The organism is Ochrobactrum sp. PL_is501 (genome assembly GCF_055816895.1).
In genome coordinates this window covers 1-56,821 of the sequence record NZ_JBVPGR010000026.1, presented here as the reverse complement: position 1 = coordinate 56,821, position 56,821 = coordinate 1, and the positions used below count along the sequence as shown (strand labels likewise).

Annotated in this window: 53 protein-coding genes and 2 pseudogenes (1 of these 55 cut by a window edge); 20 read left to right on the top strand and 35 right to left on the bottom strand. The window is 55.4% G+C overall.

Annotated features, from left to right (window positions below):
- Positions 1–1,062 carry the 5' portion of an NAD(P)H-dependent oxidoreductase gene (locus tag AC0TOF_RS02905; protein WP_122002146.1) on the bottom strand. The gene continues 258 nt to the left of window position 1, outside the view, so the window shows 1,062 of its 1,320 coding nt (coding positions 1–1,062); it begins with the start codon at positions 1,060–1,062; its stop codon lies beyond the left edge, outside the window.
- Positions 1,063–1,343: 281 nt separating this feature from the next.
- Between AC0TOF_RS02905 and AC0TOF_RS02900 the strand changes: the two genes are divergently transcribed.
- From AC0TOF_RS02900 to AC0TOF_RS02890, 3 genes are all read left to right on the top strand, one after another.
- Positions 1,344–2,753: a PTS galactitol transporter subunit IIC gene (locus AC0TOF_RS02900; RefSeq protein ID WP_473767148.1), complete on the top strand. Its 1,410-nt coding sequence runs from the start codon at positions 1,344–1,346 to the stop codon at positions 2,751–2,753.
- A 77-nt stretch (positions 2,754–2,830) separates the two neighbouring features.
- Positions 2,831–3,292 carry a PTS sugar transporter subunit IIA gene (locus AC0TOF_RS02895; protein ID WP_473767147.1) on the top strand — a complete coding sequence of 154 codons (462 nt, stop codon included), beginning with the start codon at positions 2,831–2,833 and terminating at the stop codon, positions 3,290–3,292.
- Positions 3,293–3,326: 34 nt separating this feature from the next.
- Entirely contained in the window at positions 3,327–3,614 is a 288-nt protein-coding gene (locus AC0TOF_RS02890; RefSeq protein WP_061345673.1) for a PTS sugar transporter subunit IIB, read from the top strand.
- Positions 3,615–3,680: 66 nt separating this feature from the next.
- On the opposite strand, the gene AC0TOF_RS02885 is transcribed toward AC0TOF_RS02890, so the two are convergent.
- From AC0TOF_RS02885 to AC0TOF_RS02865, 5 genes are all read right to left on the bottom strand, one after another.
- Positions 3,681–4,439, bottom strand: coding sequence for an ABC transporter ATP-binding protein (locus AC0TOF_RS02885; RefSeq protein WP_473767146.1), 759 nt, complete (start codon positions 4,437–4,439; stop codon positions 3,681–3,683).
- Positions 4,436–5,245, bottom strand: a complete 810-nt coding sequence (locus AC0TOF_RS02880) for an ATP-binding cassette domain-containing protein (protein WP_473767145.1) — start codon at positions 5,243–5,245, stop codon at positions 4,436–4,438. Before AC0TOF_RS02880 ends, AC0TOF_RS02885 begins: the two co-directional genes overlap by 4 nt.
- Positions 5,242–6,102, bottom strand: coding sequence for an ABC transporter permease (locus AC0TOF_RS02875; RefSeq protein WP_473767144.1), 861 nt, complete (start codon positions 6,100–6,102; stop codon positions 5,242–5,244). Before AC0TOF_RS02875 ends, AC0TOF_RS02880 begins: the two co-directional genes overlap by 4 nt.
- On the bottom strand, positions 6,099–7,052 hold the full coding sequence (locus AC0TOF_RS02870) for an ABC transporter permease (protein ID WP_473767207.1): 954 nt from the start codon (positions 7,050–7,052) through the stop codon (positions 6,099–6,101). Before AC0TOF_RS02870 ends, AC0TOF_RS02875 begins: the two co-directional genes overlap by 4 nt.
- Before the next feature lie 137 nt (positions 7,053–7,189).
- Positions 7,190–8,713 (bottom strand): ABC transporter substrate-binding protein, encoded by a 1,524-nt coding sequence (locus AC0TOF_RS02865; RefSeq protein WP_473767143.1) that lies wholly within the window; start codon positions 8,711–8,713, stop codon positions 7,190–7,192.
- 312 nt (positions 8,714–9,025) lie between these two features.
- Here AC0TOF_RS02865 and AC0TOF_RS02860 point away from each other — a divergent pair, with 312 nt between their 5' ends.
- The 8 genes from AC0TOF_RS02860 (at position 9,026) to AC0TOF_RS02825 (ending at position 18,342) form a co-directional block, all read left to right on the top strand.
- Positions 9,026–10,252, top strand: a complete 1,227-nt coding sequence (locus AC0TOF_RS02860) for a M24 family metallopeptidase (protein WP_473767142.1) — start codon at positions 9,026–9,028, stop codon at positions 10,250–10,252.
- 561 nt (positions 10,253–10,813) lie between these two features.
- Positions 10,814–11,896 (top strand): ABC transporter ATP-binding protein, encoded by a 1,083-nt coding sequence (locus AC0TOF_RS02855; protein WP_473767141.1) that lies wholly within the window; start codon positions 10,814–10,816, stop codon positions 11,894–11,896.
- A gap of 10 nt (positions 11,897–11,906) precedes the next feature.
- Positions 11,907–12,977 carry an ABC transporter ATP-binding protein gene (locus tag AC0TOF_RS02850; RefSeq protein WP_473767140.1) on the top strand — a complete coding sequence of 357 codons (1,071 nt, stop codon included), beginning with the start codon at positions 11,907–11,909 and terminating at the stop codon, positions 12,975–12,977.
- Between the two features lie 2 nt (positions 12,978–12,979).
- On the top strand, positions 12,980–13,846 hold the full coding sequence (locus AC0TOF_RS02845) for a carbohydrate ABC transporter permease (protein WP_473767139.1): 867 nt from the start codon (positions 12,980–12,982) through the stop codon (positions 13,844–13,846).
- Positions 13,847–13,871: 25 nt separating this feature from the next.
- On the top strand, positions 13,872–14,738 hold the full coding sequence (locus AC0TOF_RS02840) for a carbohydrate ABC transporter permease (protein ID WP_473767206.1): 867 nt from the start codon (positions 13,872–13,874) through the stop codon (positions 14,736–14,738).
- Between the two features lies 1 nt (position 14,739).
- Entirely contained in the window at positions 14,740–15,033 is a 294-nt protein-coding gene (locus AC0TOF_RS02835) for a DUF2160 domain-containing protein (protein WP_473767138.1), read from the top strand.
- A gap of 100 nt (positions 15,034–15,133) precedes the next feature.
- A complete protein-coding gene (locus tag AC0TOF_RS02830; protein WP_122002159.1) occupies positions 15,134–16,855 on the top strand; it encodes an ABC transporter substrate-binding protein in 1,722 nt (573 codons plus the stop codon).
- 224 nt (positions 16,856–17,079) lie between these two features.
- Positions 17,080–18,342 carry a nucleoside hydrolase gene (locus AC0TOF_RS02825; protein ID WP_473767137.1) on the top strand — a complete coding sequence of 421 codons (1,263 nt, stop codon included), beginning with the start codon at positions 17,080–17,082 and terminating at the stop codon, positions 18,340–18,342.
- A gap of 65 nt (positions 18,343–18,407) precedes the next feature.
- Here AC0TOF_RS02825 and AC0TOF_RS02820 read toward each other — a convergent pair whose 3' ends face one another.
- The 3 genes from AC0TOF_RS02820 to AC0TOF_RS02810 form a co-directional block, all read right to left on the bottom strand.
- Positions 18,408–19,421: an ABC transporter permease gene (locus tag AC0TOF_RS02820; protein ID WP_121981888.1), complete on the bottom strand. Its 1,014-nt coding sequence runs from the start codon at positions 19,419–19,421 to the stop codon at positions 18,408–18,410.
- Complete coding sequence (locus tag AC0TOF_RS02815) at positions 19,418–20,923, bottom strand: sugar ABC transporter ATP-binding protein (RefSeq protein WP_473767136.1); 1,506 nt, start codon at positions 20,921–20,923, stop codon at positions 19,418–19,420. Before AC0TOF_RS02815 ends, AC0TOF_RS02820 begins: the two co-directional genes overlap by 4 nt.
- Before the next feature lie 66 nt (positions 20,924–20,989).
- Positions 20,990–21,970 carry a substrate-binding domain-containing protein gene (locus AC0TOF_RS02810; RefSeq protein ID WP_473767135.1) on the bottom strand — a complete coding sequence of 327 codons (981 nt, stop codon included), beginning with the start codon at positions 21,968–21,970 and terminating at the stop codon, positions 20,990–20,992.
- 262 nt (positions 21,971–22,232) lie between these two features.
- Here AC0TOF_RS02810 and AC0TOF_RS02805 point away from each other — a divergent pair, with 262 nt between their 5' ends.
- Entirely contained in the window at positions 22,233–22,541 is a 309-nt protein-coding gene (locus tag AC0TOF_RS02805) for a PepSY domain-containing protein (protein WP_473767134.1), read from the top strand.
- A 102-nt stretch (positions 22,542–22,643) separates the two neighbouring features.
- Here AC0TOF_RS02805 and AC0TOF_RS02800 read toward each other — a convergent pair whose 3' ends face one another.
- From AC0TOF_RS02800 to AC0TOF_RS02780, 5 genes and pseudogenes are all read right to left on the bottom strand, one after another.
- Positions 22,644–23,705, bottom strand: a complete 1,062-nt coding sequence (locus AC0TOF_RS02800; protein ID WP_473767133.1) for an ABC transporter ATP-binding protein — start codon at positions 23,703–23,705, stop codon at positions 22,644–22,646.
- The gene (locus tag AC0TOF_RS02795; RefSeq protein WP_473767132.1) at positions 23,705–24,751 is read right to left on the bottom strand and encodes an NAD(P)-dependent alcohol dehydrogenase; all 1,047 of its coding nucleotides are present in this window, start codon (positions 24,749–24,751) and stop codon (positions 23,705–23,707) included. The genes AC0TOF_RS02800 and AC0TOF_RS02795 overlap by 1 nt, the downstream gene beginning before the upstream one ends.
- A gap of 4 nt (positions 24,752–24,755) precedes the next feature.
- A complete protein-coding gene (locus tag AC0TOF_RS02790) occupies positions 24,756–25,574 on the bottom strand; it encodes a carbohydrate ABC transporter permease (protein WP_122002167.1) in 819 nt (272 codons plus the stop codon).
- The gene (locus AC0TOF_RS02785) at positions 25,571–26,434 is read right to left on the bottom strand and encodes a carbohydrate ABC transporter permease (RefSeq protein ID WP_122002168.1); all 864 of its coding nucleotides are present in this window, start codon (positions 26,432–26,434) and stop codon (positions 25,571–25,573) included. The genes AC0TOF_RS02790 and AC0TOF_RS02785 overlap by 4 nt, the downstream gene beginning before the upstream one ends.
- A gap of 138 nt (positions 26,435–26,572) precedes the next feature.
- Positions 26,573–27,679 (bottom strand): annotated as a pseudogene (locus AC0TOF_RS02780) (ABC transporter substrate-binding protein); the annotation flags it as partial.
- Between the two features lie 4 nt (positions 27,680–27,683).
- On the opposite strand from AC0TOF_RS02780, the gene AC0TOF_RS02775 reads away from it, so the two are divergent.
- From AC0TOF_RS02775 to AC0TOF_RS02760, 4 genes are all read left to right on the top strand, one after another.
- Complete coding sequence (locus tag AC0TOF_RS02775) at positions 27,684–28,586, top strand: AraC family transcriptional regulator (RefSeq protein ID WP_473767205.1); 903 nt, start codon at positions 27,684–27,686, stop codon at positions 28,584–28,586.
- 727 nt (positions 28,587–29,313) lie between these two features.
- Positions 29,314–29,592: a hypothetical protein gene (locus AC0TOF_RS02770; protein WP_473767131.1), complete on the top strand. Its 279-nt coding sequence runs from the start codon at positions 29,314–29,316 to the stop codon at positions 29,590–29,592.
- Positions 29,593–29,984: 392 nt separating this feature from the next.
- Positions 29,985–31,025 carry a glutamine synthetase beta-grasp domain-containing protein gene (locus tag AC0TOF_RS02765; RefSeq protein ID WP_473767204.1) on the top strand — a complete coding sequence of 347 codons (1,041 nt, stop codon included), beginning with the start codon at positions 29,985–29,987 and terminating at the stop codon, positions 31,023–31,025.
- A gap of 530 nt (positions 31,026–31,555) precedes the next feature.
- Entirely contained in the window at positions 31,556–33,046 is a 1,491-nt protein-coding gene (locus tag AC0TOF_RS02760) for an inorganic phosphate transporter (RefSeq protein ID WP_122002174.1), read from the top strand.
- Here the strand turns inward: AC0TOF_RS02760 and AC0TOF_RS02755 are convergent.
- Positions 33,005–33,946 (bottom strand): annotated as a pseudogene (locus tag AC0TOF_RS02755) (DUF4158 domain-containing protein); the annotation flags it as partial. The gene AC0TOF_RS02760 and the pseudogene AC0TOF_RS02755 overlap by 42 nt on opposite strands.
- A gap of 152 nt (positions 33,947–34,098) precedes the next feature.
- Between AC0TOF_RS02755 and AC0TOF_RS02750 the strand changes: the two are divergent.
- Genes AC0TOF_RS02750 through AC0TOF_RS02740 form a run of 3 tightly spaced genes read left to right on the top strand, consistent with a single transcriptional unit; the run spans position 34,099 to position 36,244 of the window.
- Positions 34,099–34,704 carry a recombinase family protein gene (locus AC0TOF_RS02750; protein ID WP_473767130.1) on the top strand — a complete coding sequence of 202 codons (606 nt, stop codon included), beginning with the start codon at positions 34,099–34,101 and terminating at the stop codon, positions 34,702–34,704.
- Positions 34,694–35,248, top strand: a complete 555-nt coding sequence (locus AC0TOF_RS02745; RefSeq protein WP_473767129.1) for a GNAT family N-acetyltransferase — start codon at positions 34,694–34,696, stop codon at positions 35,246–35,248. The genes AC0TOF_RS02750 and AC0TOF_RS02745 overlap by 11 nt, the downstream gene beginning before the upstream one ends.
- Positions 35,249–35,308: 60 nt before the next feature.
- Positions 35,309–36,244, top strand: coding sequence for a pyridoxal-phosphate dependent enzyme (locus AC0TOF_RS02740; RefSeq protein WP_473767128.1), 936 nt, complete (start codon positions 35,309–35,311; stop codon positions 36,242–36,244).
- A gap of 207 nt (positions 36,245–36,451) precedes the next feature.
- Here AC0TOF_RS02740 and AC0TOF_RS02735 read toward each other — a convergent pair whose 3' ends face one another.
- Positions 36,452–36,619, bottom strand: coding sequence for an AAA family ATPase (locus AC0TOF_RS02735; protein ID WP_473767127.1), 168 nt, complete (start codon positions 36,617–36,619; stop codon positions 36,452–36,454).
- Between the two features lie 319 nt (positions 36,620–36,938).
- Between AC0TOF_RS02735 and AC0TOF_RS02730 the strand changes: the two genes are divergently transcribed.
- Entirely contained in the window at positions 36,939–37,184 is a 246-nt protein-coding gene (locus AC0TOF_RS02730) for a hypothetical protein (protein ID WP_473767126.1), read from the top strand.
- A 515-nt stretch (positions 37,185–37,699) separates the two neighbouring features.
- On the opposite strand, the gene AC0TOF_RS02725 is transcribed toward AC0TOF_RS02730, so the two are convergent.
- The 19 genes from AC0TOF_RS02725 to AC0TOF_RS02635 form a co-directional block, all read right to left on the bottom strand.
- On the bottom strand, positions 37,700–39,166 hold the full coding sequence (locus AC0TOF_RS02725; protein WP_473767125.1) for a mannitol dehydrogenase family protein: 1,467 nt from the start codon (positions 39,164–39,166) through the stop codon (positions 37,700–37,702).
- Entirely contained in the window at positions 39,163–40,380 is a 1,218-nt protein-coding gene (gene uxuA / locus AC0TOF_RS02720) for a mannonate dehydratase (RefSeq protein WP_473767124.1), read from the bottom strand. The genes AC0TOF_RS02725 and uxuA overlap by 4 nt, the downstream gene beginning before the upstream one ends.
- 18 nt (positions 40,381–40,398) lie before the next feature.
- Positions 40,399–41,481 (bottom strand): L-idonate 5-dehydrogenase, encoded by a 1,083-nt coding sequence (locus AC0TOF_RS02715; protein ID WP_473767123.1) that lies wholly within the window; start codon positions 41,479–41,481, stop codon positions 40,399–40,401.
- A 7-nt stretch (positions 41,482–41,488) separates the two neighbouring features.
- Positions 41,489–42,766 (bottom strand): TRAP transporter large permease, encoded by a 1,278-nt coding sequence (locus tag AC0TOF_RS02710; RefSeq protein ID WP_473767122.1) that lies wholly within the window; start codon positions 42,764–42,766, stop codon positions 41,489–41,491.
- Complete coding sequence (locus AC0TOF_RS02705; RefSeq protein ID WP_473767121.1) at positions 42,766–43,266, bottom strand: TRAP transporter small permease; 501 nt, start codon at positions 43,264–43,266, stop codon at positions 42,766–42,768. Before AC0TOF_RS02705 ends, AC0TOF_RS02710 begins: the two co-directional genes overlap by 1 nt.
- A gap of 51 nt (positions 43,267–43,317) precedes the next feature.
- A complete protein-coding gene (locus tag AC0TOF_RS02700) occupies positions 43,318–44,292 on the bottom strand; it encodes a TRAP transporter substrate-binding protein (protein WP_473767120.1) in 975 nt (324 codons plus the stop codon).
- Between the two features lie 40 nt (positions 44,293–44,332).
- The gene (locus AC0TOF_RS02695; protein ID WP_473767119.1) at positions 44,333–45,007 is read right to left on the bottom strand and encodes a GntR family transcriptional regulator; all 675 of its coding nucleotides are present in this window, start codon (positions 45,005–45,007) and stop codon (positions 44,333–44,335) included.
- 226 nt (positions 45,008–45,233) lie between these two features.
- Entirely contained in the window at positions 45,234–45,710 is a 477-nt protein-coding gene (locus tag AC0TOF_RS02690) for a DUF1850 domain-containing protein (protein ID WP_473767118.1), read from the bottom strand.
- Positions 45,711–45,817: 107 nt separating this feature from the next.
- Entirely contained in the window at positions 45,818–46,504 is a 687-nt protein-coding gene (locus AC0TOF_RS02685; protein WP_473767117.1) for an IS6 family transposase, read from the bottom strand.
- Positions 46,505–46,713: 209 nt separating this feature from the next.
- Positions 46,714–47,910 (bottom strand): MFS transporter, encoded by a 1,197-nt coding sequence (locus AC0TOF_RS02680; RefSeq protein WP_473767116.1) that lies wholly within the window; start codon positions 47,908–47,910, stop codon positions 46,714–46,716.
- A 4-nt stretch (positions 47,911–47,914) separates the two neighbouring features.
- The gene (locus AC0TOF_RS02675; RefSeq protein WP_473767115.1) at positions 47,915–48,910 is read right to left on the bottom strand and encodes a hypothetical protein; all 996 of its coding nucleotides are present in this window, start codon (positions 48,908–48,910) and stop codon (positions 47,915–47,917) included.
- A complete protein-coding gene (locus AC0TOF_RS02670; protein WP_473767114.1) occupies positions 48,907–49,620 on the bottom strand; it encodes a DUF6065 family protein in 714 nt (237 codons plus the stop codon). Before AC0TOF_RS02670 ends, AC0TOF_RS02675 begins: the two co-directional genes overlap by 4 nt.
- 385 nt (positions 49,621–50,005) lie before the next feature.
- Positions 50,006–51,034: a cytidine deaminase gene (locus AC0TOF_RS02665; protein ID WP_473767113.1), complete on the bottom strand. Its 1,029-nt coding sequence runs from the start codon at positions 51,032–51,034 to the stop codon at positions 50,006–50,008.
- A 1-nt stretch (position 51,035) separates the two neighbouring features.
- Positions 51,036–51,935, bottom strand: coding sequence for a class I SAM-dependent methyltransferase (locus AC0TOF_RS02660; protein WP_473767112.1), 900 nt, complete (start codon positions 51,933–51,935; stop codon positions 51,036–51,038).
- Positions 51,936–51,972: 37 nt separating this feature from the next.
- Positions 51,973–52,905, bottom strand: coding sequence for a hypothetical protein (locus tag AC0TOF_RS02655; RefSeq protein ID WP_473767111.1), 933 nt, complete (start codon positions 52,903–52,905; stop codon positions 51,973–51,975).
- A gap of 22 nt (positions 52,906–52,927) precedes the next feature.
- Positions 52,928–53,518 carry an HAD family hydrolase gene (locus AC0TOF_RS02650; RefSeq protein ID WP_473767110.1) on the bottom strand — a complete coding sequence of 197 codons (591 nt, stop codon included), beginning with the start codon at positions 53,516–53,518 and terminating at the stop codon, positions 52,928–52,930.
- A 21-nt stretch (positions 53,519–53,539) separates the two neighbouring features.
- Complete coding sequence (locus tag AC0TOF_RS02645) at positions 53,540–54,658, bottom strand: hypothetical protein (RefSeq protein WP_473767109.1); 1,119 nt, start codon at positions 54,656–54,658, stop codon at positions 53,540–53,542.
- Positions 54,655–55,188, bottom strand: a complete 534-nt coding sequence (gene dcd / locus AC0TOF_RS02640) for a dCTP deaminase (protein WP_473767108.1) — start codon at positions 55,186–55,188, stop codon at positions 54,655–54,657. The genes AC0TOF_RS02645 and dcd overlap by 4 nt, the downstream gene beginning before the upstream one ends.
- A 3-nt stretch (positions 55,189–55,191) precedes the next feature.
- Positions 55,192–55,719, bottom strand: coding sequence for a dCTP deaminase (locus tag AC0TOF_RS02635; protein ID WP_473767107.1), 528 nt, complete (start codon positions 55,717–55,719; stop codon positions 55,192–55,194).
- Positions 55,720–56,821 lie beyond the last annotated feature (1,102 nt).

Here is a 56,821-nt window from a genome sequence, read left to right as displayed (position 1 = left end):
CACTTCCGCGACCGGCTTTGAAAGCGGCACCATGTCCGGCTTGCCGTAGAGCACCACGCGGGCGCAGGTCAGCGGCACTTCAAGGGACGTCAGGTGATAGGGGCGATGGAATGTGAAATATGGACCCTTGCCCATTTTCAAGTCTTCCATGCGCTCAGAAATGCGTGGATGCGACATGTCGGCCACGACAAACACGCCCGGAGCAACGCCCTTGCCGATGGAATAATCCACCACGCCGACCTTCGACAGCACGCCGCCGTCCTTTTCAGGGATCAGTGTCTTGTTGAGCTGGTCGAGCGTTGCGGCGGGGCCATGCATGCCAGCCTTGTCCGGGACAAGACCCGTAGCGTTGGCGATGGCGGCCATTTCGACCATGGTTTTCGAACCATCGACGAATTCCACCAACATGCGCACATTCATGTTACGGCGCGTGGCTTCTTCCATATATTGGTCGGGAACAGCATCGATGTTGAGCGGATTATTCTTGCCCTTGCCCGCCGCCACAATCGGATGACCCATGGCGGTCACGAACTCGATCAGTTCCATGCAGGATGACGGCTCATCGCCAGCCCCAAGCGAATAGGTGACGCCGAGACGTTCGGCTTCGGCTTTCAGGTAAGCGCCGATCGTCACGTCCGCTTCGACATTCATCATGACGAGATGCTTGCCATGCTCCATCGCGCGCAGGCCGATTTCGGCGCCGACAGCCGGAACACCGGTTGCATCGATCACGACGTCGATAAGATCGTTTTCGAGGATCAGATCGGCATTGTCGGTTACGGCGATCTTGTGCGCTTCCATGGCGGCGGTCAGATCGGAAGCGGTAGAAACCTCGCGGCCGTGGCCTTCTTCCCGGAATGCAATATCGACGGCTTTCAGGGCATTGGGAATGCGCAGTTCTGAGATGGCGCCAACCTCGATGCCCGGCATATGCGCAACGCGCGTGACGATATCGGTGCCCATTTCGCCGGAACCAATCAGTCCGATACGGATCGGCCGCCCGCTATCCGCGCGCGCCTGCATGTCACGCGCCAAACCTGTCAACGCCACATTGGTTGCCATCGCTTCCTCCTGAACCTCCCTGCAAAAATTCTCGCAGTCTCCTCTGGCACCCTATCGATTAATGAACATTTGTTTCTAAGTCAATACGTGTGTTCATTTGATTGTCGCAGGCGCTCACATCCAGATGCCATATTGTTATTCAACTTTGGTTTGATATAGAATACAAATGTTCTGCCGTTTCGCCTCTTTCACACTTTGAAACGTCGATACGTGCGAGCTAATAATGGCGTTCTGATAGCTCGGCGCACTTTGGGAAAGTGCTCCGGGGGGAGGAGAAATAAATGGACGCATTTCTGAGCGGGCTAAAGTCGGCTATCGACACACTTGGGGCAACGGTTCTGCTGCCCATCGTCATTTTCATCATTGCCGTCATACTCGGCGCGAAAGTGGGCAAAGCCTTCCGCGCAGCCGTGACCATCGGTGTGGCTTTCATCGGCATCAATCTGGTTCTGGGCCTCATGTTCACCTCCATCGGTGAAGTGGCGCAGGCAATCGTCACCAATACCGGCATCAAGCGTGATATTGTCGATGTCGGCTGGCCCTCGGCTGCGGCGATCGCTTTTGGATCGTCGGTGGGCTTGTGGGTCATTCCGGTCGGCATTCTCGTCAACATCGCGCTTCTGCTGCTGCGCTGGACGCGCACGCTGAATGTGGACGTCTGGAATTTCTGGCACTTTGCCTTTGTCGGCTCACTGGTCGTCGCTGCAACGGACAACCTCGCCTACGGCATCATCATTGCAGCACTCGTTGCCGCTCTATCCCTGTTGTTTGCAGACTGGTCCGCGCGCGCCGTTCAGCAATTTTATGGCGTACCGGGCGTTTCCGTGCCGCATCTGGCTTCCGCGCAGATTCTGCCGATTGCGATCATCCTCAACTGGATCATGGACCGCATTCCCGGCATCAACAAAATCAATATCAGCACCGAAACCATCGAACGCCGCTTCGGCGTGTTCGGCGAACCGGTCGTGCTTGGCCTGATCATCGGTTTGGTGCTCGGGCTCATAGCATTTTACAATGCGGGCGATTTCGGCACCGTTCTCGCCAAGGTTCTCGGCACCGGCATGACGCTTGCAGCGGTCATGCTGCTTCTGCCGCGCATGGTCAAAATCCTGATGGAAGGCCTGTTGCCCGTGTCGGATGCCGCGCAGGAATTCGTGCGCAAGCGCACCGGCGACCGTGAACTTCTCGTCGGCCTCGACTCGGCGATTCTCATCGGGCATCCGGCGGCGATTTCGTCCTCGCTCATTCTCGTGCCGATTGCGATCATCCTGTCGGTTATCCTGCCGGGCAACCGCGTGATCCTGTTCGCAGACCTTGCCGTTATTCCCTTCATTGTCGCGATGACGGCACCGCTCCTGAAAGGAAACGTGTTCCGCATGGTCGTCGTCGGAACGATTACGCTGGCCATCGGCTTCTATGTAGCCAATGCGCTTGCACCATTGTTTACCAGCGCTGCCGTTTCGTCGGGCTTCAAGCTGCCTGAAAACGCCCTGCAAATTACGTCTGTGGTCGATGGTTTCCTGTGGGTGCCATATGTCATCATCTCAGCCATCCAGTGGCTTGGTGCTGTCGGTATCGCGGTGATTGCCGTTGTTATTGCAGCACTTTTCATGCTCTATCGTCGCAACACGCTGGCATGGGAACGCGCCGCAGGCGCCGAGGACGAACCGGCGAACGAATTTGCTGCCTGATGGCAGCAATGATCGGCGCAAGAAATCAAAGTCGCACGTCGCAATCGGCGTGCGGCCTTCTTTAAACGGAGAATGGAATGGCAGCCGGCCTGATTGAGTTTCTCGACCCGCAAGCAATCGAGCTTCAGAGCGAAGCAAAAACCAATGAAGAAATTATCCGCATACTCGCGGGCAAACTGGAAAAGCTCGGCTATGTAAAGGCGAGCTATGCCGACGCCGTTGTCAGCCGTGAACTGTCGATGCCAACGGGACTGCCGCTTGAGCGCGACGAGAATGTCGCCGTGCCTCACACCGACCCCGAGCATGTCCTCAAGGCCGGAATTGCTTTGGCGACACTGAGATCACCAATTGAATTTGCCAATATGGAAGACCCTGAAGAAGCTGTTCCCGTTGGATTAGTCTTTCTGCTTGCCATCAATGACAAGGACAAACAGATTGAAACCCTGCAGCAGATTATGGCGACCATACAGGATGCTGACGCACTCGCCAGACTGAAAGCGGCGCGCACGCTGGAAGACGTCCAATCCGCGTTGCAATGAAACGCGCTCTCAATAAATGAACCTGGAGGAACCCATGGCCAGAATAAAAACAATCCTCTTCGCTTGCGGCACGGGTGTGGCGACATCCACGGCAGTGAACGCGACCGTTACCGAAGAAATGAAAAAGCGCGGGCTTACCTTCAATGCCCAGCAGGCGAAGGCAACGGAAGTCGCTTCACTGGCCGACAACGTGGATTTCATTGTTTCCACCACGCCTATTTCGGCTTCGGTGACCAAGCCTGTCATCAAGGGATTGCCCTTCCTCACCGGCATCGGCAAGGATCAGGTTCTCGACCAGATCGAGGCTGAACTGCGCAAGTAATATCTTGACGGTCTGCGGGTTGCAGCAAGGAAGGAGCGGCTATGGCCGCTCCTTCTCGGTTTCAGCTCAAGAAGAAGCCTGCTCGGGCATCCTCGGCAAACTCGTCAGAAGCTTCCTCGTATAGCTATGTTGCGGGTCGGAAAGAATATCCCGCGTATTGCCCTGTTCCACGATCCGGCCCTGTTCCAGAACGATCAGCCGTTCACATAGCAGCGCGACCAGCGCAATGTCGTGCGACACCACCACGAAAGTGGTCCGTTCTGAAAGTGAGCGCATGAGTTCGATGATGCGGGCGCGCGTCGTCAGGTCGAGTGCACTCACCACCTCATCGGCGATGATGAGATCGGGCTTCGAGACGATCGCCCTGGCAATGGCGATGCGCTGGCGCTGGCCGCCGGAAAACTCGTGCGGATAACGGCGAGCCGCATCCGCAGGCAGATCGACGGAAGCAAGCGCCTGCGCAACGGCCTGTGCAATATCGGTCTGGATTTTCAGGGACCGCAGCGGTTCTGCGATAATGTCGAATACGCGCTGACGCGGGTCGAGCGATGAATAGGGGTCCTGAAACACCGCCTGCACCGAACGGCGGAAATCGCGCATGAAACTGCGATTGCGAATATCCAGCGGGTTGCCGCGAAACGAGACATTTCCTGAAGAGGCGCGCTGCAATCCGAGCAGCAATTTCAACACGGTCGTCTTGCCCGAACCGGACTCACCGACAATGCCGAGATTGCTTCCGGTCTCAAGCTTCAGATCCACCTCATGCAGGACCGTCTTGCCCCCGGGATAGGCGAATGAAACACGCGAAAGGTCCATCAATGTCATCGCGCAACCTCCAACGCAGCATCGAATGCCCACGCCGCAGCCACGAGCCCCTGCGTATAGGGTTGCTGCGGGTCGGTGAAGAGCCTTGTGACCGGCCCTTCTTCTATAAGTTGGCCGTGCCGCAGAACCAGCGCGCGTTGGGTGACCGTAGCGACCACCGGCAAATCGTGGCTGATGAACAGAAGCCCCATCCCTTCGTCGCGCACCAGTTGCTCCAGCAGTTTCAAAATTTCGGCCTGCGTGGTGACATCGAGCGCCGTCGTCGGTTCATCCGCAATCAGAAGCCGGGGGCGGCAGGCGAGAGCCATGGCGATAGCCGCACGCTGGCGCTGCCCGCCCGATATTTCATGCGGCCAGGATCGGGCTATACGTTCCGGGTCCGGCAGGGACACGCGTTCCAGAAGTGCATGGACCTGTGCGTTCAATTCACTCTTTCCCAGCCTGCGGCCGTCTCTTGCGGCGCGCCGGTGGACGACCAGACCGACCTGCTTGCCGATCCGCATCAGGGGATCGAGCGCCGTCATCGGCTCCTGAAACACCGTCGCGACGCTCTGGCCGCGTAACGGAACCAGATCACGGTCGCGCGCGCCGATGACCTGACGGTCATCGAGCATGACCGATCCGCTTGCGCGCATCCCGTCCGGCAGCAGTCCCATGATGGCAAGGGCCGTCAACGACTTGCCTGAACCGGACTCGCCGATCAGGCCGACCCGTTCCCCCTGCCCGACCGACAGCGAGACGCCCGAGACCAGCGGCTTGCCGCCGGTTTCGATATGAAGGTTCTCTACTTGCAGCAAAGCGCTCAACGTCGCCTCCTTCGCGTCGGGTCAGCCACGTCCCTCAGGCCGTCTGCGAACAGATTGAGCCCAATCACCAGCGACACGAGCGCCAGACCGGGCGCTATGGCGCCAAAGGGTGCCGTATAAACCGACGCCTGCGCTTCCTGAAGAAGCCGCCCCCAGGATGAGTTGGGCGGCGGTGTGCCGAGACCGAGATAGGAAAGCGATGCTTCGGCAATGACCGCCAGCCCGAACTGGAGCGCGAAATTCACGATCAATGTCGGCCAGATATTCGGCAGCACATGGATGCGAACCAATCCGAGCCACGACGTGCCGGAAATGCGCGAAGCCGTGATATATTCCATCGCCAGAACCCGCTTGGCAAGAATGCGGGTCAGACGCGCCACAATGGCCGAACCGGCAATACCGATGGCCACTATCGCTGTCGTAAGACTGGCGCCATCGCTTGAAGCGACGATCAGCATAGCCAGCAACAACGTGGGGAAGGCAATCAGAATATCGAGCGTCGCAGCCAGAACGTCATCGAGCGTCTGTGTCGCAAACGCGGCAAGGACACCCAGCGTCACGCCAATCACCGCACTGATCGCGACCGCCCCGCAGCCGACGACAAGCGCAATGCGCGAACCGACCATGATCTGGGTCATCAGATCGCGTCCCAGACGATCCGTACCGGCCCAATGCAGCCATGAAGGCGCTTCCAGCCGCCCGCCCACCATTTCGCCGACACCGTAAGGCGTCCACACCAGCGTGAGTAGCGCGACAACCAGATGCACTCCGAGCAGCAACCCTCCCGCGACCAGCGGCCATGGCAGTCGCCAGGCTGGCTTGGGATTTGAAATTCCCATTTCCACAGGCTCCGTCATGCTCGCTCTCCGGCAGATCGCTGGCGCAGGCGTGGGTCAATCAACCGTTGCAGCAAGTCGGCGGCAAAGCCGACCAGCAGCACCAGAAGCGTGGAGACAAACAGGACACCCTGAACGTTGGGATAGTCGCGCTGCTCAATGCCGAGCAGGAGCATCGAACCGAGGCCAGGGAGCGAGAATACGCGCTCGACCACAACCGCACCCAGCAATGTCGATGCAAGCTCGATCCCCAGAATGGAGATCACGGGCACCGCGCCGTTGCGGATACCGTGACGGACAAGCGCCTGCGAGAATGTCGCGCCAAGCGCACGCGCGGTGCGAAGATAATCGCTGCCAAGCACATCCTGCGTGGCGGAACGAACATAACGGATCAAAGACGCCGACATGACGATGGCAATGGTCGCGACAGGCAATACAAGCGACTGGAACGCGGCAGGCGCTGTCTGCCAACCGCGTGATGGAAAGCCGCCAGAGGGAAACAGCCTCAACTTAACGGCAAAAACCCAGACCAGCAGAATGCCGATCCAGAAAACCGGCACGGCGATGCCCAACTGGGAAACGACAGATATGAGCGATCCATACCAGCGGTTCTGGCGCACGACCGACAGAATACCGAGTGGCACCGCGATGAGGATAGCAACGAGAAATGCCATCAGCGTCAACGGCACGGTCACGATCAGCCGCTTGCCGATTTCGCCTAGAACCGGCGCTCCGCTCACAAAGGAATTACCGAGATCGAAGCGCAAAAGACTGCCGATAAAGCGCAGGAACTGTTCATAGAGCGGCAGGTCCGACCCGACCTGCTTGCGTGCGGCTTCGATCTGCGCTGCATCCGCGCCGACGGAAACAAGCGCATTGGCAGGATCGCCCGGCAACAGGCGCAGCAGCAGAAACAGCACGATCGATGCGATGAGAACCGACAGGACCAGTATGGCCGAGCGGCGTATGATATAGGCGAAAATAGCGTTTACCTCTCCGATGTGAGGGGCAGCGCTCGGACCCTCATGCAAATGCGACAACGCCGCCGGAAACTAATTCAGGCGGCGCGCGCTGTCGAGTTCATGTTCTCGATATCGACAGACGGTTATTACTCCGCCTTCACGATGTCATAGGCGAAGAATTGCGAATTCAGGCCGTTGACCGGATAACCGCTGACCGATTTCCTTGAAACGACGATCTGCGGATAGAGATAGAACCAGTTGCTGGCCGCATCCTCGGCGATGATCTTGTTGGCCTCGGTCAGTTTCGCCGTCTGTTCGTCCGTAGTCGCGCTCGCTTCCGCTTCCTTGACGAGATCGACAACCTTCGGATTGTTATAGCCCCAGTAAAAATCAGGATTGCCGTAGAACACGATGTCGCGATGGTTCACATGTTCCTGCAAGGTTGCCTGGAAATCATGCGCCTTGTAGACCTTCGTGTACCACTCATTGGCGGTAATGACGTTGATCTTGACCGTCACGCCGATCTTGGCCAGCTCGCTCTGGATGAACTGCGCGGCAATCGGGTGCGGATCGTAGTTCGGCGTATCGATGGTGAAGGTGAAGCCATCCGGATAACCGGCTTCCTTCAACAGTTCCTTGGCGCTTTCAGGATCATAGGCGTCGACCTTTGTAAGATCGACATACCACGGATCGGTCGGCGGCACGAAGGAACCGATCAGCGTGCCGTAATCGCCCCATACAGCCTTCAAAAGCTTTTGATCGTCGATAGCACGGGCAAGCGCCTTGCGCACTTTCACATTGTCGAAGGGTGCAACGCGGTCATTATAGGCCAACAGCAGCTTGGTGGTGGACTGTCCTTCGCTGAGGGTGAAATCAGGATTATCCTTGAACTGGGCCAGCGAATCCGGGCTTTGAACCGACGTGACAATATCGACGGACCCAGTCAGCAACGCATTGTTGAGCGCGCTGGCGTCGGTGAAATACTGGAATACCACCTCGCCGTTTTTCGGCTTGGCGCCCCAATATTTATCGAAGCGCTTCATCGACAGCGACGAACCGCGACGCCAGTCTTCCAGCTCGTAAGGGCCGGTTCCGTCTTCCTTCGACTGCAAATCCTTCGCTTCGTCGTTCACCACCCACACATAGCTCAGATTATATGGCAGGGAGATAGAGCGCGACGACAGCTTGACAACAACCGTCTCGTCGTCAGGAGTCTCGATAGCCGAGATGGATTTGAGGCTGCTTTTGCGGGAGCTTTTCGATTCCGGCGCGGCAACGCGCTCGATGGAAAACTTCACATCCCTGGAAGTCAGCGGCGCGCCCGAGTGAAACGTTACGCCCGGCTGTAGCTTGAACGTATAGGTCAGCCCGTCGTCGCTGACTTTGTAATCCTTCGACAGCACCGGCTCGACCTTTCCGTCATCGGCCAGCCGAAACAGCGCTTCATAGACATTGCCGTTGAAGGCTTCGTTGATGCCCTGCCCGGCGCCTGCGGTATTATCGAGGTTCTGCGGCTCATAGAGCGAACCAATATTGATTGTCGCGTCTGGGTCGCTTTCCTGCGCCAGCGCCTGGCTGAACGATCCGGCGCCAAGCGCCACGGCCAATGCCGCGCTCAGCCCCCAGTAAGCCAATCCGGGTTTGCGATTACGAATGTTGAAGCCGCCCATATTATTCTCCTGCGTGGAAAGTGCCCTTGCGGGCTCTCCGTCAGAGCATTTCCCGTTCTATCGGGAATGCTCTATCTATTTGTTTTTTCGCCTGTCTTATTTCGAAACCGGTACCGCTTTCGAGAAACATGCCTTGACGACGGTTATACCGCGACGGAGAGAGCATCGGTAAGCGGCGACACGATGAGATAGTGAGAATTATTAGAAATTTATTCTATAAAGAGTCAATCGATTGGATAAATCATCCGGACGCCAGCTCGGACCATCCGATATAAGCCACACCGACAAAGCACCAACCTTGAGAGATCAGCCATGAGCTATATGGATAGGCACCGCGTTCAGGAACTGCTTACCGCGGAAGGACTGGATGCACTGGTGCTTTTTCAGCCTGAAAATTTTCGCTATGCCACGGGGATTGCGGCAGGCGTGGCGACAATGTGGGGGCGCGCCGGATCGGCCATAGCGCTTGTTCCGGCAGACGCATCGGCGCAACTTGGCGCGATTGCCAGCGATCAGGCGCTGGCAGCGGCTGGCGCCACGGCGGATGAAATCGACCTCCGCTCGCACAGAATCTGGATCGATGCCGTTACGGTTCACGGTGCCCGCACGATAGAAGACATCAACCTGGCTTATCGCGAGAGCGGCAATATCGGACCGCGCCCGGAAACCTTCGACCAGACAGCAGCCTTTCAACTGCTTGCCGACATGATTGCCGAACGGGGCCTTGCTCGGGCGAGCATCGGGATCGACCTGGAATTCGTACCCGCCGCCGATTTTGAACACCTGAAAGCAGCCCTGCCTTCGGTTCGTTGGCGCGATGCTTCCGGCATCGTCAAGCAGTTGCGCCTGATAAAGAGCGCCCGCGAGATCGAGTTTCTGCGCAATGCCGCCCATTATGCGGAAAGCGGTTTGCAGGAAATGGTGGCGAAAGCGCGTTCCGGTGCCACGGCGGCGGAACTTTCCGACGCCTGGCTCACCGGCGCAACCAGTGCCGCCAAGGCGAAGGGCCAAAGCCTGTCCGGTCACTGGGCCTATATTTCGGTCGGGCCGAACCTCCAGAACCCGGCGGCACCACTGGCGGAAGGCGGTCTCATCAAGGCCGATATCGGCACGCTGGTAAACGGCTATTCTTCAGATGGCGCCCGCACCTTTGTCCACGGCGAGCCTGCGCCCCTTGCCACGCAGATTTACGACGCGCTTTTCGAAACCTTCCATGCCGGCATCGCCTTGCTGAAGCCCGGCAATACATTCGGACAGGTCCACGAAACAATGCTTTCCACCATGCGGCGTCGTGGTTTTAGCGAATATTATCGCGGGCATTTCGGGCACTCGGTCGGCTCCGCGCTCGGGATCGAGGAATGGCCTTTCATCTCGCACGGCAACAACATGGTCTTGGAACCGAACATGGTGCTGGCTGTTGAAGCCCCGTTCTATGCAAACGGTTTGGGGGCGCTGATGATCGAGGAACAATTCCTCATCACCGCAGACGGGGCGGAAACGATGAACGCTCTTTCGCGCGATCTGGTCTCGATAGGCTGACCAAAACGGGTATGCGGCCTGCTTTGGGCGCTCTTTGCGCGCGAAGCGAGGCCGTGGTTGGCCTCACTTCATGCGAGCAACAAATAGCTTCATTATAAAGGCAACAATTATCTTCATTTGACTTTCCTTTTGTTTTCGATTTTCATTGTTTGGCTTTCACACACGCAAAGGCTGAACGTGTGGATCAGGTGGAGGAACATGTCAGTTGCTAATGCGCATGCCCTCTTCTCAGACAAAAGCTGCAAGCTATATGCTTATTCAGGTAATCCAACTCGAGTGTTTTCGAGCATAGGTCGCGGCTCCACAGCCGCGCCTGCTGACGGGCGCTCGTCAAGCATCTGGTCGGGCGTTGTGGTAAGTTGGGCGGAGCCTTTGGCGAAACCTCTCTTCGGCAGCGCTCGGAACGGCGTTGGAATATGCATGTTTTCCGAACAAGCACGGAAACGGCCTGTAGAACACAAGTTGCTCATAAGGGATGAGGCACAGTCCCTTGAAGTCCATATTGAGAGGATTTGCCGATAAGCGCAATAATTCCGACGGTTGGAGGAGGCCTCGGGACATATGCTGGAACTGCGTAATATCTCGAAGACGGTCGGAGGAGCCGCTCATATCCATCCGACAAATCTGGCCCTGCCACGCGGGAGCCTGAATGTGCTGCTTGGACCAACCTTGTCCGGCAAGACCTCCCTCATGCGCCTCATGGCTGGTCTGGACAGGCCAAGCGAAGGCTCAATTCTGTTTGACGGGCAGGATGTTACCGGCATGCCCGTGCAGAAGCGCAATGTGGCGATGGTCTATCAGCAGTTTATCAACTACCCGGCTTTGACCGTTTACGAAAACATCGCTTCGCCGATGCGTATCGCAGGAAAGTCACCGTCTGAAATCGACAGTGAGGTTCGCAAGGCGGCTGAGCTTCTGAAGCTGACGCCCTATCTTGACCGGACACCGCTCAACCTCTCCGGCGGCCAGCAACAGCGCACTGCGATTGCTCGTGCCATCGTAAAGAAGGCCAATCTGGTTCTGCTCGACGAACCGCTGGCCAATCTCGACTACAAGCTGCGTGAAGAATTACGCGAGGAGTTGCCGCGCATCTTCGCCGAATCCGGCGCCATCTTTGTCTACGCAACAACCGAACCTTCCGAAGCCTTGCTGCTTGGCGGCAATACGGCGGCACTGTCGGAAGGCCACGTCACACAGTTTGGCAAAACAATCGACGTCTATCGCCGCCCGCTCGACCTCATCACAGCACGCACATTTGCCGATCCACCGTTGAACACGGCTCGCATGGTCAAGTCAGGCGATCGGTTCCTGCGGGCCGATCGCCCGGCCATCGCCGTGCCCAGCCAGTTGGCCCATATAAGTGATGGACCGCTGACCATCGCGTTTCAGCCGCATCATCTGCTCGTCCGCCCAGCGGAAAACGCTACAGTTCCTATCCGGGCCCGCACACTGGTGTCCGAAATCGCAGGATCGGAAAGCTTCATCCATCTCGATTACGAAGGTGATCGCTGGGTCATGCTGGCGCACGGTATCCAGATCATCGAGCCGGACCGCGAAATCGAAGTCTATCTCGACACGCGGCATCTGATGGCATTCGACGAGACCGGTCGCGCTGTCGGCCACGCAGCCGGTTTGGCGGCATAGGAGGACGGCGATGGCACGTATCACACTCGATCATATCCGCCACGCCTATAATGCCAAGGCGCAGGCCGCAGGCGAATACGCCCTGAACATGGTCAATCATGAGTGGGAGGACGGCAGCGCCTATGCGCTGCTCGGCCCGTCCGGCTGCGGAAAGACAACACTGCTCAATATCATCTCCGGTCTTCTGAAGCCGACCGAGGGGCGTATCCTCTTCGATGGGCAGGACGTGACCGGCCTGGCGACCGAAGACCGCAACATTGCGCAGGTGTTCCAGTTTCCCGTCGTTTACGACACGATGACTGTTTTCGACAATCTTGCCTTTCCCCTGCGTAACCGTCGCATGCCGGAAGCGGAAGTGGAACGCCGCGTCAAGGACATTCTCGAAATGACGGACCTCGGCGGCATTGCCCGGCGAAGGGCACGCGGACTGACCGCCGATCAGAAGCAGAAGATTTCACTGGGTCGAGGTCTGGTACGCGCAAGCGTGAACGCGATCCTGTTCGATGAACCGCTGACGGTCATCGATCCACACATGAAATGGGTGCTGCGTTCGCAGCTGAAGCGCCTGCACCGTCAATCGGGTTTCACCATGGTTTATGTCACGCATGACCAGACGGAGGCACTGACATTCGCCGACAGGGTGGTGGTGATGCACAATGGAGAGATCGTGCAGATCGGCACGCCCGCTGAACTGTTCGAGCGCCCAAAGCATACATTCGTCGGCTATTTCATCGGCTCCCCGGGCATGAACCTCATGCCCGCCCGTATTGACGGCCAGACTGCCACGGTCGGCGCGCAAACTATCCCACTGCCCGGCATTCCTCAGATTGGCCATTCAACACAAATCGAGCTCGGCATCCGACCAGAGTTTATAAAGCTCGGTCGTGAAGGCATGCCGATCCGTGTCGACAAGATCGAGGATATCGGGCGTTACCGCATCGTGCGCGCCGGCTTCGAGGGGCAGAAACTGGCGGTGGTGGTCGGCGAGGATGAGGACATACCCACGGAACCGCGTGTGACCTTCGATCCGAAAGCTATCGGCATATTTGCAGATTCCTGGCGCGTGGAGATGGAGGGCTGACCATGGAGAAAAGCTGGAACAACAAAGCCTGGTTCATGGTCCTGCCGGTGCTGGTTCTCGTCGCCTTTTCCGCCGTCATTCCGTTGATGACGGTAGTGAATTATTCGGTGCAGGATACATTTGGCAATAATCAGTTCTTCTGGGCTGGAACAGACTGGTTCGAACAGATTCTTCACTCCGGCCGTTTCTGGGATGCGCTCGGGCGCAATCTCATTTTTTCGTTCATCGTTCTGGCTATCCAGATCCCTCTTGGCATCCTGATCGCACTCAACATGCCCAAAAAGGGTTTCTGGGTTCCGGTGTGCCTCGTCACCATGGCGCTCCCCCTGCTGATACCATGGAACGTGGTCGGCACGATCTGGCAGGTTTTCGGACGCAGCGACATCGGCCTGCTCGGCTATTACGCCAACTGGCTGGGGCTGGATTACAATTACGTCAACGATCCGTTCGACGCCTGGGTAACGATCATCCTCATGGATGTCTGGCACTGGACCAGCCTCGTGGTGCTGTTGTGCTATGCAAGCCTCGTCTCCATCCCCGATGCCTACTATCAGGCTGCAAGGATTGACGGAGCCTCGCGGTTCTCGGTGTTCCGTTACATCCAATTGCCCAAGATGAAGCGCGTTCTCCTGATCGCTGTTCTGCTTCGTTTCATGGACAGCTTCATGATCTATACCGAACCGTTCGTGGTGACTGGCGGCGGACCGGGCAATTCGACGACATTTTTGTCGATTGATCTGGTCAAGATGGCGCTCGGACAGTTCGATCTCGGACCCGCGGCGGCCATGTCGTTGATCTACTTCCTTATCATCCTGCTGCTGTCATGGGTGTTCTACACGGTCATGACCAGCCACGATCAGGAGGCATGAGATGAACGCCGTACAAGGAACCTCTATGGGCAGCGTGAATGCGATTGCACCGGATGCCAGCACCGTCAGACAACGCGCGAGCAGACGCGAGACGTCGCGGTTTGGCTGGCTTATACCGACAATCTACGTCATATTGCTTCTGATCCCGATCTACTGGCTCATCAATATGAGCTTCAAGACCAATCAGGAAATCCTGACGTCGCTGACGCTGTTTCCGCATGAGCCGACGCTGCAGAATTATCGCGCCATCTTCACTGACTCCGCTTGGTATTCGGGTTATATCAACTCGATCATCTATGTTGTCATGAACATGGTGATTTCAGTTTCGGTAGCATTACCTGCGGCCTATGCTTTCTCACGCTACCGGTTTCTGGGCGACAAACACCTGTTCTTCTGGCTCCTGACCAACCGCATGGCGCCGCCTGCTGTGTTTGCCCTGCCGTTCTTTCAGCTCTATTCAGCATTCGGGCTCATCGACACGCATATTGCGGTCGCACTGGCGCATTGTCTGTTCAACGTGCCGCTGGCGGTGTGGATTCTCGAAGGCTTCATGTCCGGCGTACCGAAGGAAATCGACGAGACAGCCTATATCGATGGCTATTCGTTTCCAAAGTTCTTCGTGAAGATCTTTATGCCGTTGATCGCATCAGGCATCGGCGTGGCAGCCTTCTTCTGCTTCATGTTCTCGTGGGTCGAGCTGCTGATTGCACGTACCCTCACGACCACGGACGCGAAACCCATTGCAGCTACGATGACGCGCACCGTATCAGCCGCTGGAATGGACTGGGGACTGCTCGCTGCTGCGGGCGTTCTGACGCTGATACCCGGCGCTTTGGTGATCTGGTTTGTCCGCAATTACATCGCCAAGGGCTTCGCCCTGGGGAGGGTCTAACATGTTTCATATGCCCGACTTCTCATGGATGGCCTGGACCTGGCAGACCGCAGCTTTTTTCTGCGGTATCGCCGCCCTGCTCGTTGGAATGGGCGTATGGGAATATGCCTCCCCCGGAGGGGCGCCACGCAACGGCATTCTGGGGTTCGAGACGACGCGCGGCGACCGATTGTTCGTGTCGCTGCTCGGCAGCGCATTCATCAATCTGGCATGGCTGGGGCTGGTTGGCCCTAACCTATGGTGGGCTGTCGCCCTCTCGGTGGTCTACGCCATTGGCGTATTTCGCTTTGTTTAAGAAGTCCGAAGCGGAACAGGTCCGCTTCATGCAGTAGTGGGCCGGGGGACATACCGCGCCCGAAAGTCGATATGCACTCGCAAGCTTTGGGAGGATCAACATGCGACGGCATCTAATGACAACTACGGCACTCATCGTGCTGGCAATGACAGGCGCAGCTTCAGCGGGAATGGATGAGGCAAAGCAGTTTCTCGACAAGGAAATCGGTGACCTTTCATCCCTTTCACGCGCTGACCAGGAAAAGGAAATGCAATGGTTCATCGATGCAGCCAAGCCCTTTCAGGGCATGGAGATCAAGGTTGTTTCCGAATCGCTGACCACCCACGACTATGAATCGAAGGTGCTGGCCCCCGCATTTACAGCCATTACTGGCATCAAGGTCACCCACGACATTATCCAGGAAGGAGACGTCGTCGAGAAAATCCAGACCCAGATGCAGACAGGCCAGAATCTTTATGACGGCTGGGTCAACGATTCCGACCTGATCGGCACACATTGGCGGTATCAGCAGGTTCGCAACCTGACAGACTTCATGGCCAATGAAGGCAAGGACGTTACCAATCCGGGCCTCGATCTGGACGATTTCATCGGTAGCAAGTTCACTACCGCACCGGACAAGAAGCTCTATCAGCTTCCCGACCAGCAGTTCGCGAACCTCTACTGGTTCCGCTACGACTGGTTCAACGACGAAAAGAACAAGGCCGATTTCAAAGCCAAGTACGGTTATGACCTCGGCGTTCCGGTCAACTGGTCGGCCTATGAGGATATCGCCGAGTTCTTCACCGGCCGCGAAGTCGACGGCAAGAAGGTCTACGGCCATATGGACTATGGCAAGAAGGACCCGTCACTCGGCTGGCGCTTTACCGATGCGTGGCTTTCCATGGCTGGCAATGGCGACAAGGGCCTGCCGAACGGTCTGCCGGTCGATGAATGGGGCATCAAGGTCGATGAAAATTCACGCCCGGTCGGTTCATGCGTCGCGCGCGGCGGCGACACCAACGGACCGGCTTCCGTCTATGCGATCCAGAAATATCTGGACTGGATCAAGGCCTATGCTCCGGCGGAAGCTCAAGGCATGACCTTCTCCGAATCCGGCCCGGTTCCGTCGCAGGGCAATATCGCCCAGCAGATTTTCTGGTACACGGCGTTCACGGCGGACATGGCCAAACCCGGTCTCCCGGTCGTGAATGAGGACGGAACGCCCAAATGGCGCGTTGCCCCTTCCCCGCACGGCGTTTATTGGAAAGACGGCATGAAGCTCGGCTATCAGGACGTTGGTTCATGGACGCTGATGAAGTCCACGCCAGATGATCGCGCCAAGGCCGCGTGGCTCTATGCGCAGTTTGTCACGTCCAAGACGGTCGATGTGAAGAAGAGCCATGTGGGACTGACCTTCATCCGCGATTCAACGATCCATCATCAAAGCTTCACGGATCGCGGACCGAAACTTGGCGGTCTGGTCGAGTTCTATCGTTCCCCGGCTCGAGTGCAGTGGTCGCCGACCGGCACCAATGTGCCTGACTATCCGAAGCTCGCGCAGCTTTGGTGGCAGGCAATCGGCGATGCGTCTTCCGGCGCAAAGACGGCGCAGGAAGCGATGGATTCTCTTTGCGCCGAGCAGGAAAAAGTTCTCTCACGCCTGGAACGTGCAGGGGTGCAGGGTGATATCGGACCGAAACTCGCCGAGGAACATGACATCGAGTTCTGGAACAAGGATGCCGTTTCCAAGGGCAATCTCGCTCCACAGCTGAAGATCGAAAATGAAAAGGAAAAACCCACCACCGTCAATTACGATGAATTGGTCAAGAGCTGGCAGAAGTAGGCTGGCGTAAAAACTCCGTCGGTCGGCCTCATACGCCGACCGGCAGCCTGCGCCGGATTGTTTCGTGACGATGGACCTCTTAGACCACCGCCCCGCAAACCACTTAATTACATTCCCTTACGACATATAATTTTGAATATACTTACATTGACAAGAAAAACTGCATGATATCCTATCCCAATGCAGCGTTTTACCCACGCGGCTCACCATAAAGGGAGGACAGAATGGATATCAGGCCGTCTATCTTTGCCTGGACTTTGACTTGCTCGCTGGCAGTAACCGGCGCCGCATTCTCGCAGGAATCCCGCACGAAAGTCATCCTCGACGCGGACATGGTCGAGCTCTTCGACGATGGCACCGCCATGCTTCTGCTCGAGCGCGCCCCCAATATCGACCTGCTCGGCGTCACCGTCGTGTCCGGAAACACACCCATGCCAGCCGGTGTAGCCGCAGGCGTCCGACAATTGGAGGCGCTGGCTTCCGACGTTCCCATCTATGAAGGCAGCCGATACGGCATTCGCAACTGGCGAGGGAACAAAGCCACGCCGGAAGTGCTGGCGGCCGAATTGCAAATCAGCCCCATCACCGGCTGGGGCGGCTATCTGCGACCGGATGCGGGCAACGAGATCGACGCCGACCCCACGGCAAAATGGGCCGACGTTTACAAGCACAAATATGGCGAGGCGCCATCCTATAAACGGGTATATGGTCTGGATAATCCGGACCCCGACGGCAACAGGGACGCCGTCGATTTTCTCGTCGACACTGTCAACAAACATCCCGGCCAGATAAAACTGGTCGCTATTGGCCCGCTCACCAATATTGCCCGCGCCATTCTCAAAGATCCGAGCTTTCCGTCGAAGGTCGCCGAAATCGTCTATATGGGCGGTGCTTTCTATGTGCCCGGAAATTCGTCGGCGTCGGCGGAATTCAACTGGTGGGCCGACCCGGAAGCCGCCAAGATCAGTGTCCGGGCAAAATGGGGCGATCCAAATTCCGAAACTTTCAAGGCGTATGGAAATCAGGTGATTTCGGGTCTGGAGGCCAATGAACATACGGGCGGAATGCCGGAAGACCTCTATCGGAAAATGGTCGACGGCAGTGTTCCGGGCATTCAGAAGCTTTGGCTTGCCCGAGAGGAACGGATCAAGGCGAAGGGTGGAACCACTTTCGGACCTGATAATGTATGGGACCTGTTTGCAGCCGCCTACGTCATCGACCCGTCGATTGTGCTTGCATGGAACAATGCGCCTCGTCCCAAAGATGGAGCAGCGGCGCCCGCCACCGGTGTTTATGTGGACGTGAACACTGAGATGGGGCTGGACTATGGCCGAAGCCTTGCTTTCACCGACAATGACATTGGAGGCAATGCCGAAGCAAAGCCGGGACCGGTCGGCACGCAGAAAGCCGCCATTCAGAACTACATCGATGAAGACAAGTTCTGGAAAGAGATCGTCGTCCCGCTGACAACCGCCACGAAGAAATAGGCTCCAAGCCAAACCCGGCGCGATACGAAATATCAAGCGCCGGGTTGAAGCATTTCAGGGTGCGGTCAGCGAATGCGCCGCAGCAACCTTTCGCGATAGGTATCGACAATCACCGCGAGGATAATCACCGTACCGATAATGATCGGTTTGTAATTGTCACCGATGCCGAGCAATTGCAGGCCGGTCGCCAAAACCTGCAGGATGCAGGCACCCGCCAGCGTGCCCACGATTGATCCCTTGCCGCCGAAAAGACTTGTTCCGCCGATGATGACGGCTGCGATCGCGTTGAGTTCATAGCCGACGCCCGCAATCGGGCTGCCGATATTCAGGCGCAGGAGATAGACAATCGCGGCAATACCGGCAGTGACGCCGGAAATGACAAACGCTGCGATCTTGTATGCATCGGGATTATGCCCCGAAAGGCGTACCGCCTCATCATTGGCACCGACCGCATAGATCATGCGGCCGAAGACCGTAAAGCGGAGGACGAACCAGCCGACGGCGATCACAGCCACCGCGATCAGGAAGATCGAGGGCAGGAAGCCACCGACTATCAGATTGCCGAAATCGACAAACCCCTGTGGAAGCCCGGTGATGGTGGAATTGTTCGAGACCACACGCGCCGCACCGGCGGCGATATTAAGCATGCCGAGCGTGACGATAAACGACGGGATTTTCCAGTAAGTCGACACCTTGCCGTTGATGAACCCGCAAAGCCCGCCGACGGCAATGCATGCCAGAACGGCCAGCGGGATCGACAAGGCGGGTTCCAGACCAGAGGTCATGATAAGTGCGCCCACGACCGTGCATAAGGCAAGCACCGAGCCAACGGAAAGGTCTATGCCGCCGGTTAGAATAACGAAGGTCATACCGGCGGCAAGAACCGTGTTGATCGCGATCTGAACGAAAATCTTCAGCGCGTTGCCCGACGTCGCGAAATAGGGCGCGGTGAAAGAAAATACCAGCGTTATCAGGATCAACGCCAGAAACACGCCGGCATCACGCAACAGGAAGCGCTTCAGCTTCTGGCGATCGACAGCATCGGATTGTTGGACAGATGGAGAAGTGGGTTCCGTCATGCGTGAACATGCTCCTGATAAGCGAGCGAAAGAATACGTTCCTGGTCGAATTGCGACCGGTCCAGTTCTCCCACCAGTTTGCCGTTGGAGAAGACGATAATGCGGTGACACATGCCGATCAGCTCCGGCAGGTCCGAGGAAATCATGATGATTGCCTTCTGGCTGGCGGCCAGCATCCACAGGAGTTGATAGATCTCGCGTCTGGCGCCCACATCGACCCCGCGCGTCGGTTCATCGAGGATCAGCGTGGACGACCCGCGAAACAGCCATTTTGCCAGGACCACCTTTTGCTGATTGCCGCCGGAAAGATTGCGCACCGGCGTGTCGATGGATGCCGTCTTGACGCGCAACCGCTCGACCAGCTCAGCCACCGCACTTTTTTCCACGCGGCCATCCAGCAAGCCGCCGTGCGAGATTTTTTTCAGGTCGGTGAGCGTGGCGTTGACATAGACAGGCATGTCCAGCAGCAGCCCCTGGCTCTTGCGGTCTTCAGTCAGGAAACCGAGACCGTTGCGCACCGCATCGCGCGGGTCGCGAATATTCACCGGCCTGCCATCAACATCGATTTCCCCTGCCGACCTTGGATCGGCGCCGAAGATTGCGCGCATCACCTCGGTACGGCCTGACCCGACCAAACCGGCTACACCGAGAATTTCTCCATGACGCACCGAAAACGAAACAGGCGGGGCACCGTTGTTGCGCTTTACATCCCTCACCGCCAAAGCCACGGCACCAGGCTTGATATCAGCGTTGAAGCCGTATTCATCCGCGATGTCGCGGCCGATCATCATGCGCACCAGGTGCGGCACACTCAACCCTTGCAGGTCGCGCGTCTCGACCAGACGACCATTGCGCAATACCGTTACGCGGTCACCGATCTCGAAGACCTCGTGCAGACGGTGGGAGATGTAGATGATGGTGACGCCTTTCGCCTTCAGGCGCTTGATGATCGCAAACAGCCGCTCGATTTCCGGCGGCGTCAATGTTGCCGTCGGCTCGTCCAGAACCAGTAGTTTGCTGTCATAACCAAGCGCCTTGGCGATCTCGACCAATTGCATTTGCGCAACACCCAGCTCCGAGACCGGCATCCGCGGATCGACCGCCAGACCGACCTCTGCCAGAAGCTCTTCGGCGCGGCGGTTCAGCGTTGCCCGATCCATGATCCCGAAGCGCCTTGGAAGACTTTCCAGCATCAGATTTTCAGCGATGGAAAGATGCGACAGCAGGTTGAGTTCCTGATGTACGATGCGGATGCCCTGAACCTGCGCGTCGTGCGGGGTCTTTGGGTTATAGGGCTGGCCGTTCAGAAAAATCTCGCCCGCGTCGGGCTGATATATGCCCGCGAGAAGCTTGATGAGGGTCGACTTGCCGGCGCCGTTTTCACCCAGGATGATATGTGTCTCGCCACGCTGCAGTTCCAGCGTGATACCATTCAACGCAACCACACCCGGAAAGGTCTTGCCGACATTTTCCAATCTCAAAATGGCGTCGGCTGACTGCATGTCTGTTCCTGCCTGCCGGGTGGTGAAGAGCGGCGCCTAGCGCGCCGCCCTATAATTGGCAATTTTTTAGAGATCCTGGGCGGTGATGAGTTTGATATCCGTCTTGACCCAGCCGGAAAACTTCTCGCCCGCCAGTTCCTTCAGCCCGTAATCAATGCCCATGGCTGCCATCTGCGCACCGAATTGATCGACGGTGGCCAACATCTTGCCATCCTTGATCAAAGGCTGGACGGCAGGAATATTGTCGAAGCCCACCACCTTGATCTGCCCCGATTTTCCAGCCGCATCCAACGCCTTCACGACGCCGAGCGCCATGGAGTCATTGGCTGCCATCACACCTTGAATGTCCTGATACTGGGTCAGGAAATTGGTCATAAGCGTGTTGGCTTCTTCCGTTTCCCAATGCGCGGTCTTGGAATCGAGCAGTGTCAGGCCGCCCTCGGCCACGGCATCATCAAACCCCTTCTTGCGCTCCTTGGCATTGTCGGCCTCAGGATTGCCTTCCAGAATAACCACCTTGCCGCCCTTGCCCAGTTCCTTGGCAAGAGCCAAGCCAGCGAGCTTCGCACCCTCGCGATTGTCGGGACCGAAAAAGGCAAGATCGACACCGGCTTGCTTTTTCGCCTCTTCATCGAGCGCCACGTCGATGTTGATGACCTTGATGCCAGCTTCCAGAGCCTTTTTGACCGGCGTCACCATGGCCTTGGAATCCGCCGGGGCAAGCACGATCACATCGAACTGCTGCGTGACGAAATTCTCGACCGCATCCACCTGGGCAGCGAAATCCCGCTCGTCCTTCATGCCGACGGCGGCAAAAGAGAACTTGTCGGTATTTTTGGCGGCATAATCCTCGGCGCCTGCCTGCATCTGCTTGAAGAACTCATTGGCGAGCGACTTCATGACCAGACCGACTTTGGGCTTGTCCGCCGCGAAAGACGGCAAGGACGGTAGAAGCAGAGCACCGGCGCCCAGTGCGCTCGATGTTATAAACTGGCGCCGTGAAATTGAAACCCGACCCAGTCCTGTAATAATTGAACTTTTAGTCATGAATTCCTCCCCTCACTTCAGTAAAAATCTGCCGTGTTACTGCAGCCTAGTGCCGTGAATGTAATACTGTCAAGACGGCAAGATAGAGGGAAACGTTCACGGTTTCAGGGTGCCATGACCGACTTGACACAGCAAGACCGATGACACTTCTCATCACAATATCTTCGGAGTGTTAGGAGGAGTTGACTGCCCCGATGGGAACCGGCGGCGGACTTATCGGTTGATGTCGACGGCGGGCGTGAAACCAGCAAGGATAACTGCCATGTACAAGTTTCCGGCAATCGCAGTTTTGGTACTGTCGGCTCTCATTCCAACTGTTCCCGCACATGCGCAGAGCATTGAAATCAGTCCCAACGGTATAGAGGTCAATCCGGACGGGAATCGACGCTACGGCCGCGAGGAAATCAGCGAACGCAGGGCCGCCAGAATCGCGCGCAGCGAAGGGATGGACGAAGTCGAAAGCATCTCAAGGCGCAGGAACGTTTATGTTGTCCGAGGAATAGACCGTCGCGACGATGAGATGCGCGTAGTCATAGATCGCCGCACCGGCGAAGTACTCGAAGTGCGCTAACTGCGCCAAGAAAACGTGCGAGCGGGAGCAATCAACAAAAGCGGTTTCCAAAGGCCGCTTTTTTGCCTGAATAGCGCAGGGATAGAATTGAGTTCCATCCTGCTACCCGCCGGATATTGAGCTACGCAAGCCGGTTTGCGTATCGAACAGATGCAAGCTGTTCGGCATCACATCGAGCCCGACATTATGCCCTTCCCGCAGGCGCACGGAAGTAGACACGGCGATACTGAAGATATGTTTACCGGCCCGAATTGTAACCAGGCGGTTCTCTCCGTGAAATTCGTTGCGTTCGATCTCGCCGCGAATTTGGCCTCCAGCCTCGTTCAGCCGGAATGCTCCCGGACGGATGCCGACTGTTACCGGACCCGGCTTCAAGCCGGAAGGACGCGGCAGGCTTATGGTTTCGTCGGCAATTTTCTCCTCGTCCGCGTTCAGCTCGAAGAAATTCATATTGGGGGTACCGATAAATCCGGCGGCAAAAAGCGTCGCGGGGGCCTCATAGATTTCCTCGGGCGTTCCCATCTGCTCTATGCGCCCATCCTTCATCAGCACGATCCGGTCCGCCAATGTCATGGCTTCAAGCTGGTCGTGAGTGACATAAATACTGGTCGTCTTCAGTTCGCGATGGAGATTGGCGATCTCGACCCGCAGGCTTCCGCGCAATTTTGCGTCAAGGTTGGATAACGGCTCGTCGAAGAGGAATACTTCGGGCGTCTTTATCATCGCGCGGGCGATTGCGACGCGTTGTTGCTGGCCGCCCGACAGCTCGGACGGCTTGCGTCCCAGATAGACTTCAAGTCCCAGAGCGGCCACGACCGGCTTCAGCCTCTCGGCTATCGTCTGCTTCGGTATACCCGCGCGCTCCAACCCAAAAACGATATTCTCCTGAACAGTCATATGCGGATAAAGCGCGTAGTTCTGGAACACCATGGCAATACCGCGGTCACCCGGATCGCGATCGTTCACCCGTTGGCCGCCGATCAGAAGATCGCCTCCTGTGATTTCCTCAAGCCCGGCAATCATTCTCAAGATCGTGGATTTTCCACAGCCGGAGGGCCCAAGGAAAACTACAAACTCATGATCGCTGATTTCAAGATTGAAATCCCGGATGACTTCCTGCGCGCCATATCGCTTCAATATGGACCGACATTCCACGGTGGACATCAGTTTTTCTCCCCGTCCAGGACGATTTGCAGCTTGATGTCTGTCGCACGACCTTCTGCCGCGCGATCGAAAGCGGCAATGGATTGCTCGAATGGAAACACTCCAGAGATCAGCGGCTTGAGGTCAACCTTGCCTGCGGCGATCAGTGCGAGAGCGCGATCGAACACATTGGCATAGCGGAAGACCGTCTCGATCCGGCATTCCCGTGCCGTCGCTGCCGAAATGTCGAACGGGACGGGTTCGGGAGGCAGGCCAACCAGCACAACCGCGCCACCGGGGCGCACTATCTTGAACAAGTCCCGGACGGCTGCTGCGGCTCCCGAACATTCAAAGACGATATCCGCCCCCCAATTTTCGGTAGCATCATTGACCGCTTCAACGATGTTGGTTTCGCCAAGATTGATGCCGGTAATGCCGTCATAAGTTTCTGCAATTTGCAGCTTGGCTTCCGAAAAATCCGAGATCAGAACGCGGGAACAGCCTCCTGCCAGGGCCGCAAGTGCAACCATGATGCCGATTGTCCCACAGCCGGTCACGACGGCTGTATCGCCCGGATTGATGCGCGCGCGCGTTGCCGCCTGCATGCCGACCGCAAAGGGCTCGACCATCGCGCCCTCTGCAAAAGAGACGTTGTCCGGCAGCTTATATGTGAAATTTGCAGGATGAACCGTTTCGGGGCAAAGGACTCCGTGGACGGGCGGCGTTGCCCAGAAACGCACGGCAGGGTCGACATTATAGAGGCCAAGCTTCGAAGCGCGCGAGAGCGGATCTGGAATGCCCGGCTCCATGCAGACCCGATCCCCCGGCTTGAGATGCCTCACGTTCCCGCCAACCTCGACCACCGTGCCTGCCGCCTCGTGACCGAGCACCATGGGCTGATCGACCACAAAATCCCCGATACGCCCGTGCGTGTAATAATGCACATCGCTCCCGCACACGCCTACAGTGTGCAATTTGATGCGAACGTCATCCGGCCCCATGTCGGTTGGCAATTCAATGTCGCGCAGATTCAATTCGCCGATGCGTTCCAGAACAAGTGCTTTCATCGGATCATTCCTGATTTTGTTTTTTGGTGAAGACGGCATTTAATCCGCCAGCAAGAAGCCCAAGCAGAATTAAGGGCGGAAGGGAGAGAAGAACGACAGCGGCATTGAGAATGCCCCATGGCACATTCATGCCGAGCTGTGACATTTCAGAAGCTATGATCGGCAATGTTTTGGCGCGAGACGTCGTCAGCATCATTGCCAGCAGGAATTCATTCCAGACCAGTACGAAGGAAAAAGCGATGGCGCCGAATATCTGAAATCGGGCTATAGGCAGGGCAATTCGGAAAAAAGTTCCATAACGTCCCAATCCATCGACCCGGGCCGCTTCCTCGACATGGAGGCTCACCCGCTCGAACGCGGGAACCGACAACCAGATCGTAATCGATGCAGTAATGATCAGATAGGTTACGATGAGAGACAGGCGGCTGTCGTAGAGATCAAGCGAGAGCCAGATCACCAGCATCGGAATGGCCACTGCCACCGGCGGCAGAAAACGCAAGGACAGAACGAAGAACTGAGCTTCGGCTGTTATACGGTTCTTGTATCGCGCGATCACATAGGCTGCGGGTACGCCAATCAGAGCGCCAATGACGACTGCCGCCGAGCAGATGATAAGCGAGTTCGTAAGCGCACGCGCAACCGAACGACGATTGAGCACATAGCTCATATTGTCCCATACGGGCTGAAAGAGAATTTTCGGCGTGCTGACCAGAAGATCGGCGTTGGTCTTGAACGCGTTGAGCAGGGTCCACAGCAATGGCAACACAACAAGCGCTGCCGCAAAGACAAGGACCGCGCGCAGAAGGAAGGTCGAAATCTTCATCGGTTCAGTCTTTTCCAGGCGACAGTGAAAATGACGATGGTCAGCAGCATCATGATGACGGCCATCGACGAGGCGTAGGAGATTTTTCCGGACTCGATGAAACCTTGCGAATAGGCATACATATCAAGCGTTTCGGTCGAGATGCCGGGACCGCCCCGCGTCATGACATAAACCAGATCGAAAGAACGCAGGCTTTCGATGGCCTTGACGAGCAGAAGGCTGATCAGCGGCGTCTTGAGCATCGGAAGGGTGATGAAGCGATGGATTTCCCACCTTTTGGCGCGATCGATGCGAGCCGCTTCCAAAGGCTGGACCGGCAACGCTTCGAGCAGTTTCAGGATGATGACCGCGAAAAACAGACCCCATTGCCAGACGTCCACGAAAGCAACGGCAAGGAGCGCCCCGGCTGGCGTGGAAAGTATATCGGGCGTAGCCCCAGTCAGTTCACGGACAGGCCAGGTCAGGGCGCCGTAAAGCGGATGGAAAGCAAACTTCCATACGAATGCTGCGCAGACGCGCGGCAACAACACAGGGATAATGAACAGGACGCAAAGAAGATTTCGCAAGCGCGGGCTGGCGGCTTCGAACATCGCAATACCAAGTCCGATGCCGGTCAGCATGGTAAGTGCCACGGTCAGGACTTCCCATTTCAGCGAAACCCACAATGCGTTGAGAAAACGCGGATCGCTGAGCAGAGCGGCATAGTTCGCAAACCAGACATATTCAGCCACTGGCTGTGACAAGGTCCTGTTCTGCAGCGAAATCGTAATCGCAAAAACGGTCGGAACCAGCGCCAGAATGACGAGAATGAGCAGGGTTGGCCCAAGGAAAAGATATGGGAGCGAGCGTCCACGTTGCATGAACATTCCTTGTCTGAAGGCGGTGACTGGGACGGCCCGGCAGCGTCAGCCGCACGTGGCTTTCAGGGCAGTACCCATCTTGGGAGGCGGGGCGGTTTCGACCGATGTGGCCGCGAAACCGCCCCGAACGCGCGATGCCTAGAGCTTCTCAGCGAATGACTGAAGCTCGTCGAGCGTCGCTTTGATATCCTTGCGGCTGCCGGTGATAAGTTCTTCCAGCATGATGCCCCACTGATTTCCCAGTTCCTGCCAGCGCGCGTCCTGCCAGAAAGTTACCGTCGTGCGGGCGCCGGTAGCGGCCATTGCATCTGCAAGGTTCTGTCCGAACGTCTCGGCATATTTCGGGCTTCGATAGGTGCTGGTGCGTGTCAATTCACCGGGCTGCCCCGCAGCCAGACGACGGGCTTCCTGCTCCTTGGAGGTCGCCCATGCCACGAAGAGGCCGGCGCAAGCCTTATCCTCGTCCGTCGCATTGGCCTTGGACGCAATTGCAAATCCATGCGCGTAGCCAGCTCCCGGAAGAGGCGTTGGCGGAACAGCGAAAGCGACCTTGTCCGCCACCTGGCTCTGCGCCTTATCGACCGACATGCCGCCAAGGGGAGCCGATTCAATGATAATTGCTACCTTACCTGCCCGGAAAGCACCGGTGGATTCGTCCCACGAACCCGTCTGGGTGCCGGGAGCGGAATATTTGAAAAGATCGAGATATTCCTCAGTTGCCTTCACTGCCGCGTCCGAGTTGAAAGCAGGCTTGCCATCCTTGAACCATTCGCCGCCATTTGCCTTGAACAGCGGCATCCACCGCCAGACATTGGCGCCCGAGCCGCGCTGTCCGCGCAATGCGGTCCCATAGACGCCATTGTCCGGGTCATGCAACTTGGCGACGGCAGCCTTGTATTCGTCCCAGGTCTTTGGGGGCTGGAGGCCAGCCTTTTCGAGCAGATCGGTACGATAGACCATCAGGTCGCCGCCGCCCTGAACGGGTGCAAACCACTGCTTGCCGTCATAAGTGGCAGCCGCACGCATGCCTGCGTCGAAATCGTCGTAATCATATTCCTTGGGATAAAAGCCTTCGAGCGGAACGATCCAGCCCGACGATGCAAACAATGCGAGATTGGCTTCATCGACATAGTAGACATTGTAGCTGCCTACGGTCGATGCATCCGCCTGTGACTTGGCGCGGCGGTCATTCTCGTTCAGATAGCTGATTTCAAAACCGGCGCCGGACAGTTCCTCAAACTCGTCCTCCCTGCCGAATGCCTATGCTGCCACGCGAGAGCGCATCACGCTGCCGGGCGGGAAGTCCTATCTCATCCGCCGCGACGACTATCCCAATCCGATATGCATCTGGAACTATCATCCTGAGTGGGAAATCCATTATATCCCTCAAGCACAGGGTCTGGCCTATGTTGGCGATTACGTGGGGCCATTTCAGCCCGGCCATCTCGTCCTGACCGGGACGAACCTGCCCCATAACTGGATTACGCCGGGTGCGGCATCCATTCCGGGCCGTGATCTCGTACTCCAGTTCAATGCCGATGCACTTATTCAGGTTCGGTCGGTTTGCCCTGAATTCGAAGTGCTGCATCGCCTGAAAGAATTATCCCGCCGGGGGATCGAAATCACAGGTCACGAAGCGCTCGATATCGGGGAAATGATACTGGCATTGCACCGGCAGTCGGATGCTGCGGGCCTGGGCCTTTTTCTTGAGATATTGAATGCGATCGATAGCGCTGGGCAAAAGCGGCCCCTTGCCAGCGAGCATTTCGTATCGCTCTATAGCGAAGCCTCCGACAAGCGGCATCGGCGTATCGATCAGGCGATCCAGATTCTGCAATCCAACCCTGACCGCCAGATGCAGGATGTCGCCGAAGCTGTCGGCCTCGACACAGCATCTTTCTCCCGCGCTTTCAAGCGGCTGACAGGCATGACGTTTTCGACTTACAGCCGTTCTGTTCGGGTGTGGCGGGCGCGAACCTTGCTGGTGGAAACGGATCTTGCAATAACCGATATTTGTTTTGAAGCGGGCTTCAACAATCTCTCCAACTTCAACCGCTATTTCTTGTTGGAAACGGGGCTCACTCCGCGCGCATATCGAAACGCTGCCCATATTCGGGACAGTTCGATTGCGGCGGCATCGCGGACGCTGTGAGCGCCCCGTGAGGTGCGATAGCCATCCATCCGCTGCCAGGTGACGTCAGCGTGAATGAAACCTTTTCGCCGGGTTCTTGTTAACCATGCTGGAGGACATGGCCATGCAGTTGATTTTTTGGATTGAGATAGCGGCGATCCTGGCCGTCAGCGCGGTCGTCTTCGGCATCACCTGGATCGAGACCCACAAGAAGTGAACCCGCTAACCGGGTGTCGCTCCCTTCGCGCAAGCAAATTTTAGATGGTTGAGTTAGCGCGCAAACTGGGCCAAGGTGCCAGGCATGTTGGATTGGTCACTCATATTTGTCAGCCTGCTAGCGATCGGCGTGGCGGCATTTCTGATCTACTGTTTGTGGGTGATAATTTTTGCCAAGCCAGACGGTAATCCCGTCGAGCCAACGACAATCGACACCGTCGATATGCTCCCTTTCATGAATCACGACGCTGATTGATGCCCCTTCAAGGCTGCGAAGGCACGCGGGCTGATCTGTTCGCTTCCAGCTGGACCGTGAGTTTTTTTCCTGTTCCTTGGAGGTTTTGGCATTGAGTTCCTCGTTTCCAAAGCGCCTGCAGTGCTAGAAGTTTTTTCAGCACGAAATGGAATTATCCTGAAAGCGGCGCCCGAAACATACCATCACAAGAGTGTAATTTCGTACGGTTTGCACCACGATTATATCATAAACGGACGTCACGATCAGCACCATATCTTGCCATCGGAGATGCAGACCATGATTCACTCGACATCCAATACCGTCGCCTCGGGCGCACCGGAAGCCGGTTTTCATGCGTTTGGCAATTCGCGCATGCTTCAGGAATTGCAGGCGAAAGTCGAAGACGCCAAGCGCAAGGCCAATAGCAGCCTGCACCGCGCTCGGTCCGCACCCGGGCCGCATGAAACAACGAACGCCATTTTCCTGTCTCTCTACGAAGAGCATCTCCGCGATCGGGAATCGCTGTTTTCGTCTCTAAGACAGCTTGATGACATGCGCAAAAACGCGAATGTCTGAGGCAACGCATTCGGCCGGCGGCTTGCCAGAACACCGGATGACAACATCACCGCCGAATCTCCCCTCATCCCATGCCGGTCTGAACAAGGCCGGCATTCTCGTCCGCATGGCCAATGCGCCGCGATGCCCAATACGGTGGTTTCCGCAGCATTGATGAAGGCCTGCACCGAAGACGTGATGAAATTCTGGTCCGTTGCCTGTTTTTTGAGCAGATAATCTCCGCTTGCGTTGCGCAAATCTTGCCCGCCCGGTCGCGCTTGCCTTTTCCGCCCTGAAAACTCACCCGATTCAAAACTGGCACGGTCCTTGCTTCTCTTAAATCGAACACCGAGCCGCGCGACACCGCATGACTTGTGGTGATGGATCAACCGAGGATGACAGAGAGACTAGCGATGACCAAGTACAAGCTCGAATACATTTGGCTCGATGGGTGCAAGCCGGCTGCAAACCTGCGCGGCAAGACGCAGATCAAGGAATTCGACGCTTTCCCGACGCTTGACCAATTGCCGCTCTGGGGTTTCGACGGCTCTTCGACGATGCAGGCCGAAGGCCGCAGCTCAGATTGCGTCTTGAAGCCGGTCGCGATCTATCCTGATCCCGCGCGCAAGAACGGCGCTCTCGTGATGTGCGAAGTCATGATGCCGGACGGCGTCACCCCGCATCCGTCCAACAGCCGCGCAACCGTGCTTGAGGACGACAATGCATGGTTCGGTTTCGAGCAGGAATATTTCTTCTACAAGGATGGCCGTCCGCTCGGCTTCCCGGAACAGGGCTTCCCTGCCCCACAGGGTCCGTATTACACCGGCGTCGGCTACAAGAATGTCGGCTCCATCGCCCGCAAGATCGTTGAGGAACATCTCGATCTTTGCCTTGATGCCGGCATCAATCACGAAGGCATCAATGCGGAAGTGGCCAAGGGCCAGTGGGAATTCCAGATTTTCGGCAAGGGCTCAAAGAACGCCGCCGACCAGATGTGGATCGCCCGTTATCTCCTGCTTCGCCTTTGCGAACAGTATGAAATCGACATCGAATTCCACTGCAAGCCGCTCGGCGACACCGACTGGAACGGCTCGGGCATGCACTGCAACTTCTCGACCAAATACATGCGTGAAGTGGGCGGCAAGGATTATTTCGAGGCGCTCATGGCGCAGTTCGAGAAGAATTTGCAGGACCATATCGACGTTTACGGCCCGGACAACCACATGCGCCTGACCGGCAAGCATGAAACCGCTCCGTGGAACAAGTTCTCCTACGGCGTCGCCGATCGTGGCGCGTCGATCCGTGTTCCGCACTCGTTCGTCAGGGATGGCTATCGCGGCTATCTGGAAGATCGCCGCCCGAACTCGCAGGGCTGCCCGTACCAGATCGCTTCGCAGGTCCTGAAGACGATATCTGAAGTCCCGACCTCGGAAGACGAAGCACTCGCTGCTTGATTTCTAATGCATATACGCTTTAACCGGACGGCCTGCTGAAACCTCCAGGCAGGCCGTCCGGCTTTTCTCTCGGAAATCGCAGGCAACAAAAAAGGCCGGGGCGAAAACGCACCGACCTTCCTCATCATCGCTTTCCTACCAGTGCCAGTACATCCGTGGTCAAAAGCATCAAGCGATGAAGGCTATTGCGAGCGACAGACGCGTTCCAGCGCTCTTGAGCAATGCCTATGACAGCCATATAGGTGCACATCTTGTTCAAAACAAGGTCGTGCAACAAATTAATTGGCAACAGCCTGATCCAGTTTTTCCCTTCCCGCGCAAGGCCGCATTCAGCGGTCGGCCGACAGGGTCAGCAATGCCGGCCCAAGGCGGAGGGCCGAAGCGATAGCCAAGCACCTCACAAACGGCACAGACTCGAATCATTGACTTTTCAAAGGCCCCGCATTTAAACACCTGTCACATTCCTGAAATGGATCATTCCCCGGCGGCCGCCTGAACCGGTACGCAACGTTAGAAATCAAGAGTAAATCATGGCAAACGAAGATCTCGAAGCTCGGCATTTAGAGACTCTGGATCGCGACCTCGGCCGCTTCGTCAAGCTGGAAACGGCGGCGAGCTACGTTTCCCGTCCGCTCGTGGCACCCGGCATCGCTCTTGTTTTTATCATGCTTGCCGGGCTTGGAGCGGCGATGCTGCTCGGCCAGACCAGTCAGACGCTCATCGTTGTGGCCGCAGCCGTCTTCGGCGCCTACATGGCGTTGAATATCGGCGCCAATGACGTTGCCAACAACATGGGCCCGGCAGTGGGCGCCAATGCGCTGAGCATGGGCGGCGCGATTGCCATTGCCGCCGTTTTTGAAAGTGCGGGCGCGCTTATTGCAGGCGCGGATGTCGTCTCGACAGTAGCAACCGGCATCATTGCGCCCGATACGCTCGCAACCCCCGTCATGTTCATCTGGGCGATGATGGCGGCGCTGCTCGCCTCGGCGCTCTGGGTCAATCTTGCGACGTGGATCGGCGCTCCGGTTTCGACCACCCATGCGGTTGTCGGCGGCGTCGTCGGCGCGGGCATCGTTGCGGCAGGCTTTGGAGCGGTGAACTGGTCGCAGATGGCCGCCATAGCGGCAAGCTGGGTTATTTCGCCCGTGTTGGGTGCGATCGTCGCTGCCGGTTTTCTGTGGCTGATCAAGGCCCGCATTGTCTATCGTGCAGACAAAATCGCGGCAGCGCGCGTATGGGTGCCCATCCTTGTCGGCCTTATGGCTGGAACCTTTGCAACATATCTGATCATGAAGGGGCTGAAGCAACTGGTCGATGTGTCGATTGGGGTAGCCTTGCTCATCGGCCTGGCTTTCGGGCTTGCAAGCTGGCTAACCTTGATCCCGGTCATTCGCCGCCAGTCGCTGGGGCTCGAAAACCGCAACAAGTCACTCAAAGTGCTGTTCAGCATCCCGTTGGTCGTTTCGGCGGCGCTGTTGAGCTTCGCCCACGGCGCAAATGATGTGGCCAATGCTGTCGGACCGCTCGCGGCGATCGTCCAGACGTCGCAGACCGGCGCGTTGAACGATGGCGTCGAGATTCCGCTCTGGGTCATGCTGATCGGCGCAAGCGGCATTTCCTTCGGCCTGTGCCTGTTTGGCCCCAAACTCATTCGAATGGTCGGCAACCAGATTACCAAGCTCAACCCGATGCGGGCCTATTGTGTGTCCCTCTCCGCCGCAATCACCGTCATTCTGGCGAGCTGGCTCGGATTGCCGGTCAGTTCGACCCACATCGCTATCGGTGCAATCTTTGGCGTCGGGTTCTTTCGCGAATGGGATACGGAACGCCGGTTGAAAAAGGCTCGTCAGGCCCTGCCGCTTGAATCCATCCCGGTTGAAGAGCGTCGCCGCCGCAAGCTGGTTCGTCGCTCACACGCGCTGACGATTGCCGCTGCATGGGTGGTAACGGTTCCCGCCGCGGCGATACTTTCAGCCATTCTGTTTGCCTTGCTGAACCAGTTGCCTGTCGGAAACTCCTGATACAACGGACAACATCGTTACCGCATCATCGGTGAGCTTCTGGCCGAGCTTGATAAGCTGAGCCACAACTGTAGCGCGTCGACGACTGGAACTGAAGTCACTGGCAAGCCAGGCCGGAGTGGCATCGCCCTCGCGGATCATCTGATCCCACCGACCGGCGGGAATGCGAAGTTGCAGTTGGGGATCGATCTCAAGATGGCGTAGGAACGCTATGCGCTCCGTCATTCCAATCAGATTGCCTGCTCCCGGGGCATCAGGAGCTGACCGCAACCAATTGAACCGCGTCTGACGAATCGCCGGGTCAACGTCCAATAGGATATCAAGAGCTTCCAGCTTTTCATCAGTGAGATCAGCAATGAGCGCACTCTCTGCGCGCCGACGAGCGATGGCACGTGCTGCCAGTCCCATACGCTCGATCATATTCACTACCGGTAGGAGAACACATCGCTCACGGAATGTGGCGATAATCGCTTTTGCTATCGGCAACCCTTTATCTGTTTGGGAGGCTGCTTCAATGCCCGCACGCAACGCGGCGCGACGGTCTTCAGCGGTTGCACTCCGCAGCTCGAGATAGCGCTGCAAATGTCCGATATGTTCGCGTCGGGTTTCCTCACGCGTTGCGTATAAATTAAATAACATTGGATCCACGTTGATCTGCTCGCCAATATAGTTGAGCAGCATCGGTGGCGGAACTTCATTCGGCAAGAGCGCTCTTCCAGGGTAGCGCATCAGGCAAAGTTGCACCGCAAAGCCAAGCTGATTTTGCTTGCGCCGGCGAAGCTCTATTTCCAAGCGATCCGCTGGTGAAAGCGAATAATGCCTGATCAAACTATCTTCGTCGGTAGGAATGTCGAAAAGCTCATGTCGATCCTGGATTTTTAAAAGCGTCCGCTTGACCATTCTTTACTCTCGTAACTCTGGACTACCGGTCTACCCCTGTACGGAATCGTCCGATTGCGTACAGGGGAAAAACACCCTGTCCACAAATTATCTTGACTTAGTTTCGTACAGAGTGAATATTTCGGACATCCTATTCGGACGAAATCGAGCCAATGCCACGCACCTTTGCCTATGTCCGCGTCTCGACAACCGGACAGACTACCGAGAACCAGATTCAGGAAATTAAAGCTGCCGGCTTTCATGTGGAGCCCCGCCGGATCGTCACCGAGACGGTTTCCGGCAGTACGGCAATTGCGCAGCGCCGTGGCTTCTCAAGGCTGTTGGATAAGATGGAGGCCGACGACATTCTGATCGTTACCAAGCTCGACCGACTTGGTCGTGATGCTATCGATGTCAGCAGCACCGTCAAAGCGCTCGCAGAAATGGGCGTCAGGGTTTATTGCCTCGCATTGGGCGGCGCCGACCTAACCAGTTCAGCCGGTACGATGACTATGAATGTTCTCAACGCTGTGGCTCAGTTCGAGCGCGATCTGCTGATTGAGCGCACGCAGTCTGGCCTCAAGCGAGCCAAGTCAGAGGGGAAATCTCTGGGGCGCCCATCGACACTTAGCGATATACAAAAACTGGCCGTGCATACTGATCTGGTAGCAGGAATAAGTATTTCAGCTATTGCACGAAAGTTTGCCACGAGCAGACAAACGATCATGCGCATCCGAAATCAGGCTGCTGAAAGCGTTGGGAAAATGAATGAAAAATGAACCGTTGCAATCGTTCAAAATGCTTACTGAGCGCCTGGAACTGCGTCTGGTAAGGTTGTCAGATAGCGCTGCACTTCAAAAATTAATGACACCTGCGATCAGCCGGTGGGTAGCAGTTTGGCCATTCCCTCTTACGCAAGAAGCAGTAAATAGGATTATTGATAAAGCGCTTGTTGGACATTCGGAACAACGCACGCTTCCACTGGTAATCGTGAACCAAGCTGACAATCAGGTTATTGGCTGGATCAAAGTCGATTTTGGAGAATTGGGTGGAAAGCGAATTGGCGAAATCGGCTATTGGCTTTCTGAAGAAGTTCACGGCATGGGATTTGGGTATGAAGCTGCCCAAGGCCTGATTGCTGCCTGTTTTGAAGAATTAAAAACTCACTCTATGCGAGCTGGTGCCCAAACCGAAAATACCGTTTCTCATAATCTCCTAATGAAACTTGGAATGCACAGGACTGGTGAGCAGCTTGTCTTTGCGCCCGCTCGTGGCCGAGATGAATTATGCACCTATTTCGAACTCGAAAGGTCAAAAGCCTAATTTTTGGGCCATCTCACCAATCGTTGATTTTTCTTCCACAGACATCAGAGTTTGCAGCAAATGGATCACTTCTCGCTAAGCGAACAAATGCTCTCGGAAAGCCTGGAAACCGATATCGAGTTTGTTCTAAACCACAGCGCGCCCGTCCAGTTTGCCGATCTGACTCCCGTAGCAAAGAACTCCAAGGAAATCCGGCTAGTAGATGAAACACGACAGCATGCAGGATCCTTCAAATATAGGGGAGCCATACTCGGAGTTAGCAAACATCCGGAAGGCGTTGTTGCTTGCGGTTCCGGAAACTTCCCAATAGCCGTGGGGCTGGCTGCATCAAAGCTTAGCATTCCTGCGACGGTGGTAATGCCTGACGATGCACCTGCTGCAAAGCGAGAAATGGCCCTGAATTCTGGTTCGGAAGTCCTTCTCGTACCACGACCGGACTTTGTTGATCGTGCGGAACTGGAAGCAAAAGCGCGGGGTTTACCATTGTTGCATCCATTCAGGGACGCATCGATGCTTGTCGGTAGCTGTTCCCTTGGCGTTGAGCTAGCTCGTGCAATGAAGGATGATGGTTCTCCTGACGATGCTATTGTCGTCGCTTGCGGCGGCGGCGGTTTAGCGGCAGCAACATCATTAGGGCTACGGATCAGTGGACTCGAAAATGATATCTATGTAGCTGAGCCTGAGCATTATCCTCGCCTGTATGCTGCTTTTAACGTGTCGCATCCTGTGGAGATCGTAGCACAAGAGCAGACCATATGTGACGCTTTGAGAGTTACCGAAATAGGCTCTCTTGCTTTTAGCATTCTGCAGAAAATCGGGGTCCGTACACTTGCAGCATCAGACGCAGGCGTCATTGAAGCGCAAGCGCTTATGGCTCGCGAAGCCGGAATACAGGCGGAGCCGAGCGGAGCATTGGCATTAGCTGCGATTTCCGAGCAAGGACTTCCAAGTTCATATCGCAGACTTTGGGTGATCATATGTGGCGGCAACGTTTAAAGGCAGCAGAATAACGCGTTCCTTTTTCGTTCGACCTAAACGTACGATTTTGAACTAATCTTGTGCCGACCCCGAAAACGATCAATGTGAAAAATTCAATCAGCATAAGGATCTGTCCGGTACTTACAAAATTGAAACCTGGCCGTCCTGGAACAGAACGCGCTCGATCAGTTCTTTTTTTAGCCGCTTCCGCGTCTTTCGAAAACATCAAGATCCTAAGGTTCCCGTTTCCCGAGAAAGTTGCGAATGGTAGCCGTCGCAGAGGGTCTTGCCACTGTTGTTCGGGCCAACAAAAACAGTTTCCTTGCTTTCGAAATCAACGGACACATCATTCAGACGCCGTAAGTTTCGAATGGAGAAGCTACCAAGACGCATCGAATCCCTCATAAGTTGCCAAGACAATAGCAATCATTTGTTGTGTTCGGGAAGGTGGATTTCTCGCCGGTAGATACAAAACTGATGCTCGCAAAAGCGTGAATGTTACCAAGCTGACAAAAGCAAGACAACAGTGCCACCCATCGAAATCCACCTCATGAGGCGGGGCTTGTCTACCGGGAACATACTACGCCTACAGATATCCTGTTCATAGCTCGACTTTCACGTCTTTTTTGTTGTGCGACATCAAAACAGATTTTAGGTACTCTATCGGTCTATTTAACGTCCGTTTGATCCTTGTGTATATCATGGGAATAAAATGAAAATCTTGTTCAATACCGTTATCGTCACCCTTGCGCTAACTTCCTTAGCCAATGCTGAACGAAAGCCAACCATTCTGGATCTCGTCGAGAAAGGATATGAAATCAAGTCGTCAACAGGTAACTACGTTTTTCTCCAGAATGAAGAAAATATCTATATATGTTCATTTCTCCAGGTAAGTGAATATAACGTCGCTTCAGGGGAGATTGATGCCATCAAATTCGATTGCGCTGTTGTTAAGTGATGCAATCGTCTATTTTGGCGGCCGACTGCCTCGATACTTGCGTTGTTCAATATCGAAACAGAACAGGCGGATAAAAATAATGAAGTTCTTGGTTTTCATTCTTCGATTGATTCAGATCCCAATTGGGTTGTTATTCATTGTTGATGCGTCGTCATTACAACGACTGATGCTTGGTACATTATCATTTGGGCTTGGATCTATTTGTTTCGGCATAGCAGTGATCATTAGTCAGTTGGATAGAATTCGTGCAAGTTTGAAGTATTCCGGTCTCCAATAACGGCCCCATTCCAGGCGTTAGAATTCGATGACTTGGCTGGCAATCATAGATTGGTCAGTAGCTGTCTTTCGTTTCTCGCGAAAACCCGACATGCGCCAAACTAAATATAGTCGATATCCATCTACGAAACTCGAGGGTCGAGCCAAGGCCAGAATCGATGTCACGGACAAACAGGGAGCAATACCTCTTTAACAGTGTCAATGTTTCACGCGCCGACTCCGAACTATGCTATTAACGATCAAGTGGCCTCTGCAGCCTCCCGTTTGATAGCCGTCAAGATCCCTTCCGACTGGATTGCATGAAGCGTGTCCCGCAGAGTTGAACCGAACACGCCATCTGTCAGTGCTTCGGGAAGGATGTCCGGGCACACAGAGGCAACCGCACGGACTATCCCCTCCGATGTCTCGATATCTTTCAATCCGTTCAAAAGCTTAGTGGCTTTGGGATCATTCAATGAAACTGGGTGGACGTCGTTCCCCTTTCGAGCCAGATAGGCAAGCCACGCAGCGAGAGCAAAGACAAAGGGTCTGTAGGGCTTGCCCGATGCCAGTGCGTCCAGCGCCGGGGCGGTGATGCGTTGTGGCAGTTTCTGCGTCCCGTCCATCGCGATCTGCGCGGTGGAATGGGCTATAGCAGGGTTGGTAAACCGCTCGATAAGAGCCGCAGCATAGGCTTCGAGATCAATGGACAGTCCGTTTACAGTCGCTGCAGCCGCAGCAAGGTGTTGACGGACGAGTGCAGCATGCTCCGGATCGGCCATAACATCGCGGACCAGCTTCTTGCCGGAGAGCTGTCCGCTATAGGCAAGCATCGAATGGGCCCCGTTCAGCATTCGCAGTTTCATACTTTCATATGGAGCGACATCGTCGACAAAATGAGCGCCGGCACATTCCCATTGCGGACGTCCTGCACAGAATTTGTCCTCGATCACCCATTGGCTGAAAGGTTCGGTTTCGACGGCAGCATGATCTTCACGTCCCGTCAGTTCTAAAGCAAGCTTGGCGGTCTCTGCATTCGATGCTGGCGTGATCCGATCCACCATGGTCGAGGGAAAGCTGACATTGTCCGCGATCCAGCAGGACAACTGCTCACCGTGAGTTTCGCGAGCAAAGGCCAGTGCTGCATTTCGCAACTTCTGACCATTATGCGAGAGATTATCGCAACTGAGGACGGTAAATGCTGGCAATCCAGCGGCCTCACGGCGCGATAGCGCTGCCACGACAAGGCCGATCACGCTGGACGGTGTCTCCGGATTGGCGAGGTCGGCAGCGATAGCTGGATGCGCGTGATCCAGCCTCCCGTCGCTGCTGATTCCATATCCCTTTTCTGTCACTGTTAGACTGACGATGCGACATCCGGGCGATATCATCGCGTTCAAGGCATCCTGTCCGACCTTCGGGCCGGAGAGTACCCGATCCAGTGCCCCGATCACCCGCGCCTCCGTTACCAGGCCGCGCGTGATCAGCGTATAGCGGCCATCCTGCGGATTAAGACTGTCGGCAACGGCAGTTCCCCGCAGGGACACGCCCGTCACGCGCCAATCGCCACCTTTTTGCGCCAGCACGGTATCGGTGTAGGACAAGAGATGCGCGCGGGCAAAATTGCCAAGCCCCAGATGAACGATGCCCACTCCATGATCTTCGGGGGTATAAGCGGGCCAACTGGCCGGCCCCCCGCGGTTTGCCTCTGCCGAAAGCCGTTTCACTTGTGGATCCTGACATCTGGATGGGAGAGGGCGGTCATGATCCCGCGCAATTCAGCCAGACCTTTCAGCCGACCGATAGATGGATAACCCGGTTGAGCGCGTCGGTTCAGATCATCGAGAATGTCCTGACCGTGATCGGGGCGCATCGGGATGCGCCAGTCGGCACGGCCTTCAGATTTGCGGCGGTTTTCCTCCGACAGAATGGCTGCAATCATTGCCACCATATCCGTATGACCTTCAAGATGAGCAGCCTCATGGAACGAACCGCCAAGATGGGGTTCCTCGAGCGCAACATTGCGCAAATGCAGGAAATGCACGCGGTCACCCAGGCGCTTCATCATACCTGGCAGGTCATTATCGGCGCGCGCGCCCAGTGAACCGGTGCAAAGTGTGATACCGTTCGCCGGAATGTTTACTGCATTCATGACCGCTTTATAATCGGCTTCCGTGGACATGATGCGCGGCAGCCCGAGAAGCGGGAACGGCGGATCGTCCGGGTGGCAGCAAAGACGCACGCCAATTTCTTCCGCGAGCGGAGCCACTTCTGCCAGAAAGTCGATCAAATGGCTGCGCAAGCGCTCTGGCGAAATATTGTCGTAATGGGCGAGATGCGCCTTCACATCGTCCATCGACATACGTTCGGCAGCGCCTGGCAGACCGAATACGACATTGCCGGAAAGCTCCAGCCGCCGCGCCTCGGACATGTCTGCAAAACGCTTGTGGGCAGCTTCGATAAGGTCGGGTTGATAGCTTTCGGACGCGCCCTTGCGCTCCAGCAGAAACAGGTCAAAGACAGCGAAATCCAGCGCATCGTAGCGCATGCAGGTCGCCCCATTCGCAAGCCGGTAGGCAAGGTCGGTACGCGTCCAGTCGAGGATCGGCATGAAATTGTAGCAGATGACCTCGATGCCTGCGTCACGCAGGTTGCGCATCGATGTCTTCCAATTGGTGATATGGGTCTTCCAGTCGCCGGTCTGTCGCTTGATGTCTTCTGAAACCGGAAGGCTTTCGACGACTTCCCATTTCAGCCCGGAAGGATCGCCATTCTTCATCCAGACAATTTCGGTCTGTCGCTGTTCGATTTCAGCGGGGGACCAGACCGCGCCGGTCGCCACGTGGTGCAGGGCGGTGACAACGCCTTCGACCCCTGCTTGCAGCATATCATCGATGGATACGAGGTCCTTGGGGCCAAACCAGCGCCAGGTCTGTCTCATTTATTCGTCTTTCTGTTTTCAGTGCGATGCCGACGCATCAGCGAAACTAATCTGAACCTTGACAGATCGGGAACGATCTGTAGCCGCCCTGAAGGCGGACAAGGCTTCGATCAAGGGAATGGTTGCAGTGATGATCGGTCGGGGATCGATAGCCCCCGATCCAATCAGGCGTACGGCCTCGGCAAATTCCGTATCGAACCGCTGCGAGCCGACAAACTGGATTTCCTTGCCCACCATGACGTTGAGAGGCAGGACGGTTGGTCCGGCGACTCCGACCTGTACGAGCGTGCCGAGCGGACGCAGGCAGGAAATTGCGTCGTTGATGGCCGGCGCTGCGGCCGAGCATTCAAATACCAGATCGACCTTGCCCTTGCCTGCCTGCCAGCGGGCGAGCCCTGTCGCGTCAGTTGCAATATTGACAGTATGGTCAGCGCCCATGCGTGCGGCGACGGCCAGCGTGGCGTCCTGAATGTCCGTCACAATGATTTCCGAAGCGCCGCGCTGTCGCGCAACCGCCACGCAAAGGGCACCGATCGGGCCTGCGCCCGTTACCATGACGACCTTGCCCGCAAAGCTGCCTGCAATCGCTTCGCCACGATTGGCAGCGTGGAGGCAGACCGCCAGCGGTTCCGAGCAGGCTGCGGCTCCCGGATCGATCCCATCGGGGACAGGCAGGCATTGGTCAGCCGCAATCACGATCCGGTCGCGGAACATTCCCTGTTCGTGCGGGAGGTACATTGCCGAGCCCTTGAACCGCATAGCGGTGCAATGGCGGGGCAAGCCCTGCTGGCAGAAACTGCAGGTGCCACAAGGCTGTGAGGGATTCATGACGACAAGCTGGCCCGGCGTCAGGCCCGTCACGCCTTCGCCGAGGGCCTTGATGCGTCCCGACGCCTCGTGGCCGAGGATGATCGGCTCCCGAACGCGAATGGTTCCAATGCCGCCTTCCAGCCAGTAATGCAGATCCGATCCGCAGATCCCGCCTGCTTCGACCGCAACCAGCACTTCGCCCGGCCCCGGTGTTCCGACAGGACGGCTCTCGATCCGCAGATCATCCTGCGCGTGAAGACAGATCACGCGCGTGTTCGACAATTCAGTCATTTCCACCTCAGGGCATCAATGTGTTGGGTAGCCATATCGCCAGCGGCGGCAGATAGCTGACCATCAGAAGGACGATCAAATTGGTGATGATGTAAGGGATGATTGCCCTGATCACTGGCGAGAGGGGAAGTCGCGCAATATTGGAGGCGACAAACAGGCAAACGCCGACGGGGGGCGTCGTCAGTCCGATCATCAGGTTGAGGACCGCAAAACAGGCAAAATGAATGGGGTCGATACCGACTGCCAATGCCAGAGCCTGCAAGGGCACGAACAGAATGATCAGAGCTGCGATCGTCTCCATGAACATGCCGACAAACAGAAGCAGGATGTTGATCAGCAGGATAACGAGAAATTTGTTGTCCGTGATCGAGAGAACCGCATCGGCCAGCGTCTGCGGGATACGTTCCGCGACGAGAATCCAGCCGAACACATTGGCTGTGCCCACCAGAACGAGAATGCCAGCCGAACTGATCGCGCTATCGATGATGATCTTCGGAATTCGGCTTACCGGCAGTTCCCTGTAGACGAACAGCCCCACCACCGCCGCATAAAGACACGCGACCACAGCCGTTTCAGTCGGCGTCGTGATGCCGATCAGCAGGCCACCCACGATCAGGGCGGTCATGGCGATGGCCCAGATCGCGCCGGTGAACGAGGATAGCAGTTCCCGGACGCCCTTCCAGTCCTCGCGGGGGAAGTTTTTCTTCTTGGCAATGAAATAGGTCGTCACCATCATGGCAAAACCCATCAAAAGGCCGGGAACCGCACCCGCCAGAAAGAGCTTGCCGACCGAAAGACCGGAGAGCGACCCAACGATAATCATCGGTACGCTTGGCGGGATCATCGGGCCGACGGTCGATGAAGCGGCTGTAACGGCAGCGGAGAAATCGGCTGGATAACCGACCTTCTTCATGCCGGGGATCATCATGCCACCGACGGAAGCCACATCGGCGACGGCGGTTCCCGAAATGCCGCCGAAAAGCATCGAGGCTGCGATATTGGCTTGCGCCAACCCGCCGCGCATCCAGCCCACAAGGGCATTTGCAAAGCGGATGATCCGCTCCGTGATGCCGCCGGAGTTCATCAGGTTTCCAGCCAGAATGAAACCCGGAATGCAGAGCAGAACGAAGCTGTCCATCCCCGCATACATCTTCTGTGGAATGACAACCAGCGGGATGTCTGCGAACAGAAGATAGGCCATCGAGGACAGGCCCAGGGTCACGGCTACGGGCAGGCCGATGGCCAGGCCCAGCACGAATGTGCCAAGGAGAAGGGTCAGACCCATCAGTTTTCCTCCGAATTGGGGATGGGGCGCCCGTCATGGCGGCCCGACAGCATCTCAATGATGCGCATCACGGCCCAGAGGCCCAGAGCGACCAGAAGAACGAGCTGCGTTGCGTGGACGAAATCCATGCGCCACCCGAGCGAAGGAGCGGTCTGGCGGCTCCCGATCATGGTGTAATCCCACGCGGCAGGCAGGAGAACAGCCGCAAAAATTACTGTCAATGTGGCGCTTACCAGCCGCAGCAGCCACGGCATACGTCCAGGAAGGCTTTCGCAAAGAAGGTCGACATTGACCATATCGCCACTACGCAGCGCGAGGCCCGCACCGAGCGCACCAATATAGAGCAGGCAGAATCTGGTCAGTTCCTCTGTCCAGACCGGGGCGGTGCTCAAAAACGTGCGCGCATACACCTGCAACAGCACCGCGCCCATCAATATGAGAAATGCTGCCAGTATCAGAAGGCGGCATATGCCTTCCAACCCTTTGAATAGTTTTGTCATGGTATCCTCGACGGGGCGGCTGCCGGACGGAGGGCCGGCAGCGCCACTAGCTCAGTCGTTGAAAACCTGTTCGGCCAGGGGGCGGACTTCCTGCGGCACCGAGTTGATGACGGCGTCACGTGCCTTGTCGGCAAAGGCAGCCTGATCCACGTCGACAAACTTCACCCCCCGGCCTTCGAGGTCGGTGACGAGTGCCTTTTCGTCCGCAATGAACAGCTCGCGTTCAAAAGCCTGGGTGACGTTGGCAGCTTCCTGCAATGCAGCCTGATCAGCTTCCGAGAGTTTGCCCCAGCTCCGTTCCGATATGGCCAGATAGATCCACGAACGGACGTGTTCCGTCTTGTTGATGACTTTCTGAACTTCATAGAAGCCGCCGGACTTGAAAAGCGCGAGCGGGTTTTCCTGGCCTTCGATGGTGCCGTTCTGGAGCGAGGTGAAAACCTCGGAGAAGGCCATCGGGGTGGGGTTTGCACCGAGCGACTGCCATGCGGCAACAAAGATCGGCACGTTCGGCACGCGGACCTTGAAACCCTTCAGATCGTCCGGCTTGGTTATCTCGCGATTGGCCGACAGGTTGCGTGGACCGCGTGCGAAATAGGTCAGGGGGCGGATGCCGACCTTTTCGATTATCTCTGCCTCGATCTGCTTGCCGATCTCGCCAGAGGCGACCTTGTCCATATGTTCAAGCGATTTGTATGCATATGGCAGAGCCAGCAGGGCTGCTTTTGGCGCCCAGTTTTGCAGGCTTTCACCGGTGATGGTCATATCGGCCGTGCCGAGCTGCATGCCATTGATGAGGTCGATTTCCTTGCCGAGCGATTCATTCGGATAGACTTCGACGGCAACGCGTCCCTCGGTACGGGATTTGACTTCATCCGCGAATTTCAGCGCCGCCTTGTGCCAGATATTCTCTTCATTGGCGAGATGCCCAAGCTTGAGTGTCACCTCCTGCGCCAGGGCAGTTCCCCCCATGACGGCGAGAACGGCACAGGTCGCTGCCAGCCGCGTAAGATTCTGAAATTTCATGGTTTCCTCCTCTAGATATGATTGCTGCTGTACTGCGGCTCTACAGAAAATATTCGGGCCGCTCCTGCTCGATGATAGGCAGATCGCTCAGAATTCCCCGCAGATGCATCCGTATCGAATGCTCGGCCTGGGCGGGATCGCCGTTCGCAATCCCGTCGACCACCGCGCGATGTTGCGAGATGAGGCGATCGACCGGGAAATGCATGCTGGAAAGAAACCGTACCCTGTCCATCTGGGCCTTCATCTCGACGACGACGCGCCAGGCTTTTGCCTTGTCAGCTCCCTCGGCCAGAGTGCGGTGGAATATTTCATCCGCCTCCATGAAATCGCGTGCCGATCCGCCGACGAGCTTTTCCTGACGAACGAGCTGGGCTCGCAATTCGACAACCAGGGATTGATCGGGAGATTGGGCCAGAAGCTTGACGATGTCGGCTTCAACCGCTTCGCGCACAAAGCGCGCATCCATTACAGCCGGTAGTGAAATTTTTGCGACGAAGGTGCCCCGCTGGGGCCGAACCTCCAGCAGTCCTTCATTGGCGAGCTTGATAAAAGCCTCACGCACGGGCTGACGGCTGACCCCGTATTGTTGAGCCACGTCGGCCTCGGAAATCCGGGCGCCCGGGGACAGTGCATTATCAATGATGGCAGCCCGCAGCGTAGCGTAAAGCTGATCGACGACACTGACGTGCTTTGGTTGCAATGATGGGCTTTGCATAAATGGGCTCCTCAAATTTCGAATATACCATACTACCATACCAGTCAACAGAAGTACGTGTTGTTCCTCCAGTCGAACCACAGCTCGAAATGAAACGTGACGGCAGCCGAAGTTGGGCAGAAGTGAGGACCGTTGCATTGCGACGGTTCAGTGAGAGTTTACTCACCCACAACCGTCGGCTACATTCCTGATCGAGTGGCGCATTTCGGAACTGGGCGGAACCGTTTTAGTTGCAGGGGCGGATATGGATTGGTTGTTCCTCTGTTGTACCCAGTTCCAAACAACCGCCATCTGCATAAAAGGACCAGCCTCTGCTTGTCATGCCGGAGGCCGCGAGAACAATTTCAGGACGCGGGGGAATGTTTGGATGATAGACATACCAACCGCACCTGAGAACGGCGTCGGTAGACGGGTCCATGCCTGCACCGGAGCCTTTGATGCGAGCCTCTGACAAGACCAGCCCCAGGGGCGTGACATTCCAGACCTCCTGCCACGGCACATTCTCGACGCTGTGCGTCCAGGAGAGAACGAAGCTCGTGGCGGCGATCTTCATCACGCCGCCAACTGTTGCAATGCAGACCGCCATCAACCGGATGACGCGGCGGCGGAAGGCCGCGCAGGCCGCAAAGCCGAGCTCATCGCTATAGGGATAGGTTGCAAGCATCAGAGCGATGGCAACGAAAGCCCATATGCGCTCCCACATGTTCAGCGGTGTTCGCAGATGCCCGATAGCGGCCGCCCCCAGAGCAGGATGCTGGGTTCTGTCGCAAATTTTCGGCAGGCTAGAAGCGTGCTTATGTCTGGACGCAGTTATGCTGCGAGCTCGGCAAAGACCTGGAACAGCGAGCGGTTGTCATTGGCGAACTGGTTCTTGGGGGTCATGTGAGCCCCTTCGATCTCTGCCAGGGTGGCGGACGCCGAATGGAACGCCTTGAAACCCATCATCGGTTTTGTAATCCGTTTAATAAAGCGGTGATCCTGTTCAAGGATATTATTGAGGTATTTGATCTGACGGATTTCCATGATGTCGCCCGTTCCGGTGAATTTCAGGATTGTGTTCATGGCCTGTAAGCCAGCCAGATTGGCTCCGCTCTTGTCGATGACGACCTTCTGCGGAACGCCGTTGCTTGTGATGGCCTTTTTAAAGAACCGCCGCGCTGCAGCCAGATCCCGGCGTTCCGACAGCATAAAATCAAGGGTTTGGCCGTCGCGGTCAACCGCCCGGTACAGATAGGCCCATTTGCCCTTCACCTTGATATAGGTCTCGTCAGTACGCCAGGAACGGGCCGTGCGGCACTTGCGCAGCTGAGCCTGAGCGGCAATCTGAGGCACGTAGCGAACAACCCATCGGTTCAAAGTCGCATGGTCAACGCAGACGCCGCGTTCGGCCAGGATTTCCTGAAGGTCACGATAGAAGACGGGGTAGCGCACGTAAAAGAAGACGGCATGCAGGATGACGCTTTTGGGAAAATGAGCCCCTTTGAAATCGACCGTCATCCGCTGCCGCCTCACTCAATTACAGACACTGACTGGGCCATAGCTTGGCAGGAGCAAAAAAATTGCGACAGAACCAGGATTTGCACTTGTGTCATCTGCCTTTCCTCCGTGAGCGCCACCATGCGCTGGGCAGGCATCATACTCCGATGCCAACCGGAGGGGGCATCCACCCATCAGTTCAGTTAACATCTTAAGTTCGGCAGATACGGTCATTTTTGAAACGCAGCCGATTTAGCCATCTTGATACTCAATATACTTACGGACAGGCAGGTAACAACGTTGATTATTCCAATTGCTGTATAACCAAACGCAACCGATTTGTTGGTAGCTACTACGCCAAACAAAATGATCATTGGAGGAACTCCGAGCTTAAAAATTGAACCAGTAATGCCCGCGACCCGCCCCATCAGTCTACGATCAGTGGTCTCTTGGCGAAACGACCAAAGTGTAACGATCATCAATGATGAGATTACTCCTTCGAGGAAGGTAAGAGCACATAGTAAAAGGATGCCGTCGGTGCGCGCTATCATCAAATATATTATGCCTGTTGCGCCAATTGGAACTGAGAAGGTCGTCCACACTCCTACACGCTTCCGAACTACAGGGGTAAGAGCCGATCCGAGAATTGAACCCAGGCCCGCGAACGCAAAAGCTGTGCCCAAGACAAATGAGACATTTGTAGTCGCCGCGGCGACCTTCTCAATCAAAAGCGCCGTGTAAACCCCTTCAGTCCCATTTGCGATCATCATGCAAACGGACATCATAACGAGCGGCCTATTTGCAACAAACTCCCGAAATCCATCTTTGAGAGCCCTGACAAATGGTTCTTTGCTTGGAATCTCGTCGAGGTCCATAAAAAGAGCAGCAACTGTTCCGACAGCCATCAGGGCTAGGGGTACAACCAGCGCTGCTTGATGGCTAAACTCCACCAACAGACCCGCCACGACCGGTGCGCAGACGGAAATTACTGAGAACTGGGAGCTTAAATACGCGTTGGCATTGACTAGCTGAGCCGCCGGAACCGCTTGCTGCACCACACTGTTTTGGGAATTTACAAGTGAGTAGTTGGCGGTCATCAAACAAAATGACAAAGCCGATAAAGCAAATAACGAACTCAAAACGGCTGGAATAAAGGACATCAAAACAATCGATGCCAGTTGTATGTACATGTACAGTCGAATGAGCAATTTCTTTCGAAAACGATCATTTATAACTCCTGCAAATATCGCAAGAATTAGGTTCGGCATAAACCAGACCGCACGCAATATCGAAACGTCGGCAGAAGAATGTCGAATTTCAAACGCAATAAGCGGAAGCGCAAGCCTTAGTATTTCCACCGACGCGCCTGTCGCAGCCGTCAAGACAAGGACGTTGATAAAGGTCATATTCGTGAAAACTGATTTCATTTTGCTAGACCGCCATGATCTGCTTGTGTAGTTCTTCTTGAAGAACTAGGTCTTTCATCCGGGGAAGCGCTCGTCTTCTTAGCAAGTCGTCCACTGAGGGGTGAAGAAGGGCAAGGGTGCCAGCGGCACTCGCGACAACGTCAACAAGCTGATGTTTTCTCGCCAACCGAAGGAACTCGGTCGAGTCTACTTCGAACTCAGGGCTGGCCAAGGCCCAAATGAACTCGACGGCAGGACGAAGTCGATGTTCTCCCTTGGGCGTTCCTCTCGCGAATCTTAGAGCCGCCGCTAGTGCGAGTAGGTGATCATCCCCACTTGAAACGCCCAAGTATTGTCGCTTGTTTCTGTCCTCTATTGAAATTGCCCGATCGCTATCGCCGAACGAAAGTGTTCTCTCGAGAACGTACGCAATCTCCAGTCGATTATCAAAATTTCGAAGAGCGCCAAACGCTTCGCCGAATTCAAATTCCTCGTCGGCTTCGAATTCAAAGGGCTCTGATGTGCTATAAGCCATATCCTTGCTGTAAGCGTAGCCCATTTTTTGAGACAGGGTTCGCGCCTCGTACTGGTCGAGATCAACAAGTCGACCACCGATGTAAGCGCGCTGTCTCAGTCCTATCTTTTCAAAGACTGATTTGAGGCGATCCTCATCTTCCTCCTCAATGCAAAAGTCGATGTCACCGCGGCGACCTGCACTCATCAGAGGAGAGAAATCGTTGTTTCGCGAGAAGCCTTGGATTAGTGTGAATGAAGGAATTTCTGAAAGGAACGGAGAGTGCCGCGCCAGCCAAGCTTGTTGCTTCGCGTACACAAGCGCGTTCAAATGACTTACCGCCGCCATTTCAGGGGACGAGCGGTTCAGTGCCCCCTCCAACTTGTGGTGGATGGCCAAGCGGCCTATCTCCTCACGACTACTCTCAGGGAGGTCCGAGATTTCCAAGGGCTGCTGTTTTACGGCGCATTCCATGAGGCGTGATACGAAACGATGGAGTGAACTCATGGCCGCCTCCTTCTTGCTTCCGCACGATACGAACCAGGAGCCTGACTGTTTCGACGTTCAAGTGTCTCGCCCATTCTCCGCCACAGATCTTCGGGGAAAGCCTCAACTCCCGCAGTCAATTCCGGTCTTGAAAGCTTTCGCTTCGCATGCAGATGATTGGGCACTTCGAAGACTTGTAGCCACGCATCTTCCTTTTTGAATTCAATTGGCTCGTCAGTTTTGAGGAACTGGATGTTCGTGAATAACATACCTGCCCACCAATCCGTCTCCACAATGCCTTCAACGATCTCATAAGCGCGACTATGCTTACGGTTGATCGGACTACGTATCCAGGTACTCGTGTGCTCGGGGGTGCTCACGAAGAAGCCGGTCCAAATCTGTACAATGCCCCGCTCTGGAAAAGCCTCCAGAAAAGGAGGCATTAAATCAGCCATTTCCGCTGGGGCATTCTGGATCCAGTAGTCCGCAAATCCCGGAAGAAAACACTTACTGACTTTGACGATCTCGTCTATCCCGTCGAATTCCGCGTAAACATCCGCCCCGTCCCACGTTAATACAAAGTTGCTGGGGGGATAGAGTAGGTATCCAACTCGATTGGCCGCCAAGAACGGCTCGCAGTGCTGATATGCTCTCAGCGGGATTTCCCCAGATAGCCCATCGGTCGCTTGTCGCGGATCCGGCATGTCAACATGCGCTTTAAAAAAGATCATTGAGGCGGTTCCCCTTGCGATTGGGCGCGCCCGCAGGCGCGCCCGCAGCGCGTTACTTCGCGCCGCCGCCGTTGCTCTTAACGGTTACACCGTTGCTCGAAACGGCCCGCAGCCGGTTTCCAAGGACAATCTTCTTGGAGAGATTCTTGATATCCGAGATTGCAATTTTCATAGCAGTTCCTTTCTAGGGCTAAGGGAAGCTCCCGTGTCAGGGAGATGAGGCTAGGCCTCCTAAGTAATATGCTCTACCAATGGCAGTTAAATCAACAAGAAAATAACAAAATATAACCTTTTTTCCCGTATAGATTACTTATTATACACAAAGAAAGATGATTGCTTGAGTATTAATCAAAGATTTATCTTGATTCAGGATGAGCTGCTAATTTCATATACTTCGGGGTGAGTCAACGTTATTCCATTTGCTTCCGATGTATTTATGAGGAAGCATTTCTGCTATAGGGACACAGCGGAGTGCGCCCTGGTCGGCAACGATCGCTCGCGCATGGCGTCCATAATCTAATAGGAGTTCGCGGCACAGCCCACACGGGGGCACCACCCGAATGCTTCTATCACTTTCGGACGGTTTTGGATGACGGACGGCTATCGCCAGGACAATCTCATTTTCACCCACCTCGCAGGCTTTGCCTAACGCAATTGCTTCCGCGCACACCGACGCCCGCCCCACCATCGCCTCCACGTGCAGCCCTGTAAATATACGCCCGTTTTTGGTGAGAACCGCAGCAGCTATCTGATGCCTATTTTCCCCATATCGCGAGCTGACGAGTGATCTGGCTTTATCAAAGAGAGCTCGCGAAGCGTATTGGAGATCATTCTCCTCATTCTCGTGAACAGCGGTTGTGGAAACAGATGCCACTAAACGCTCCACCTTTTCGACGAGTTCTTCTATTGTCCCCGAGTTTTCGATCACGAAGTCGGGAACCATAGCGGCGCCAGCCTCGCTCCGCTCGGTCATGTGATCGTCGCGTCCGACAGATAGATCGTTGCGACCAAGCTTACGCTTAGTCCTTAGATCGTTGGAGGTTTCAATCCTTACTAAAATAAAGCCTTGATCACGTAGGGCGCTCAAGTCTGCAGGACGCGCATCATCACAGATCACGACATCGGCACCGACGATGCTCGCGAGATCAACGCGGGCATTCATATCATCTGTGAGGAAATCCCTTTCGATGTCTCGGAAATGTTTGCCCAAGAAGTTGAGTAGGATACCGTCTTGTTGTTCGGCGCTGATTTTATGTCCCAGCCGGTCATAGAAATGCGCCTGCAGGTCGTAAAGCGGCGCTGCGATTTTAACTATTCTGCAGGCACGGCCCGACTGTGCGAAAGCGCTATCGAGCAATCGACTCGTCGTCGATTTGCCTGCACCGGGCAAGCCCGTCAGTGCAATCTTCAACATCTCAATTCCCCCACCTGCTTGGCTCTCTGCAGACAAAGATCGAATTGTATTTTGAAAGTGAGAATGATCCATTCTTCTCAATCCGGCTCTGGATTGCTTCCTCGACTTCGAGATGCAATTTATCCAAGTGATCGGGCGTAATCACATTGCCAGCCATCGCTTTTGCACCAAGATAACGATGCCCGGCAGCGTAAAAGCGCATAAATGGCTCGGCCGACTTAAATTCGAGTGCATCCACGTATGGATGTTCGGTTACCTCTCCGAAATGACGGCTAAGGATCTCTTGCGCATTATCCAAAACCATTTTTCCCCGGCGACCGCGCGGAAGCCTATCGATGAACTCGCGAGGAAAATCACAACGGGTCATCGCTTCGAAATGCAAATTGTACATCTCTGGCATCGAGTGCCTAGCTTCAATGGACACTAGAACGAATCCATCCTTGCTCACCACGCGAGCTAACTCCGCGCAAACCTGATCAGGATCATCGATGTAGTGGAAGATAAAGTTGGCCATAACACGCTCGAAATGGCCTTCAGGAAACCTCGAAAGGTCTTCCGCGCGGCCCTCAATCAAATCGACCGGCACAACCGAGCGAGAGACGCTACTTCTAGCCAGTTCAAGCATTGCAGGCGATACATCAACGCCGGTTGCACGCCCGCCATCCCTTAGCCGGGCGACCACCTCACCTAGAATGAACCCGTTTCCGCAACCGACATCAAGTATAGCCTCCGTTCCGTTCAGCCTCAGTTCTCGCACAATCTGATCGACAAGCCGCTCTTCGTTAGTCCTGTAAAGATTATGTGTTATCTGCTGCGTTGCCAACGGCACATTTGACCCAAAGTGCTCTCTTATATATTCGATACCAAAATCGAATGGCTTCGGATTGCTAACAGAGTTCATATTTACACCTCTATCGTTATCTAGTTTCGTATTCGCCTTACTGTTGCTGCAGGGAGAAATAACCCAGTGAGCGGGCGATCTGTCTAACATCGTGCAGAAGTGGCACCGGACTACCCCAGTTCCTCCATTCGTTGGAGTTACCGGGGTCTCGCACGGCATAAAAGGACATGATTCCAAGAATATGCCACAGCTCCAGGTGACGTACGGCCCGGGCGGTCGGTGCGGCTAAATCCGTATCGACCTTGGTCAAGAAGATCTCGTGAAGGCGCGTGTTTCTGAGATGCACGCTGAGCGACGCTATAGCGTGGCTTTGCGTCGAATAGCCGACAATCGGCATATTGAGGAGCGTAATGATGCCATTCGGCCTAATGATGAAGTTGCGCATATTCGAGTCAATCGAAACAGTACGATGCTCTCGATCCTGTCCAACCTCTTCAATTTGGCCGCACACCCACTGATCAAGCCATTCGACGAGCGACTCGTCTACTAAGGAATCTCGTACCCGGCTCCAATATTTTTTAGCGTAGAACTGAAGGAACTCCATGTGACTGCTGAAGGTCGGCGCTCCGACTTTGGAAAGGCCAAAACCCGGTGCAAGTGGTGAAACCGATCGAGTGGCTTCGCAGAAGCGCGCCAGATAACTTGCGACGGATTCTAACTGAGCTGTAGTTCGGTCCCCCGCCAAATAGACAGCCAAATTTTCGCCATCAACAAATTCAGAAACTATGTAAGTTGAATCTTCCTGGTAGAAAGCCCGCCTGATCTTTTGCACATCAATATGCTGCGAAATAACCGAATTGATCTCGAGAAAATACTCAACTGGAATATCGGTATCGATGATCTTTTTGGCGATGAAATCACCGTCTGCCGAGGTTGCACGAACAACGAGGTTGTTCCCTGTGCTGACTACAACATGCTTCGACCCAGGTAGTTCTCGTTCAAGGAACTGTGAAAACTCGATGTCGATCATTGTCGGATACCTCTATTTTCAATCACTGCTCGGAAATCGCGAACGCGTGAACTAACTCCGCGATATCGGCGTTGCCGGTCCAATGTATTCCCGCCCATCCACAATCTATTGCGCCCCGGACATTTTCTGGGGTGTCGTCAATTAGACAAATATCATTAGTTTTCGGACCAAGTTCGCGCGCGACTGCTTCGTAGTACGCCCGTTGCGGCTTTCTAAATCCAATGGAGGCTGAGTAATGGACTGCGTCAAAATAGCTATCCATCTGGTGGACCCGCCAGATATACTCAACTCTCAATGGCTCCTGATTTGTCGCGCAATGAACGGAGACACCTTGCCGCCTAAGAATACTTATTCCGTGGAGGACACGCTCGTCGGGGTAGCCGCTTCGGGAGAACCAATAATCGAGCACGTCATCTGCCGACAAACTCGGTGCGATCTGATCCAAAACCTCGGCCATTGACTCGCGAATTGATAGGCGGCCGCATACGATAGCCGTCCAGTACGGAAGGAAGAATGCCTGCTGCAGACGGTTTGGGCAAAGACCTAGGTCCCTTTTTAGGTTAGTGGTCCAAGGCTGCCCCTTTTCCAAAACGACCCCATCGAGGTCGATCATCAACACCATCCTCTCAAGCATTCAAACGACCTCCATACCCGCGACTTTGTCATGAACGGGAGGCTTCAATGAAGCTATCGAAGTTCCGGTCTCAGGTATCGTTTGGTTCCCAGAATAAATCCGCCATCCGTTAACACCGTTAAGCTCAGGCAGTTTATGGGATCGGTCTGCCGGCACCTTCCAAAATGGCTGAGTTTTATCGACAAGCAAAAACTGCTGAGCAAAAAGCAAATCCTGAAGGTCTGTTCGGTCCAACTGTTCAATTTGGACGCCTTTTCCGTCAGGATCGTGAGTCAGCACGACAATTGTTCGAAGATGCGCGTGCGATATTATGCGACACCCCAGTCTTTCGACGAAATCTGGAACGCTTAAGCTTACGTCGCCCCGCGCCCTCACCGTGCCCACCGCATGTACCTCTCCCTTATCGCAGTTGAGGTCAAAATGCCGAAAGTGGTCGATAGTAGGCTGCCTCAGGTTCACCGAGACTGGGACGCCTGAGATTTGACCGTCACTCGTAAGAAACACCCGATCGTTCGATACGAAACTTGCCGAATGCTGCGTGAGAAGCTCGCACAGTTGGGTGGTTTTCCCGGCTCGACGATCACCTAGTAGTAATATACCGCCACTCTCCGTTTTGACGGCTGCACCATGTAGAAATAGCTCGCCGTTTTCGAGACGGCGGCACGCAACATGGTTCCGCAAGGTCCTAACCAATGCTAAATATGCCGGGGGCCCATTGGTGCATGCAGCTACCACCGAAACCATTTCAGGTGAGAACATAGTCAGATCATAGAAGCGCGATTGCTCGTATCTGACGCAAAGCACATCAGCGCCAACCGAAAATGAGAGATGGCTAAAGCTTGTTCCTTCGATTGTGACTGCCTCATGAGACATCGACTCAAAAATTGCGGCGACGCGGCCATCATCTGTTATGCAGCAAATTTTCGCGCACCCTAGTCTAGGTTCAGGCAGTATTTCCAGATACCCAGAACAGTATCGGGCCGCGGCCTCTATGCTTTGCCGCTCTCCCGAAATTAGATAAACATCGTCGGAAGATCGCCATTGAACAGAGATTTCCGTAGCGTCGACATGTATATTATCGATAATATCTCGGAAATTAACCAACAAATTGATGTTCATGCGAACCTCTTCCAGAAATCATCGGCATAAATCATCGATTTTCTAGGTCCACCGGAGTTCTGATACTTTCCCTGATAGAGCTTTATCTCGCCAAATGGCTGCCAAAAAGTCATCTGGCCGATTCTCATGCCGGGATATAGTTTGAATGATATTGTCGAGTAGAGCTGGAACGTGATCGTTCCAATCGATCCAATGTCGATGAGGTCGGCTGTGACGTGAACGAACAACCCGGCGCGAGCAGTGCTCGATTTTGCATGGACTAGGGGAACAAAGTTAGTACTACCAACACGTTCAGTCGACGAACCCAGCCAGAAGCTATGAGGCTCCAATACAAACCCACTTTCGGGAATGATAATCTCTTCGACCTCCGGCTCTAGCCGCGGATCGATAATTGGCTGGGTATATCGAAGCAGTTGGTTGGATAGCGTGATATCCACGCTATTTGGATTGACATGAAGTGGATTGTACGGATCGAAAATTATATCGCCGTCGTTAATCCGACGTGTGATTTCAAGTCCCGTGAGTATCATAAATTATTCTCCCACCAGGAAGAACGGGTCATGGAATTTCGATAGCATCGGCTGATTGTGCTGACCAAACCAACCATTGTACTGCTGCTGATCGCCTGTACATCTCCAGAACGACACCTGTCCGATCGTTTGACCCGGATAGACGTAGATATCGATTGAAGGAACCAACTCCAAGGTCCACTGATGAATAGCGCCCACGTGGCCGAGGTTTGCTGACACTTGGACGAATAGCCCTAGGCGGCCTATTGAGCTTCGGCCGATCAGCGAGGTGACGTATTTCTCGCTGCCGATAGTCTCCAAAGTAGAACCGAGGTACAGCAAGCCTTTCTTCAGTAAAAACCTGCCATTTTCTAAGGGCAACTCAGCACACCCTGTCGACGGACCGCCGTCTTCATTAACGAAAACGTGCAGTATACGCTCGCCTAGCCGATAATTTACGCTGTTCGGGTTGATGGCGCTTTTATCGAATGGATGGAATGTAATATCACCGTCAACTATGGCCTCATAAATGGCTTCGCCAGTTAATATCATGGTAGCAACCCTCTAGAGACTTCAGTCTTTGCGAGCTATGAGGTGACTCCACCCCCAATAGGAGGCATGCGAGGTGCTTTGCCTTACGCAGTGCCATCCACTACGAGTCAGTTCAGCGAATATGTACTGGTTCATCGTCCCGTGACCGAAAAGGACCGAGTGGCTCGCGTCCCGTATGGACGTTGCGGCAAGTATACCAGCCGCTTCGATTGCTCGCTGGATCAGGGCGCGCTGCCCCCAACCCTTGCGCAGCAAATACATTGCTACTCGCGCCCACTGGTAAGGAGACATTCGTACCATCGGGACAGGGGGCACTACGAGACGCACTTCGTTGAAGATTGCGTTTTCTACGAACCTGCCGGAGGATGAGACCAAGCGGCAAGTTTCTTGTGAACGCCGAAGTGTGCTGCAAAATACGTTGCTGGCATTGGCGACCAGTCGTACCAGTGTCTCGTCCGGCAGGCTGCCACTGGAAAGAGAGACGACATCGTAATTTGCGGTCCAAGTCCTGAACTCCGATGCTGTCAGCAACGGGGACCAATCCACCTCAGGTTGCCCATGCCGGACGAGTGTTATCCTTGGGACCTCCAACCGCTGATCTACCATAAGATGCACACACCCAAGAACGATGAAACTGCAAACGACAACCTCTCCGCTTGAAGTGGGCCGTTATCTAGTAATAAAAAGTATTATAAGGGGTGTTTTCAGATTGGCAAGAGGGAATATTTCAATTTTACGAACGCCAAGGAAGTTGCGTATAAGTAAGTCTGAATGCAATGGAGTTTTATTGTTAGTATATTTTGCCGATCTAAGTTGCAAAATTGATATTGCCCCCAAGTTTTATCCAGTTTTTAGTTGGATCCGGCGGTTTTGTGTTGCTGTATTCGGAGCGGTAACCACCCGGCGTGACGGCTCCGCCGCGCTCTGTAAGCAGAGCACGGCTTATCCGATATGCGGGCTGGGCACCGTAACGTTAACCTGCTTACGGACATATCCCGGACTTTGAAGCTGCTTTTATGCAGATTACAGGCCAGCGATATCGCGCCAGATAGTATTGGCGGTTTGGCGCAGCTCGCGGTGAATCGCAGAGGTGAAGCGGTCG

What these genes read in the sequence shown, in the direction of transcription:
- AC0TOF_RS02635 (WP_473767107.1), bottom strand. Translation starts at nt 55,719, where the DNA reads ATGATATTAACTGGCGAAGCCATTTATGAGGCCATAGTTGACGGTGAT.
- AC0TOF_RS02650 (WP_473767110.1), bottom strand. Translation starts at nt 53,518, where the DNA reads ATGATCGACCTCGATGGGGTCGTTTTGGAAAAGGGGCAGCCTTGGACC.
- AC0TOF_RS02845 (WP_473767139.1), top strand. Translation starts at nt 12,980, where the DNA reads ATGGAGAAAAGCTGGAACAACAAAGCCTGGTTCATGGTCCTGCCGGTG.
- AC0TOF_RS02700 (WP_473767120.1), bottom strand. Translation starts at nt 44,292, where the DNA reads ATGAAATTTCAGAATCTTACGCGGCTGGCAGCGACCTGTGCCGTTCTC.
- AC0TOF_RS02750 (WP_473767130.1), top strand. Translation starts at nt 34,099, where the DNA reads ATGCCACGCACCTTTGCCTATGTCCGCGTCTCGACAACCGGACAGACT.
- AC0TOF_RS02765 (WP_473767204.1), top strand. Translation starts at nt 29,985, where the DNA reads ATGACCAAGTACAAGCTCGAATACATTTGGCTCGATGGGTGCAAGCCG.
- AC0TOF_RS02830 (WP_122002159.1), top strand. Translation starts at nt 15,134, where the DNA reads ATGCGACGGCATCTAATGACAACTACGGCACTCATCGTGCTGGCAATG.
- AC0TOF_RS02715 (WP_473767123.1), bottom strand. Translation starts at nt 41,481, where the DNA reads ATGACTGAATTGTCGAACACGCGCGTGATCTGTCTTCACGCGCAGGAT.
- AC0TOF_RS02820 (WP_121981888.1), bottom strand. Translation starts at nt 19,421, where the DNA reads ATGACGGAACCCACTTCTCCATCTGTCCAACAATCCGATGCTGTCGAT.
- AC0TOF_RS02740 (WP_473767128.1), top strand. Translation starts at nt 35,309, where the DNA reads ATGGATCACTTCTCGCTAAGCGAACAAATGCTCTCGGAAAGCCTGGAA.
- AC0TOF_RS02855 (WP_473767141.1), top strand. Translation starts at nt 10,814, where the DNA reads ATGCTGGAACTGCGTAATATCTCGAAGACGGTCGGAGGAGCCGCTCAT.
- AC0TOF_RS02675 (WP_473767115.1), bottom strand. Translation starts at nt 48,910, where the DNA reads ATGAGTTCACTCCATCGTTTCGTATCACGCCTCATGGAATGCGCCGTA.
- AC0TOF_RS02865 (WP_473767143.1), bottom strand. Translation starts at nt 8,713, where the DNA reads ATGGGCGGCTTCAACATTCGTAATCGCAAACCCGGATTGGCTTACTGG.
- AC0TOF_RS02710 (WP_473767122.1), bottom strand. Translation starts at nt 42,766, where the DNA reads ATGGGTCTGACCCTTCTCCTTGGCACATTCGTGCTGGGCCTGGCCATC.
- AC0TOF_RS02795 (WP_473767132.1), bottom strand. Translation starts at nt 24,751, where the DNA reads ATGAAAGCACTTGTTCTGGAACGCATCGGCGAATTGAATCTGCGCGAC.
- AC0TOF_RS02645 (WP_473767109.1), bottom strand. Translation starts at nt 54,658, where the DNA reads ATGAACATCAATTTGTTGGTTAATTTCCGAGATATTATCGATAATATA.
- AC0TOF_RS02900 (WP_473767148.1), top strand. Translation starts at nt 1,344, where the DNA reads ATGGACGCATTTCTGAGCGGGCTAAAGTCGGCTATCGACACACTTGGG.
- AC0TOF_RS02840 (WP_473767206.1), top strand. Translation starts at nt 13,872, where the DNA reads ATGGGCAGCGTGAATGCGATTGCACCGGATGCCAGCACCGTCAGACAA.
- uxuA (WP_473767124.1), bottom strand. Translation starts at nt 40,380, where the DNA reads ATGAGACAGACCTGGCGCTGGTTTGGCCCCAAGGACCTCGTATCCATC.
- AC0TOF_RS02875 (WP_473767144.1), bottom strand. Translation starts at nt 6,102, where the DNA reads ATGACGGAGCCTGTGGAAATGGGAATTTCAAATCCCAAGCCAGCCTGG.
- AC0TOF_RS02890 (WP_061345673.1), top strand. Translation starts at nt 3,327, where the DNA reads ATGGCCAGAATAAAAACAATCCTCTTCGCTTGCGGCACGGGTGTGGCG.
- AC0TOF_RS02800 (WP_473767133.1), bottom strand. Translation starts at nt 23,705, where the DNA reads ATGTCCACCGTGGAATGTCGGTCCATATTGAAGCGATATGGCGCGCAG.
- AC0TOF_RS02705 (WP_473767121.1), bottom strand. Translation starts at nt 43,266, where the DNA reads ATGACAAAACTATTCAAAGGGTTGGAAGGCATATGCCGCCTTCTGATA.
- AC0TOF_RS02815 (WP_473767136.1), bottom strand. Translation starts at nt 20,923, where the DNA reads ATGCAGTCAGCCGACGCCATTTTGAGATTGGAAAATGTCGGCAAGACC.
- AC0TOF_RS02735 (WP_473767127.1), bottom strand. Translation starts at nt 36,619, where the DNA reads ATGCGTCTTGGTAGCTTCTCCATTCGAAACTTACGGCGTCTGAATGAT.
- AC0TOF_RS02790 (WP_122002167.1), bottom strand. Translation starts at nt 25,574, where the DNA reads ATGAAGATTTCGACCTTCCTTCTGCGCGCGGTCCTTGTCTTTGCGGCA.
- AC0TOF_RS02680 (WP_473767116.1), bottom strand. Translation starts at nt 47,910, where the DNA reads ATGAAATCAGTTTTCACGAATATGACCTTTATCAACGTCCTTGTCTTG.
- AC0TOF_RS02810 (WP_473767135.1), bottom strand. Translation starts at nt 21,970, where the DNA reads ATGACTAAAAGTTCAATTATTACAGGACTGGGTCGGGTTTCAATTTCA.
- AC0TOF_RS02770 (WP_473767131.1), top strand. Translation starts at nt 29,314, where the DNA reads ATGATTCACTCGACATCCAATACCGTCGCCTCGGGCGCACCGGAAGCC.
- AC0TOF_RS02835 (WP_473767138.1), top strand. Translation starts at nt 14,740, where the DNA reads ATGTTTCATATGCCCGACTTCTCATGGATGGCCTGGACCTGGCAGACC.
- AC0TOF_RS02825 (WP_473767137.1), top strand. Translation starts at nt 17,080, where the DNA reads ATGGATATCAGGCCGTCTATCTTTGCCTGGACTTTGACTTGCTCGCTG.
- AC0TOF_RS02745 (WP_473767129.1), top strand. Translation starts at nt 34,694, where the DNA reads ATGAAAAATGAACCGTTGCAATCGTTCAAAATGCTTACTGAGCGCCTG.
- dcd (WP_473767108.1), bottom strand. Translation starts at nt 55,188, where the DNA reads ATGATACTCACGGGACTTGAAATCACACGTCGGATTAACGACGGCGAT.
- AC0TOF_RS02805 (WP_473767134.1), top strand. Translation starts at nt 22,233, where the DNA reads ATGTACAAGTTTCCGGCAATCGCAGTTTTGGTACTGTCGGCTCTCATT.
- AC0TOF_RS02885 (WP_473767146.1), bottom strand. Translation starts at nt 4,439, where the DNA reads ATGACATTGATGGACCTTTCGCGTGTTTCATTCGCCTATCCCGGGGGC.
- AC0TOF_RS02660 (WP_473767112.1), bottom strand. Translation starts at nt 51,935, where the DNA reads ATGAACTCTGTTAGCAATCCGAAGCCATTCGATTTTGGTATCGAATAT.
- AC0TOF_RS02690 (WP_473767118.1), bottom strand. Translation starts at nt 45,710, where the DNA reads ATGTGGGAGCGCATATGGGCTTTCGTTGCCATCGCTCTGATGCTTGCA.
- AC0TOF_RS02695 (WP_473767119.1), bottom strand. Translation starts at nt 45,007, where the DNA reads ATGCAAAGCCCATCATTGCAACCAAAGCACGTCAGTGTCGTCGATCAG.
- AC0TOF_RS02895 (WP_473767147.1), top strand. Translation starts at nt 2,831, where the DNA reads ATGGCAGCCGGCCTGATTGAGTTTCTCGACCCGCAAGCAATCGAGCTT.
- AC0TOF_RS02670 (WP_473767114.1), bottom strand. Translation starts at nt 49,620, where the DNA reads ATGATCTTTTTTAAAGCGCATGTTGACATGCCGGATCCGCGACAAGCG.
- AC0TOF_RS02655 (WP_473767111.1), bottom strand. Translation starts at nt 52,905, where the DNA reads ATGATCGACATCGAGTTTTCACAGTTCCTTGAACGAGAACTACCTGGG.
- AC0TOF_RS02685 (WP_473767117.1), bottom strand. Translation starts at nt 46,504, where the DNA reads ATGACGGTCGATTTCAAAGGGGCTCATTTTCCCAAAAGCGTCATCCTG.
- AC0TOF_RS02730 (WP_473767126.1), top strand. Translation starts at nt 36,939, where the DNA reads ATGAAAATCTTGTTCAATACCGTTATCGTCACCCTTGCGCTAACTTCC.
- AC0TOF_RS02760 (WP_122002174.1), top strand. Translation starts at nt 31,556, where the DNA reads ATGGCAAACGAAGATCTCGAAGCTCGGCATTTAGAGACTCTGGATCGC.
- AC0TOF_RS02785 (WP_122002168.1), bottom strand. Translation starts at nt 26,434, where the DNA reads ATGCAACGTGGACGCTCGCTCCCATATCTTTTCCTTGGGCCAACCCTG.
- AC0TOF_RS02665 (WP_473767113.1), bottom strand. Translation starts at nt 51,034, where the DNA reads ATGTTGAAGATTGCACTGACGGGCTTGCCCGGTGCAGGCAAATCGACG.
- AC0TOF_RS02860 (WP_473767142.1), top strand. Translation starts at nt 9,026, where the DNA reads ATGAGCTATATGGATAGGCACCGCGTTCAGGAACTGCTTACCGCGGAA.
- AC0TOF_RS02850 (WP_473767140.1), top strand. Translation starts at nt 11,907, where the DNA reads ATGGCACGTATCACACTCGATCATATCCGCCACGCCTATAATGCCAAG.